A 57,671-nucleotide genomic window follows, 5' to 3' on the forward strand; every position below is an offset into this window, starting at 1 on the left:
GACATCGACTGTCCTGCGGCAGCATCGCCACCCGGTCAGGCGTCAGCGGTAAAACCTGGTCCGGCGTCAGGCACAGCGCGCGGAGAATATCGCTAATCAGCGGCTCAGTGAGCGGCGGTAACGCCTCGGCAACCATCACCAGCTTGACGTGCGGCGGAAGCGTAATCGCAATTTCACCCTGCAGTGCCCCAGGGCGACGTAATGCCCACTGGGTGATACCCAACTGTTGTAATTGCCAGTCTCGCCGGGATGTCATGTGAAACGCTCCTGTCTATCAAGGGCGCAAATATAGCAAATTCATCGAAACTGCGCCAATTACACACTATAATCCCCGCCTAAGTTTATTGAGGATTAATTCATGTCTGCTTTTACCCCGGCAAGTGAAGTCTTGCTGCGCCACAGTGATGATTTCGAACAGAGCCGTATTTTCTTTGCCGGCGATCTGCAGGATGACCTGCCCGCACGTCTGGAAACCGCGGCAAGCCGCGCGCATACCCAACAATTTCACCACTGGCAGGTGCTGAGCCGTCAGATGGAAGATAACGTTCGCTTTAGCCTGGTGGCTCAGGCAGAAGACGTGGCGGATTGCGATACCCTGATCTACTACTGGCCGAAGAACAAGCCGGAAGCTCAGTTCCAGCTGATGAACATTCTTTCTCTGCTGCCGGTTGGTACCGATATTTTTGTCGTCGGTGAAAACCGCAGCGGCGTACGTAGCGCCGAGCAGATGCTGGCTGAATATGCCCCGCTGAACAAAATCGACAGCGCGCGTCGCTGCGGCCTGTACCATGGCCGTCTGGAAAAACAGCCGACCTTCGATGCGGAGAGCTTCTGGGGCGAGTACCAGCAGGATAACCTGACCATCAAAACCCTACCTGGCGTATTCAGCCGCGACGGTCTTGATGTCGGTAGCCAGCTGCTGCTTTCTACCCTCACCCCGCATACCAAAGGCAAAGTGCTGGATGTCGGCTGCGGCGCTGGCGTACTGGCGGCAACCCTTGCCAGCCATTCACCGAAGGTGCGTCTGACGCTGTGCGACGTGGGCGCTTCAGCCGTTGAAGCCAGCCGCGCAACGCTTGCGGCTAACGGCTTTGAAGGTGAAGTCATCGCCAGTAACGTCTTCTCTGAGATTAACGGTCGCTTCGACATGATTATCTCCAACCCGCCGTTCCATGATGGGATGCAAACCAGCCTGGATGCCGCACAAACGCTGATCCGCGGCGCGGTTCGTCACCTGAACAGCGGCGGCGAGCTGCGTATTGTGGCGAACGCCTTCCTGCCGTATCCGGCGGTGCTGGACGAGATGTTTGGTTTCCACGAAGTGATTGCCCAGACTGGCCGTTTTAAAGTGTACCGTACCGTTTTGACCCGTCAGGCTAAAAAAGCCTAACTCATGTAGGCCGGATAAAGCGTTTACGCCGCCATCCGGCGAGACACCGAGCAGCGCCGGATGGCGCTATCGCTTATCCGGCCTACATAAACTCCCCATAACCGAAGAAACGCCTTTTTTTTCGGCAATCGCGCCGAGTTCGATAATTAACTATTGACGCCCAGCGTAAAATCTCTAGAATTCGCCCCCGTGGTAATGATTCTTTCATAAAGAGTCAATGGTATGCGAAGGTGGCGGAATTGGTAGACGCGCTAGCTTCAGGTGTTAGTGTCCTTTGGATGTGGGGGTTCGAGTCCCCCCCCTCGCACCATAAACCACGTTATATCGTTCGCAGAGTGCGAAGGTGGCGGAATTGGTAGACGCGCTAGCTTCAGGTGTTAGTGTCCTTAGGATGTGGGGGTTCGAGTCCCCCCCCTCGCACCAACGAAGCGATATAACAAAAGAAATGAGATAATCTGTGCGAAGGTGGCGGAATTGGTAGACGCGCTAGCTTCAGGTGTTAGTGTCCTTAGGATGTGGGGGTTCGAGTCCCCCCCCTCGCACCAGACTCCTCGTTCTCTCCCGGTAGTTCCCCCCCATTTTTGATAGTCATCCCATTAGCTTTATATTCATTGTTATCAGCACAAGACCGCCAACAAACGCAATGCATGACGGTAGCAGCACAAAGTGACGTAACCGACGATGCCATATCATCGCGCAGCTCAGCAGCAACCCGCACACGATAACGCCGCGCCAGACGTCAAGCGACAACCCCATCGTGCTCAATATGGCTATTGCACTTCCCGAAATCAGTACACCCCAGCCGCTGCCTAGCGTTCGTTGCAACATGAATCAGCCCATCTAAATGATAATGATTACCAATATCATATATTGTTTTTTGTCAATTGTCTGCTCATGCGCTAAGGTTTCATAATGATTAATGACATGTATATTGTATGGTGATAACTTGTACAAAAAATAGCATGTCTAAATAAAAAAAATTTGCGCTTTGCATTCATGAATTATTCTTGTTTTTGATGCATTTACTTATATTAAAGGCTGACTACAACATCCAACAATGACAGTACAATCCTGGCGCACCCTGCGTGCGCAAAAATATCAGCTAACGTTCCGGCTATTTTTGTTTCTGAATCTGGTCTCATCGACGCTGTCTGTCTTCAGCCCGATATATAACGTTAATATTTTTCCACTACCTGCAATGCTGATCGCGGTGGGCAGCAGCGTGCTGCTGGTATGGAACTGGCGATATACCAGCATAAAACTGAATCTACTAATAGTTTCAGTTATATTCGGCTGCTTATGGGGCTGGCATATTTTAAGTAAAACTTTGGTGCTCGCTTTACCTAATGACAATTTCCAGATGGTGGCGCTTTTCAGCGTACTATTTGTCGGCACCATTGCCTTTTCCAATAATATTGTCGCCTTTTCCCTCCATTCAATGCCGACCTTTATTGTGTGCCTGATAACCAGCCCTTCCGGGGAATGGTGGAGAATGATCTACTGTATGGCGCTACCGTTAGTTGGCATCGCTATTCAGCACGTGATCCAGCGGCGTAACGATAAGTTCGCGCAGGGGTTGATGTATAAACTACTGGAAGAGCGCGAAACGCTGAACGGTCTGAGCATGCTCGACCCGCTGACCGGGCTCTACAACCGCCGTGGGTTCCAGTTCCGCCTGGATTCATTAATGTCAGTGGGCAAGGCGCAGCACTCTGTCCTACTGCTGGATATTGACCACTTCAAGGCCTACAACGACCACTACGGCCATATGATGGGCGATCAGGCTCTGATGCGCGTTTCGGCAGCGATTAGAAACGCCGTGCGTTCCCGGGATATTGTGACGCGCTTTGGCGGTGAGGAGTTTATGGTCGTGCTACCGCACTGCAACATTGAGGCCGCGATGCAGACCGCCGAGCGTATTCGCCAACACGTATACGATCTCAAAATTCCGCATATGTTCAACTCTAGCGTGGCAACCCATGTGACCATCAGCATCGGCGTAGCCCCGCTGGAGGATAACAACATTGACCAGGCCATGCAGCGCGCAGATAAAGCGCTGTATGAAGCGAAAAACATGGGGCGCAATAACATCCTGACCTACGAGCAGGCTCCCGCCGTCTAGGTTCACAAAACACGAGCGCAGGAGACAAACTTCTTGCGCTCGCTTTTATCTATAGCTAGGATTGCTAATCATTATCATTTAGATTCGAATCCAGCAACGTTATGGCTTACCGTTCCGCACCGATCGCAGATGACCTTATCTGGCGCACGCCGATTCCCTCACAGGAACAGGCATTCGCAGAGTCAGTGCGCGCCAAAATAGCCGAGCTGCGTCCGCACCTGCTGGACATGTTTCGTCTGGGCGAAACGGCCCCGGATTGTGCCAGAACCCTCAGCGAATGGGCGAAACCGACGGAGCTCAGCTCCCTGCTGGCCGTCTATTCCGATCATATCTACCGCAATCAACCGACCCTGGCGCGAGAAAATAAACCTCTGCTTTCCCTTTGGGCACAATGGTATATCGGCCTGCTGGTGCCACCGTTGATGCTCGCGCTGCTGACTGAAGAATCCGCTATCTCGCTAAGCCCTGACCATTTCCACGTGGAATTCCACGAAACCGGCCGTGCGGCCTGCTTCTGGATCGACGTACACGCTGATGTTCGCGCCAGCCAGAAGCCAGCCATCGAACGCATGGACAATCTGGTGAGCCAGGCGCTTATGCCAGTTGTGCAGGCGTTGGAAGCGACGGGTGAGATTAACGGCAAACTCATCTGGAGTAATACCGGCTATCTGATTAACTGGTATCTCGGCGAAATGAAAACGCTGCTGGGTGAAGAGCAGGTGAACCTGCTGCGCCAGCGCTGTTTCTTTACCAGCACGCTGGCCGATGGCCAGGATAATCCGTTATGGCGTACTGTGGTATTACGTGATGGCCTGTTGGTACGTCGCACCTGCTGCCAGCGTTACCGCTTGCCCGACGTTAAACAGTGTGGCGACTGTACGCTGAAATAAACAACGGGGCTTTCGCCCCGTTATTTTTTGCTGCTTTTCTTTTACGCTGCCTGCTGGCTCTCTTCAGCCGCACGCTGCGCTTCTTCGTTTTCCTGCTCTAACAACTGTTTTTCATACACTTTGAAGAACGGATAGTAGATAACTGCGGAAACGCAGGCCAACAGTACCACCAGAATCGCCGCGCGGAAGTCCCAGCCTAAAGCCCATGCGCCGCCAATAGGTGCCGGTGCCGTCCACGGTACGACAGAAATCACGCGACCAATCAGATCCAGCTTCATCGCCGCCCACGCCAGAATCGCGTTGACCATCGGTGCCAGCAGGAACGGAATGAAGAACACCGGGTTCATCACGATTGGGGTACCGAAGATAACCGGTTCGTTAATGTTGAACAGGCTCGGCACCACGCTCAGACGCCCGATAGAGCGCAGGTGTGCTGAACGGCTACGCAGATAGCAGAACACCAGCCCCATCGTTGCACCGGAGCCCCCGACCACGATGAAGAAGGTCCAGAACGCTTCCATAAAGATGTGCGGCAGCGGCGCGCCCTGCGCCAGAGCAGTCTGGTTCAGGCCAAGGTTAGTCAGCCAGAACATCTGCAGCATACCGGAGACAATCGCCGCCCCGTGGATCCCTGCAAACCACAGCAGGTGACCAATCAGTACGGCCAGCAGAATCGCCGGTAAGGAGTCAGCAGCGGAAACCAGCGGTTTGAACACGGACATGATGGCCTGAGGGATCAGCATGTCGAACTGGCTTTGAATAAACAGACTCAGCGGATAGAGCGTTAACACCACCACCAGCACTGGAATCAGCAGGTCGAAGGAGTTTTTGATCATCGGCGGCACCTGATCCGGCAGACGGATCCCGATGTTGCGGATTTTCAGGAAACGCATCATCTCCACGCAGTAAACAGCAACGAGGATCGCGGTAAAGATCCCGGTTCCCCCCAGGCTATCAACCGGCAGATGGCCGCTGGTTTTTGGTGCGGCAACCAGCAGGAACGCCATGATGGAGAGCATCGAACACATGAACGGATCGAGCTGGTTGCTCTTTTCGTAGTGTTTACCGAGGTTATAGGAGATAGCCGCGCAGATATAGATCGACATAATGCCCATCGTCATATCAAACGGCGTCAGAATACGACCTTCAAACTGCTTAGCAAGATCTAACCACGCGCGGGCAAATCCCCAGGTGGTATCGGGAGAAAACGGCGGATAGGCGAATACCAGTAAAAACGATCCTACAATCATAAAAGGCATTGCAGAGATAAAACCATCACGAATCGCCATAACGTGACGCTGAGAGGAAATTCGTCCCGCAACCGGACTAACGTAGTTTTCTACAAAGCGGAATATCAGATTAAATGCAGCGTGATTAGCAGACATAACAGCCCTCCTGACAGGCTTTAGACGTCAACACAGCAACAACGATTTTGCCGACATGCAACTGGGCGTACATTGAAGCATCAGGTGTTACGGGTCTGCGACCTGCAATGATGTTCATACCGATACAGTTCATACACGGCTCTTATTATAGATACAAAGGAAGTTACCCCCGCAGTATCAATCGCCTGATGAATAACCGCAACCGGTTACAGTAACCGGTTGCACTGATTGTGAAGGAGATCCAAAAAACAAACAATTTTTGCACAACTTAGCCGCTTTATTTACAACCCAGGTAGCTTTATGACAGAGTGATTCGCCGAATTATCAGGAGAGAACCATGAGCCTACAGTCCGTAAAGGAATTCTTTGCCGAGCACGCGCCCGACATCAGCATCATCGAGCTTGAGCAAAGTACCGCGACCGTTGCGCTTGCCGCCGCCGCACACCGCGTTGAACCCGGACAAATTGCCAAAACGCTCTCGCTGAAGGTAAAAGACCGCGTCATTCTGGTGGTTGCGAAAGGAGATGCTCGTCTGGACAATAAAAAGTTGAAAGAGACTTTTGGCGCGAAGGCTCGCATGCTAAGCAGTGATGAAGTCGTGGTGCTCACCGGCCATCCAGTCGGCGGTGTCTGCCCGTTTGGGCTGGAGAATCCGCTGGCAGTGTACTGTGATGTCTCGCTGCAGCAATACGAGGAAGTTCTTCCTGCCGCAGGAGCCATACACAGCGCGGTACGCATTTCGCCAGAGCGAATGGCTAGCCTTACCGCTGCCACATGGGTGGATGTCTGCCTTTAACAGATGGGCGAAGTGCTGGCATCATCCATATCGTTTAACGACACCAGCAGGTCGGCGGCGCTCAGTAGTTCAATATCGGAATTGACCCCCAGCTTCGTCATCGCATTAAATTTATGTGCGCGAATGGTTTTGATATTCCGCCCCAGCTGCTGAGAAATATCCATCAGCGAATAGCCGTAGGTCATATAGCGCAGGATCAGATTCTCAGTCGGGCTGAGAAAACGATTTTCTCGCTGGGCAGCTGAATCCTCCATCGCCTCACGAACCTCTATCGCCTCTTCCAGCAGCGCAAATACGCTATGCCGCAGATCGCTCAAGGTTTCGGATTTACTGAGCACGCCGTGAATATAGGTTGGCGATAGGTGCCGAATCAGTGCGGCTTCATCTTTATCGTTAGCCAGAATGGTACGCATCACCTCAGGATGATGGCTGGCAATCTCCCCCATCGCTAACAGGCATTCAATACGAAGTTCACGTGTGCCAGAGAGACAATACATGACCCCATCAAACGGCCCCTGCCTGACCGCCAGCTTATATTCAGCAATGTTGCGAAAAAAATGGAAAGTAAAATGCCTGCCGCGAGCACTCATCAGTAGATGACGTAGCCCTACCGCCGTCACATTACAATGCTCTATGATAGCGATGCGCTGCTTCCTGCCGCATTTTTCCATTCGACTTGCTCCCCGTAGGCTGAATAGAGATTGAGTTCCTTCATTCCCTGATTGCTGTTGAGCCAGGCATACATTTCCGCATTACTGCGCAGAGACAGGCGGCGCATTGCACTATTTTTTTGCGCGCTAATGGTTTTATTACTCTTTTTCAGCAACGCGGCGATTTGGTTAATCCCCCATCCTTTTGCCAGCAGTCGCAGTACTTTCCGCTCGGACAGCGTCAGTATAATGAGTCGCTGATTATCATCATCAGCGTCCGCATCATGCTGCAGCGCAAGCAGCATTTCACTCACGTTATCCGTGCTAACATTTTCCTGTTGAATAGCTTTTACCACCCGCTCAACGGAGTCAGAGTCTGAAAGCAGCGTGCTTTCCGGACGCATTAAAAATTCAACGGCTAATGCGTAATACTGGCGGCTAATCATAAATACCCAGTGAATATCACGATATTGCGATAGCAGCGTATAGTATTGCTCACAGAGCGCACGCGGGTTACCAATATCGCCGGATAAATCAACGATAACCACATCAGTTCGGCGAAGTTGAAGCAGCGTTAGCTGCTCGAGAGACTGGCAAAAATTAAGCTCGTAATTCGGGAAGTGCATTCGCATAATGGAATTCAGCCCAGACTGCATAACCGGTATTTTGCTGATAATCACTGCGAACTTGCAGTACTCTGGCGTCATATAACCTCCGTATCCTTTCGAAGATTCGTTTCCTGAATATGTTTTTATTTAATCAAATAAGCGTATTCGCAGGAAATGAACCCATCCATTTCTATTTCCCTTTAATAGCGGCATAATGCTCTCCGGTTAATTATCAAATAAACCTGACCGCTGTATGACTTTACCTATGAGATGATTTCATCTGGTTAGCAGGACTAACTACGACAGTATGGCATATCAATGTAAAAGAGGTTGCTTAGAAAATATTAAAGCCTCAATAAGCAAAATTAAACATTTACAAAATAGCCTACTTAGATAGTTCCATTTTCATTTTGAATTCTTTGGGCGTCACCCCTTCCCGCTTGCGGAAGAAACGCGAAAAATAGGTCACGTCACTAAATCCCAGATAATCAGAAACCTGCGTGATGGTCATGCTGGTGTACTGCAGGCTGCGCTTTGCTTCAAGCAGCAGTCGCTGATGTAAAACGTTCAATGCACTGGTTCCGTGATATTCACGGCACAAGCAGTTCAAATGGGTGGTAGAAATCCGGAGCTTTTGCGCATAGTCGGCCAACGATAAATGCTCGCGGTAGTGGCTCTCAATCAACCGGCTAAACTGGCGCAGCACGCTGCGTTTCCGCTCGCTGTTATCCTTCACCGCACCTCCCGCCTTGCCCTGACGATTGAGCCACACCAGCAGCGCGCTTAGCAACGAATAGAGCATCATCTCCCGCGCGTCGTGATCCTGAATGTACTCTTCCAGCAGCGTAGCAAATAGGGTACGGATATGGTGGCCAGAGCGTTTGACCGGAACACAGACGGGCTGGCTCAATATATCCAGCGGTTGCCCAAACTGCGTCTCCAGACGACTTAACAACGGCAGCGCAAGCGAGAGCACGTAGCCTTGCGTCCCCGGCGAAAAATGAAAGCCATGAACGCAGAGCGCGGGAACGACCTGAATAGAAGATTCGTTCACCACCAGGCGTTGTCCCTCTATTTCTATTTCAGCCTGTCCTTTGTGCAAATAAAGCAGTTGCACCAGCTCGGCATGCTGGTGAACCCGAATATGCCATTCGTAGAGACTGCTCCGTTTATGGATCGATTCACAGTGCAGCAGGTCGGGTGTCGGCCAGCCCATATACTCGCCATAGAGCTTAAATACCGGCACCACCTCCGGTATATTCGCTTCGACACCCGCTCTTTTCATCGTCTACTCCACCGTTTCATAAGGCAGCCCCACGTAGTTTTCAGCAATCGTCGTCAGGCCCGCTTGCGAGCTGAGATAGTACTGGCGATCGGCCTCCTGCATCTTTCTGGCAAACGGACTCTGGTCCTGAAAATCATGCAGCAGATGGGTCATAAACCAGCTAAAGCGTTCGCCTTTCCAGACCCGGTTCAGCGCCAGCTGTGAATAACGGCTCAGCAGGTCGGCACGTCCATTCTGGTAATACTGCCGCAGAATACGCCACAAATAATTCACATCCGAAACGGCCAGGTTCAGCCCTTTGGCCCCGGTTGGCGGCACAATGTGTGCGGCATCGCCAACCAGGAACATCCGCCCGTACTGCATCGGCTCCACCACATAGCTACGCAGCGGCGCGATGCTCTTCTCAAGTGAGTGACCAGTCACTAACTTTTGGCTCAGTTCGTACGGCAAGCGGCGCTTCAGCTCACCCCAGAAGCGTTCGTCAGACCATTGTTCAACGCTGTCGGTCAACGGAACCTGCAGATAGTAGCGGCTTCTAGTTAGTGAGCGCTGACTACACAATACAAACCCACGCTCATGATGCGCGTAAATTAGTTCCGGGTTGACCGGCGGCGTGTCAGAGAGCAACCCCAGCCAGCCGAACGGCCAGATGCTTTCATACTCACGCAGAATATCGCGAGGAATGCTCTGACGAGAAACGCCGTGGAAGCCATCACAGCCGGCGACAAACTCACATTCCAGGCGGCAGCGTTCGCCATTTTTCATAAAGGTGACGGAAGGCTTATCACTTTTCAGGTCGTGCAATTCAACCTGCTCAACGCCATAAATGGTCTGCGCTCCGCTGGCCTGCCGCGCTTCCATCAAATCACGCATCACCTCGGTCTGGCCATAAACCATCACGCTCTTTCCGCCGGTCAATTCACTCAGTGGAACGGGAATACGCCGGTCGGCAAACAGGAACTCCACGCCGTGGTGAACCAACCCTTCCGCCTCCATACGGCGAGCGACACCCGCTTCACGCAGCAGTTCGACGGTACCGTTTTCGAGGATCCCGGCGCGAATACGCCCCAGTACATACTCCGGGGTCTGACGCTCCAGGATCACGGTTTTAATGCCCGCATTATGCAACAACTGGCCTAACAGCAGCCCGGAAGGTCCGGCGCCGATAATGGCAACTTGCGTGTTCATGGGTGACCTCGACCTCTGGTTAATTATTTGTTTGTTTTGTGTATCAATAAAGTTTCAGAATGCATTTTTGATAAGTCAGAGGGGAAAAAGAAGGTCAGAATCCGTTCAAAAATTGCACTTTCGAACAGTTTTGCAAAAGTGTGGGCAGCATCAACTCTTCAACAAAAGCGGCGGGCCGCCGAATTTTTGCACATTGTTTGATCCTGGCCGGATTGCTTCCCCGCGCTCTTCGGGTAAAAGTAGGTCATTACATCGGCGTTCTCGATACCAGGATCATTATGGAAGTAGATCAGTCAGAACAACGCATCGTCACACGGCTTTGTATTCAGTGCGGTCTTTTTTTACTCCAGCATGGGGCGGAGAGCGCCCTGGTTGAGGAGCTATCAACGCGTCTGGGACGCGCGCTGGGGATGGACAGCGTCGAAAGCGCGATCTCGTCAAACGCGATTGTGCTGACCACCATTAAAGACGGGCAGTGCCTGACCTCAACGCGTAAAAATAGCGATCGCGGTATTAACATGCACGTGGTCACAGAGGTGCAGCACATTGTCATCATGGCCGAGCATAAATTGCTGGACTATAAAGACGTCGGCAAGCGCTTCACGCAGATTAAACCGCTGCGTTACCCGCGCTGGCTGGTTGTGCTGATGGTGGGCCTCTCCTGTGCCTGTTTCTGCAAGCTCAACAACGGCGGTTGGGACGGTGCGCTCATCACCTTCTGCGCCAGCGCTATCGCCATGTACATCCGCCAGGTGCTGACCCACCGCTCAATGCACCCACAGATTAACTTCGGCCTGACCGCCTTTGTCGCCACCACCGTTTCCGGCCTGATGCTGCAACTACCCGCCTTTCATCAGACCTCAACGGTGGCGATGGCAGCCAGCGTGCTGTTGCTGGTGCCCGGCTTCCCGTTGATTAACGCAGTTGCCGACATGTTCAAAGGCCATATCAACACCGGTCTGGCGCGCTGGGCAATTGCCAGCCTGCTGACGCTGGCGACCTGCGTCGGCGTAGTGATGGCGATGACGTTATGGGGGCTGCGCGGATGGGTGTGATGCATTTTCTGTTTTTACTGGCGCAGGACGCCGTACTGTCGGCGATTCCCGCCGTCGGGTTCGCCATGGTCTTTAACGTCCCGCAACGCGCGCTGCCCTGGTGTGCGCTGCTGGGGGCGATCGGCCATACCTCACGATTCGCCATGATGACCGCCGGGTTTAATATCGAATGGGCCACCTTCCTGGCGGCGCTGCTGGTCGGCAGCATCGGCATCCAGTGGTCGCGCTGGTATCTGGCGCACCCTAAGATCTTCACCGTAGCCGCCGTCATTCCAATGTTCCCCGGTATTTCGGCGTACACGGCGATGATTTCTGCGGTCAAAATCAGCCACTTCGGCTACTCCGAAGAGCTGATGATCATGTTGCTGAGTAATTTCCTGAAGGCGTCGTCTATCGTCGGCGCACTCTCTATCGGGCTGTCGATTCCAGGCCTGTGGCTCTATCGCAAACGCCCAAGAGTGTGAAGCATCGGCGGTACGGGGAGTGCCGCCCATCCCATAGCTTGTGCTACTATGTGCACTATATACGGCGGTGCTTCCGCCCCCTTCCCGTTGTTTTTTCAGTATTGAGATAGTGTTATGTCTTCTCGTATTTTAACGCCTAACGTGATCGGTATTGACGCTTTCGTCGCCGAGCCTGCTGCGATTCTTGCGCAAACACAGGGCGGCGCGCTCGCCGTGTTTGCCAATAATCAGCCCGCGTTCTATGCCATTACGCAAGAACGTCTGGCGCAACTCCTGGCGCTGGAAGAAAAGCTGTCCCGACCGGGTAGCGACGTGACGCTGGATGCTCAATTTTTTGAGGAGCCAACCCCGGCACCTATCGCCATCCCCATGGGCAAATTTGCCATGTATGCGGGCTGGCAGCCTGACGCCGAGTTCCTGCGCCTTTCCGCGCTGTGGGGTATTGCATTAAGCGAGCCCGTTACGCCGGAAGAGCTGGCCTCTTTCGTCGCTTACTGGCAGGCGGAGGGGAAAGTGTTCCATCATGTACAGTGGCAGCAAAAGCTGGCGCGCAGCGTACAGATGGGCCGGGCCAACAATAACGGCCAGACGCGCCGCGATATCAACACCGTCAGCGAGCCTGACAGTCATATTCCACCTGGTTTCAGAGGTTGAGCATGAAAGACGTTGGTGAATTAATGAAGCGCCTGCAGAAAATGATGCCGGCGCATATCGAACCGGCATTTAAAACCGGCGAAGAGCTATTGGCCTGGCAGAAGGAACAGGGCGAGATCCGCGCCGCCGCGCTGGCGCGTGAGAATCGCGCTATGAAAATGCAGCGCACCTTTAACCGCTCCGGTATTCGTCCGCTGCATCAAAACTGTTCGTTTGAAAACTACCGCGTTGAAAACGAAGGTCAGATGAACGCACTGGCGAAAGCGAGGCAGTACGTAGAGGAGTTCGATGGCAACATCGCGAGTTTTATCTTCTCCGGCAAGCCGGGCACCGGGAAAAACCATCTCGCCGCCGCCATCTGCAACGAGTTGCTGCTGCGGGGCAAATCGGTGCTGATCATTACCGTGGCCGATATTATGTCCGCCATGAAAGAGACCTTCGGTAATCGGGAAACCAGTGAAGAGCAGCTGTTGAGCGATCTCAGCAACGTCGATCTGTTAGTGATCGATGAGATCGGCATGCAGACCGAATCACGCTATGAAAAAGTGATCATCAATCAGATTGTCGATCGCCGTTCTTCATCCAAACGCCCGACCGGCATGCTCACCAACAGCAATCTTGATGAAATGAATAAGATGCTGGGCGAGCGCGTGATGGACCGTATGCGCCTCGGTAATAGCCTATGGGTGATTTTCAACTGGGAAAGTTATCGCAGCCGCGTTACCGGCAAAGAGTATTAAGATAAATCCGGTGAATGATAGGCGTATACTCATCACGCCAACTTTTTAATAGCACACACGAGTACACCCATGAAATCAGTAAAATCGATGCTTTGCCGAGTTATTATTGCCAGCGCGTTTGTGTCTACCGCTGCGGGCGCCGTATCGTTAAATGATCTGAGCAGCGCGGCTACCCAGCTTACCGGCGGTAGCAGCTCGTCGCAGTCTGGCGGCACGTCTCTCTCTTCGCTCACCAGCCTGCTTAACGGCGGCAGCCAGTCTCTGAGCTCCAGCAGCATGAACAATGCGGCGGGGATCCTGGGCTACTGCGCGAAAGAGAAGCTGGCCTCCGTCACCAACGTCGACAACGTGAAAAACCAGGTGCTGGATAAACTGGGTCTCAACACGCAGGCAGAACAGAAACAGGATACCGGCTATATGGAAGGTATTCAGGGCCTGCTGAACGCGAAAGATGGCCAAAAACTCGATCTCGATAGCCTGGGCAACACTGAACTGGGCAAGAAAGTGAAAGCAAAAGCCTGTGATTTCGTATTAAAACAAGGCGTTAACTACATTTCCTGATGCTATTCCTGCGGCGAGCACCCTGCTCGCCGCACATATTCCGCTCAAAAAACATCCATTTCTAAACCAATTCCGAATAACAGCACACTTTCGCTACGATAGAATTGCAGACAGATGACGACACAATTACATTGTGAAGTTAACTTCTGTTCAGCCAGAGACCCTGGCGCTGTTGAGGACGTGTAGTGTCAGAGCTGTTATCCCTCGTGCTTTTTCTCGCTTCCATCGCTATCTATGCCTGGAAAGCGGGGCGTAACAAATGGTGGTTTGCTGCCACCCTAACGGTACTGGGCCTGTTTGTGGTCCTGAATATCACTCTGTACGCAAGCGACTACTTCACCGGCGATGGGATCAACGATGCCGTGCTCTACACGCTGACCAACAGCCTGACGGGTGCCGGCGTGGGCAAATATATTCTGCCGGGCATCGGCCTCGTCGTCGGGCTGGTAGCCGTCTTTGGCGCGCTGGGCTGGGTGCTGCGCCGCCGCCGTCACCATCCTCATCACTTCGGCTACAGCCTGGTTGCGTTAGCGCTGGCCGTGGGCTCCGTGGACGCCAGCCCGGCGTTTCGCCAGATTAGCGAGCTGGTAAAATCGCAGTCCCGCGATGGGGATCCCGACTTCGCGGCTTACTACAAAGAACCGTCGAAGACGATCCCGAACCCGAAAATGAACCTCGTTTATATCTATGGCGAAAGCCTGGAGCGCACCTATTTTGACGACCAGGCCTTCCCGAACCTGACGCCAGAACTGGGCTCGCTGAAAAACGAGGGGATCGATTTTAGCCACACCATGCAGCTGCCTGGTACCGACTACACCATCGCCGGTATGGTCGCTTCGCAGTGCGGCATTCCGCTCTTCGCGCCGTTTGAAGGTAACGCCTCCGCCTCACTGTCGAGCTTCTTCCCGCAGAACATCTGCCTTGGCGATATCCTGAAAAACTCGGGCTATGAAAACTATTTCGTACAGGGCGCCAACCTGCGCTTTGCCGGGAAAGACGTGTTCCTGAAATCGCATGGCTTCGACTATCTCTACGGTGCAGAAGAGCTGAAAACCACCGTCGCCGATCCGAGCTACAAAAACGATTGGGGCTACTACGACGACACCGTGCTGGATGAAGCGTGGAAGAAATTCGAGTCGCTGTCCCGCGAAGGCAAGCGCTTCTCGCTGTTTACCCTGACCGTAGATACCCACCACCCAGACGGCTTTATCTCACGCACCTGCAACCGCAAAAAGTATGAGATCGGCGGCAAAGCTAACCAATCGTTCAGCGCAGTGACCTGTAGCCAGGAAAACATCGCGGAATTTATCAATAAGATCAAAGCATCACCGTATTTTAAGAACACCATTATCGTCGTCTCTTCAGACCATCTGGCGATGAAAAACACCGCCTGGGACTACCTCAACAAGCAGGATCGCAGCAACCTGTTCTTTGTGATTCGCGGCGACCAGCCGGACGAGCAGGACGTGGTGGCGGTAAAACGTAACACCATGGATAACGGCGCAACGGTGCTGGATCTGCTCGGCGGGGATAACTTTATCGGCCTTGGCCGTAGCAGCCTGTCTGGCCAGTCGCTCTCGGAAGTGTTCCTCAATATGAAGGAGAAGGTGCTGGCCTGGAAACCGGACGTTATTCGTCTGTGGAACTTCCCGAAAGAGATCAAAAGTTTCTCTATCGATACCCAGAAAAACATGATCGCCTTCTCCGGCAGCCATTTCCGTCTGCCGCTGCTGCTGCGCGTCTCTGATAATCGCGTTGAACCGCTACCGGAAAGCGAATACTCCGCACCGCTGCGCTATCAGTTGGCAGATTTCGCCCCGCGCGATAACTTCGTCTGGGTGGATCGCTGCTACAAGATGGGCCAGCTGTGGTCGCAAAATCTATCGCTCTCCACCGACTGGTGCGTGTCCCAGGGACAGCTTGGCGGCGAGCAGAAAGTTCAGCACGTTGATAAAGCCCAGTGGAACGGCAAAACCGAGTTTAAAGACACGGTGATCGACATGGTGCGTTACAACGGCAACGTGGACTCACTCAAAACCGTCGACAACAATATTCGCTATAAAGCAGACAGCTTTATCTTCAACGTGGCGGGCGCGCCGGAAGAGGTGAAATCCTTCAGCGGTATATCCCGCCCGGAATCCTGGGGACGCTGGTCCAACGCCCAGCTAGGTCAGGAGGTGAAGATTGAGTATCAGCACCCGCTGCCGAAGCGCTTTGATTTGGTCATTACCGCCAAAGCTTTTGGCCCGAACGCCGATAAGCCCATTCCAGTTCGCGTCGGCAACAGCGAACAAACGCTGACGTTGGGCCACGAAGTCACCACCACGACGCTGCACTTCGATAATCCCTCCAGCGCCAATACGCTGGTCATTGTGCCGCCAGACCCGCAGTCAACCAATGAAGGGAATATCCTCGGCCATTCGCCTCGTCAACTCGGGGTTGGCATGGTCGAAATAAAAGTCATCGACGCCGAGGGCTAACCGCGGCACGCTTTCATAGGGGGTACACCACCCCTTATGAAAGCATATAAAGCTTTATAATCATTAAAAACCAGCCTTAATAACCATATAAATACTATTTGTATTTATAAATATACCGCAAAATTGAGTTTGACTAGCATTTACCAACACAAAAACTATTGGTAAACATTGCTGCGTAATCATGCTCACAGGGTATAAATTCGAATCCATTCGCTTCTTAGATGATGAAAATATCGTCGCCTGGGAAGTCCTCTCCACCGCACCAGCGCAAATTAACCTTGAGCTTTTTTTCAGCAATATGGCGCTGGAAGCCAGATTGTCCCTTTTCTTTGCCCAGCTATCACATGTGCTAAGTACGCCGCCCTGCGGCAAGTATTACCTCAATGCCAATGCAGAGGTCCTGCTCACCCCTGATTTTTTGCAGCGCCTGTGTAGTGAGTTCGGCACGATTGAAAACATCGCCATTGAACTCACTGACCTGGAGCAGCTTCCGCAGCTCTCGGCCGACGATAGCCAGCGGCTGCGTGCGCGTATTGCTACGCTGCGGGAAATGGGTATCGCGGTCTGGGCCGATGACGTCCATGACGACATTCTGCCTTGCCTCGTGGAACAGGATTACCGTTTCTCTGGCGCAAAAATTGATAAACATGCGTTCTGGACCGGTCGTGAATGCAAAGATGCCTTTCTCAAACTTGCCCACCTGTGCAAAAAAATAGCCGATGAGGTCCTCGTTGAAGGTATTGAAACCCTTGCTGACTTCCAATTAGCCCGTGATTCACACGCTAATTATGGTCAGGGCTTTTTGTGGAATAAATAGCCATGATCTATCCGCCATATCAGGTCGCTATTCTGAGCACAAACTATTTCCTATGGCTGGGGCTAAAGCACGCCCTTCCCTATATGGTGTGCCCAAATCCTGCTATTCAATGGTTGAATAAAGATAACGATGAGAGCGTATTTCAATTACGCGAGATCATTCTCCACGACGATAAAGAAGCAAAATGGTTGGTCATTACTGAGCATAACCGGGTACAGGAAGTACAACAATTCCTGCCGCCGGAACGCGCCTGCGTTTTCAGCGATAAACTCTCGCTCAGAGCACTGGGCCAGCAGCTTAATAAGCCCGAATTTCGCCGAACCTTACGCAAAGAATCACCGCTGACACAGTCAGAAATTCACGTTTGTTTATTGATAATATTGGGTTTTTCACCTAAGACCATTGCCGACATGCTGCACAAATCGCCGAAGACTATTTATACCCATCGCCGCAATGCTATGGCGAAATTTCACTGCAATACGCTGGCGGAATTACACCGAAAAATTCGCACTGTAAATAACAGTTCACTTTATCATTAATAACCAAAAGAAATCATAAGCATTTCCCACCAAATATTACCGCCATGCTTCCTGATTGAAATAGTCCAGAAACGCGAAGTGAACATTTTAATTACATTGTTAGGAATAGGCTGAGATTTAGCGAATAAAAGTATCCTTCAGGAGGTAGCCAAATTTACTATTTGCACAAATACCGTCCAGGAATACGTTTAATCCACGACTGCGTCAATTTATCTACCGGAGCTTATCTATGAAAAGGATGCCTATCGTCATTTTCAGCCTATTTTACTTGATGTCCCACTCTGCACTGGCAGACAGTTCTGCCACGGCAACCATGCACGTTTCGCTGGAAGTACTGAAGTCCTGCACGCTTCAGACCAACGATCTGAACTTCGCCAGCCACGGCTCTGACGAATCCCGCGAAATTAATACCTCTACTCAGCTTAGCGTGCTGTGTACCAACGGTACGCCGTTTAATCTCTCCGCGGCCAGCAGCGATAGCGAAAGCGACGGTACGTTTTGGCTCAAGCCAGAAGACAGCAGTCTTGGGGCACAGAACATTGCCTATAAACTGTATGCCGATGAAAGCAAGAAAACGCCGGTAAATGCCAGCGGCGGGATTGAAGGGACCGGTACCGGGCAGACCCAATCGGAAACCATCGTTGGTGTTATTGAAGCAGGTGCCCTGACCAATGCCAAAGCTGGTTTATACAGCGATGATGTCACCTTGAATCTGGTGTACTAAGCATGCGTCGTTTCTCTCTCTTTGCCCTTTGCTGGCTGGCTATTTTGTTCGCGTTTACCCACTACGCGCACTGCGCCACCCTGCAGGTGGCACCGGTGATGCTAAATCTCTCAGCCACTCAGCGTGCCGGCGCGCTGTACCTCACCAATACCGGTGACCAGCCCATTCATGCACAAATCCGCATCTACGACTGGACGCAATCCTCAGGGAAAGATGTCATGACGCTGACGAACGAGGTTGTCAGCAGCCCGGCGGTAACGTCGCTGGCACCCGGCCAGCGCCAGCTGGTACGTATTGTGGTGCTCAACCCTGCCCCCCATTCACAGGAGCAGAGCTTCCGGCTGCTGGTTGATGAACTGCCCCGTGCCCATCCCGGCGCCGACGGCCAGAACGGCGTCCATTTCCTGCTGCGCTACTCCATTCCGCTGTTTATCGCACCTGAGGATGTCGCGCAAAAAGATGAAGCCACGCAGCTCTCCTGTCAGCAGGGAAATGGGAATATCTGGTGCCAGAACTACGGCAATACGCATGTCCGCCTGAGCGACGTTCAGGCTATTGCTCGTAATGGGCAGGTGGTCGATTCGCTCTCAGGTCTGGCTGGCTATGTGCTTGCGGGGAAGCAATTTTCGCTGCCGTTTAAACGTACTCACCGCGATTTACTCTCCTCCTTACGCGCTTATCTGAATGAACACACCCAAGCCAGTCAGCTCAGCGTGCATTCTGCTGCTGTGGTTAATAGCCATGCCGCTTCGCGCTGAGCCGCCCGCTGAAACTACGCAGTATCTCTCCATCACCGTTAACCGTTCTCTTCACGACGGGCTGTGGCCCGTTCGCGTCGACAACGGCGAGCTATGGATAAACGTGGAAGATGCGGCGCGGTTGGGTATCGCTATGCCAGAATCATCCGCACCGTGGGTTAACCTTGCGGCGGTGCAGGGCATTCAGATCAGCTATGACGGCCTGCAGCAACAGCTTGCCCTCACGCTGCCTGAAGGGAAACTAGCCAACGTGCAGCATCTGGAAAATGCACCTCACCCTGCGTCGGATGCCCTGCCTCAGGCCGATGAAATGGGCAACCTCACGCTGGATTACTCACTCTACTCCAGCGAAACGCCAACGCTCACACAGACGAGCTTACAAAGCCAGCTGCAAACCTCCGGCTGGTTGCCGGGTCAGCTTAGCAACAGCATGAACAGCCGTTTTCAGCGCGGAGATAACGCCACGCCTGAGGCCAACACGCGTCTGATGACCACCTGGCAGCTGGATTTGCCCGCCTCGCTCACCAGTCTTTCGCTGGGTGATAACGTGACGACAGGCGTGAACTGGAGTCGCCAGGTGCGCTTTGGTGGCCTGCATCTGGCGCGGAATTTTCAGCTCGACCCGCAGCTCAATACTGCCCCCCGTACGGCCTATAGCGACAGCGTGGTATTACCGTCAACGGTCGATTTATATATCGACGGGCTTCAGCAGAGCCACCAGCAGGTCACACCGGGCAACTACGTGCTCAACACTCTTCCAACCTTCTCTGGCAGCGGTCAGGCACAAGTGGTGATCACCGACATCAACGGTCAACGCCGTGAAGTCACGCTCGATTTATACGGCGCTCCCAGTATGCTGGCACAGGGCGTCAGTAGCGGCTCGCTGGATATCGGCTGGCTGCGACAGCGCTATGCCGAGCGCTCTAACGATTACGCCGCTTCTCCGATGCTGGATGCCGGCTGGCGCTATGGCCTCAACAACAGCCTGACCCTCAGCACCCACACCGAGCAGCACCGGGATGCGCATAACCTCGGCATATCGGGCGACTGGTTGGTTTCACCGCTTTTGGGTATCGTCAGCAGCCATATCGCCGGTAGCCAAAGCCCGACGGGGGATGGCGTGAAGTGGGGATTTGGCTATCAGTGGAACGGGCAGGGTCTGGGCGTCGCCGCCAGTACCAGCCGCAGCAGCGATGCCTGGACGGATATCGCACGGCTCTCCGGCAGCCTGCCGGTCAGACGCACCGACAACGTGTGGATCAGCCAGGCGCTATCAGGCTGGGGAACGCTCGGCGCGGGATGGGTACGCCAGGACAGCGCCCGCTACCTTAATGCCAGTTGGTCAAAATCGTTCAGCAACCGCATCTCAACCACCTTCGCGTTTACCCATGCGCTCAGCACGGGGGATAAGACCGTTCAGTTGATGCTGTCCGTCCCGCTAGGCCGTAACGATACGGTATCGCTGCAGATGGGCAATCAATCCACGCGCGCAGACTATCGCCATCAGCCAGATTATCAGCTCGGCGGCTGGTCATGGCAGCTCAGCCAGAATAGCGGCAATACCCGACAACAGCACGCCGATCTGGGGTATCTGAGTCAGTACGGCGAGTGGCATGCGGGGATGGACCGCGATAACCAAAGCAACAGCCACTATCTCAGCGGAGAAGGATCTTTCATTCTGCTGGACTCACACCCCTACGCGCTGCGCTACAACCGTCAGGGCATTGCGCTGGTCACCACCGACGGCATTAGCGGCGTTCCGATTGCGGTGGAAAACCGCCCCGCGGGTACAACCGATACCAACGGCTTTCTGCTGCTAACGGATCTGCCCCGTTACCAGAACAGCAAAGTTTCACTCGACCCGCTGAATTTGCCGCCAGAGGTCGTCACACCGCTCACGGAAATGCACGCCACTCCAGGGCGGAGCGAAGCCGTCAAAGTTGATTTCCAGGTACACCGTTCACGCTTAGTCAGCGCACAGCTTATCGATCGGCAGAACAGACCGTTGCCTATCGGCAGCCTTGTGACCTTTGGCGATAGCCAGTCTATCGTTGGCCGCGAGGGCTTTATCTGGCTGGAAAACCCGCCGATGCCCGGCACGCTTGCGATACAGACCCCCTCAGGACGCTGCGAAGTGACTCTGCCAGCCTCCAGGGGCGAAACGACCATCAATCTGGGAGTCTTGCCGTGTCATTAAAAATCCCCCTCGTTCTGCTCCTGCTGCTGTGCGCGGGCCTCCTGTGCCGTCCGGCTCACGCCTCGAACTGCTGGATAACCCAGGGGGAAACCTCTGCCTTTGGTACGCTGGTCACCGGCAGCGGCAGTTCGACGCAGGCAAGCGTAAAATTCAGCTGCTACGCCGACTACGGCGAGACCCGCTACTTCAAGGTCTGCCTGAGCAGCCTGGATACCTCGCCGTTTAAAATGACCTCGAACGGTGATGAAGAAGGTAAGCAATACACCATGCTGTTTCGCCTCTATAGCGCCCTCGATACCAGCCAGGAACTGACCTCACAGGCATCAGGACGCGCGCTGCAAACCTCACTCACCGCGGGGGGAAACCAGGTTGTTGGCGGGACATTTCCCCTTCTGGCGTCCATACCGGCCGGGCAGAGTAACCTGCCTGTACGCAGCTACTTTAACTACACCATGGGGCTGAGGCTGACCTGGAACAGTGCGACGTCTACGGCGTCGCTGCCCAACTGTCAGGATGGCGAGAACGAAGGGGAAGCCATCGACAACTCCTCCAGCGCCAGCGCTACGCTGTCCGACAGTTGTTTTATTCAGAGCGTCACGCCGTTGGATTTTGGTACGGTCAACAGCACATCGCTGATGTCGCGGGTCGCCTCGACCGCCACCATTCGTTCTCGTTGCCCGGTTGGAACGCATTATTCATTGGGCATCAGCGCCGGTGAAAATGCCTCAGCCAGCCAGCGGCAGCTGTGTAACGATAAGCATCAGTGCCTGCAATATGCGCTGTGGCAGGATGCTGCCGCCACTACCCCCTGGGGAGAACAGATCGGCAGCAATACGCTGGAGGTCACGCACGAAGACGGAAACGTACAGAACTTCACCGTTTACGGCACCGTACCTCCGCAGACGCTCACCGGTACCGGCTTGTTTAGTGACGATGTGGTGATTACGCTTACTTATTAATCAGGTTTGGGCGAGTCGGATCAATGTTACCGATAACAATTCGAGTTAATATCTCCATCCACACGCAAAAACCACCTGGCTTCCCCAATCCGGATCGCTGAAAAAACATGAAATATCTGCTCGCGAACGTGCTTGTTTATGACAACGAGGACGGTTCACTGACACTACAAAACGATCCCGACTCGGACAGTCAGGTGCTCACCTGCACGGCGCAACATATCCTCAACCTGCTGATTGCCCATCACGGCATGGTGGTCGAGCGAGAAACGTTCTTCGAACAGGTGTGGGATGAGCGCGGCCTGCGCGGCTCCAGCAACTCACTGAATCAGTACATCAGTATTTTGCGGAAAATCTTCGCCACGCTGGTGCCTGATAGCCCGTTTATTGTCACCGTGCCAAAAGTCGGGTTTATGCTCAGCGCAGACACCTCCATCGTGCCGCTTTCTGCCCCGCCCGTCCCTACGGTGGTTAAACCCGAAAAAGTCTCCCCTCGCAGAAATTTTACCGCGCTCTACGCACTGATCACGGTTATCGTACTCACGCTTTGCGGCACGGCAATCGCCTGGAAAAATCAGCAACAGCAGGCTGAGATCTATTTACTGGATCATATCGACACCTGCCCGGTCTACACCCTCGCTCCGTTGGCAGATGTCTTCCGGGAGCGGGCCAGGACGCTGATAAAACAGATTAAAAACGATGGGGCGTTCTCCTGTCTGAACCATTCAGTGTTCTACGCGCACATTCAGGATCCCCTGCTGTACGGCGATGATGGCCGACTGGTACTCTCGCAATGCTCTCAGTTTCTTGGCAAAGCCAGCGCCTGCCAGACGCTCTATTACTACGAGTGGCAAAAGTGAAAAAGCATAAACGGCTGATTGTCGTCCTCCTTGTTAACCTGCTGATTATCCTTGGCACCTCGCTCTGGATACACAACACCACACGCCTCTCCATGACCTGCCAGGGCAGCCTGACCTATAAGGACAGCCATCAGGACAACCGCTTCTCATTTGAAGGAATGGTGGTGATGCACTTTGCGCCTGACGGTACCGGCTATTTCAATATGAACGGCGAGGTGCTGAACGATGGGCAACATACTAAAGTCTCTCGCCAGGAAAGTTTTGACTGGCACTACGTGCATGAAACGTTTTACGAGCTACACATTAAACAGGTCGAGAAGTTTGGCCACGACAACGTGCCCGCAGGGGTATTTGAAAAATACGCGCTGGGTATTACTCCGGGTCAGAAACGGCTGCTGAGTATTCGCAAAACACCGGATAACGCGATGATTATCAGTAATTTTTATTCGCCAATACTGGTTTGCGCCGGCTAATGACAAGCTATACTTGCCCCATGATAACTCTCGTTCGCCCGACCACCGCTGCGGATATCACCGTACTTCCTGACATTGAACGCACCGCCGGGCAACGCTTTCGGCAGATCCCTGAATTGAGCTGGCTGGCTCAAGGCCCCGTCATCTCTGCCCGTTGTCATCAGCATTATCGGCAGCAGGAAATGAGTTGGGTGGTAGAACACGGCGGTCAACCGCGTGGTTTTCTGTTAGCAGAGGCACAGGATTCGACGCTGTTTATTGTCGAGCTATCCGTGCATCAGGCAAGTCAGGGAATGGGATTGGGTCGGCGGCTTCTTAGCGATGTCGCGGGAGAGGCCAACGCGAGGGGTTTCACGTCGCTCACGCTCACCACCTTTCGGGATGTGCCCTGGAACGCGCCGTGGTATGCCCGAATGGGATTCGAAATGCTGCCGGAAGCATCGCTGAGCGCGGCGCTTCGGCAAAAGCTGGCACAGGAAGTGGCGCACGGCATGGCGTATGAATCACGCTGCGCCATGCGCCTGATGCTGAGCTAATGCGCCCTGACAGGGCGCATGTCATATCAGAAGGTTTCCCAGTTTTCCCCGGTGTCGGTTGCCGCCGCTTTACGCAGCGTACCCGGCGCTGGCGCAGTGGCCACGTTGACCGGTTCGCGCGCGGTACTTGCCTGGCCCTGCTGAATCCGGAACACGGCCACCGCCTGCGTCAGTCGGCTAGCCTGCTCTTCCAGCGCGGCGGCGGCTGCCGCAGACTCTTCCACCAGCGAGGCGTTCTGCTGGGTAACACGGTCCATTTCCGATACCGCGAGACCAACCTGGTCGATACCCCGACTCTGCTCATCCGATGCGGAAGCAATCTCGCCCATGATATCGGTTACGCGGGTCACCGCATTCACGATTTCATCCATCGTCTCGCCCGCGCTTTCTACCAGCGTGGAACCGAGGTCGACGCGATTTACCGAGTCTTCGATCAGGCTCTTAATCTCCCGTGCCGCCTGGGCGCTGCGCTGTGCCAGGTTGCGAACTTCACCTGCGACCACCGCAAAACCACGCCCCTGTTCACCGGCACGTGCAGCTTCCACCGCGGCGTTCAGCGCCAGAATGTTGGTCTGGAAGGCAATACCATCAATCACGCTGATAATGTCGGCGATTTTCTGCGAACTGGCAGTGATATCGCGCATGGTTTGCACCACGTTATCCACCACTTTACCGCCCTTCTGCGCGGTTTCCGATGCGCTCAGCGCCAGATGGCTCGCCTGACGGGCGTTTTCGGCGTTCTGCTTCACGGTCGCCGTCAGCTCTTCCATACTGGCCGCCGTCTCTTCCAGAGAAGCCGCCTGCTGCTCGGTACGTGAAGAGAGGTCGTTGTTGCCCATCGCAATTTCGCTTGCACCGCTGTAAATGGCGTGGGCCCCTTGACGAACTTCGCCCACGGTACGCGCCAGTTCACCCTGCATATGGCGCAGAGAGTGTGCCAGCTCGCCCATTTCGTTGTCGCTTTCCACCTCGATGCGTTTGACCAGGTCACCGCCTGCAATGTGGCGAATGCTGTCGATTAAACGATTCAGTGGTTCGATAAGCGTTTTGCGCACGCCCAGCCAGACGAAGATGATTACGGCCAGAACGGCGATCATCACGCTAAACAGGATCCACATGGCCTGCGTGTAGGAGGCATTGCTGTCGTTGACCGCCAGGTCGTACAGGCTGTCGTTCTGTTGCAGATAGTTGACGTACGCCTTCTCAAAGCCGTCCTGATAACCCTGGGTCGGCTGGTCGAAGAAGTCGTTGATTTTGCCTGCGCCCAGCAACTGGATAAGCTCGGACAGCGCGCCGTGGTAGATGTCGTAGTTACGCTGGATTTCCAGCGCTGCCGCTTCGCTCTGACGCGGATCGCGCGGCATCGCTTCGTACTCAGCCCAGCGTTTTTCCGCATCTGACAGTGATTTGGTGGCAATCTGCATCAGCTCGGCGACGGTGGCGCCGCTGCCAATATTGTTCTGATCCATCATGTAACGGATCCCCGCGCGGTTCAGGGTATTGCGGGTTTGCAGCAGAGCAACCCAGCTCCCGTTCAGCCCGGACTGCTGCTGACGCACGGTTTGCAGAATAGTGAAGTTCTCTTTGTCATGCTTCAAAGAGTTAAAGAACAGTCCCCCTGACGCCAGTTGTAACAGGCCAAACAACACCAAAACCAGCACAAGGCTGGTGACGATCTTTATACGTTTTAACATGTTTCTCTTTCCTCCGGACGAATAACGAGTTTTCGGCGGGAAAAGACAAAACTTTATAGAAAATGTGACTATTAATACGCGGTAACGGCGCGATTTTGCATCAGAGGTCGGTGTGCTCTGTTCCCTTTTTAAGGGGGATGAGGGTTTATCTCCGGGTTAGCCTGTTCCCCTCACCCTAACCCTCTCCCCAAAGGGGCGAGGGAACCGATAGGTGCAAATTGATAGGCTGGGAATTAAAACATGCCACCGGGCTGCCCCCTCTCCCTTTTTAAGGGAGAGGGTTGGGGTGAGGGTTTAACGCTGAGCTGGCCTATTCCCCTCACCCGAGCCCTCTCCCCATAGGGGCGAGGGAACTGATGAGTGCAGATTGACGGATCACGTAGCCCGGCCAAGCGCAGCGCCGCCGGGGATGCTCGTTACCCGCGCAGCGCACAAATCTCGTCGTACAGGCCACGAGAAACATCCAGCCCATGCAACTCACTTTGCTCGCGCGCCAGATAACGTCGCTCACCCGGCAGCCTCGCGCCCTGCGCCTGCATGCCGCTAAACAACGTCTCGGCGCGCACCAGATGCGCCTCTGCCTCTGCACCCAGGAAACGCTGAGGGTCGAGCGCCAGAATCAACTCGCCGCCGTACGGCAGGCCGCCCGCGCCGTTATCCCACGCTAACGATTCGGCGCTGGTCATATCGCCAATCAGCGGGCCGGCGAACAGTTCCACCATTGCCGCCAGCGCCGAGCCTTTATGGCCGCCGAAGGTCAGCATCGCCCCGTCCAGTACCGCTTGCGGGTCGGTGGTAGGTTGACCGTCGCTATCAATCCCCCAACCTTCTGGAATTGGCTTACCCGCCCGCTGATGTAGCTGAATCTCACCGCGTGCTGCGGCGCTGGTCGCCATATCAAAAATAAACGGCGGCTTCTCACCGCGCGGCCAGCCAAACGCAATCGGGTTGGTGCCAAACAGCGGCTGGGTGCCGCCCGCTGGGGCCACCCACGCGTGGCTTGGCGTACAGGCGTAGCCCACCAGCCCCACATCGGTCAGCGGTTCCACGTCGGCAAACAGCGCCGAGAAGTGCACGCAACGGTTGATCGCTAGCGCCGCAATGCCGCAGTGGCGAGCTTTTTCAATCAGCAGCGGCAGCGCTTTTTCATAGGCACAGAGTGAATACGCCCCGTTGGCATCCGCTTTCACGATAGCGGGCGCCTGATCGACAATCGTCGGTTCCGCATCCGGCGACACCTTGCCTTTGCGCAGGGTTTCTACGATCCCCAGCAGGCGCCACAGGCCGTGTGAAGCACAGCCGTCGCGTTCACCCGCGGTGACGTTGCGGGCGATAGCGTCGGCATGAGCTGACGAGAATCCATTGGAACTGAGGACGTCGAAGGCCAGTTGATAGGCTTCCTTAAGCGCGATGTTGATGGTTGTCATTGTTGTTCTCCATATTGTAGGGCTGGCGTATAGGGTAGACGGATGCGAGAAATTTAATCAGCTTAACATAGTGATATGCATCACATTTTCACCCTTCCCCCGCCGCTTAAGAAACCACTCATAGGCATTTTTGACCGCTTAGCCATCGCTTTCAACCGCTCACCGATTTACCCAACTTTACGCGCGCGTATCTCTGGCAAGCTTGTCATCAGCATAACGGTCAATACCTCCTCAAACCCAAACTCAAAACAACGGCAGCTTCGGCTGATTATTCATCCTATTAGAACCAGGTTTTACTATGGATACGAAAAAGCTATTCAAGCACATACCCTGGGTGATTCTCGGAATCATCGGTGCATTTTGCCTCTCGGTCGTCGCACTGCGCCGCGGTGAGCACGTCAGTGCCCTGTGGATCGTCGTCGCGTCGGTTTCTGTTTATCTGGTGGCGTATCGCTACTACAGCCTCTACATCGCCCAGAAGGTGATGAAGCTTGACCCAACGCGTGCGACGCCGGCGGTCATTAATAACGATGGCCTGAACTACGTGCCGACCAACCGCTACGTGCTGTTCGGCCACCACTTCGCCGCTATCGCCGGTGCAGGCCCGTTGGTAGGGCCGGTACTGGCCGCGCAGATGGGCTACCTGCCGGGTACGCTCTGGCTGCTGGCGGGCGTGGTGCTCGCGGGTGCGGTGCAGGACTTTATGGTGCTGTTTATCTCCACGCGTCGTAACGGTTCGTCGCTGGGTGAAATGGTCAAAGAAGAGATGGGCCGCGTGCCGGGCTCCATTGCCCTGTTCGGCTGCTTCCTGATTATGATCATCATCCTGGCGGTATTGGCGCTGATCGTGGTGAAAGCCCTGGCAGAAAGCCCGTGGGGCGTGTTCACCGTCTGCTCAACCGTGCCAATTGCGCTGTTTATGGGTATCTACATGCGCTTTATCCGCCCGGGCCGCGTAGGCGAAGTGTCGGTGATTGGTATCGTGCTGCTGGTTGCCTCTATCTACTTCGGCGGCGTGATTGCCCACGACCCGTACTGGGGCCCGGCGCTGACCTTTAAAGATACCACCATCACCTTCGCGCTGATTGGTTACGCCTTTATCTCTGCCCTGCTGCCGGTCTGGCTGATTCTGGCACCGCGCGACTACCTCGCCACCTTCCTGAAAATCGGCGTTATCGTGGGCCTGGCGCTCGGCATCGTGATCCTCAACCCGGATCTGAAAATGCCAGCCGTGACCCAGTACATCGACGGCACCGGCCCACTGTGGAAAGGCGCGCTGTTCCCGTTCCTGTTTATCACCATCGCCTGTGGCGCAGTTTCTGGCTTCCACGCGCTGATCTCCTCCGGCACCACGCCGAAGCTTCTGGCGAACGAAAACGATGCGCGTCTGATTGGTTACGGCGCCATGCTGATGGAGTCCTTCGTGGCGATTATGGCGCTGGTTGCAGCGTCTATCATCGAACCGGGCCTCTACTTCGCGATGAACACCCCTCCAGCGGGCCTTGGCATCACCATGCCAAACCTGCATGAGATGGGCGGCGAGAACGCGGCGCTGATTGCCGCACAGCTGAAAGATGTGACTGTCCACGCAGCGGCGACCGTCAGCTCCTGGGGCTTCGTCATCACCCCTGAGCAGATCCTGCAAACGGCGAAAGATATCGGCGAACCGTCGGTACTGAACCGCGCAGGCGGCGCGCCAACTCTGGCGGTTGGTATTGCTCACGTGTTCCACAAAGTGCTGCCGATGGCCGATATGGGCTTCTGGTACCACTTCGGTATTCTGTTCGAAGCGCTGTTCATCCTCACCGCGCTGGATGCCGGTACCCGTGCGGGCCGCTTTATGCTGCAGGATTTGCTCGGTAACTTCGTACCATTCCTGAAGAAAACCGACTCTCTGGTGGCTGGCGTGGTCGCCACTGCGGGCTGCGTGGGCCTGTGGGGTTACCTGCTGTATCAAGGCGTGGTCGACCCGCTGGGCGGCGTGAAGAGCCTGTGGCCGCTGTTCGGTATCTCTAACCAGATGCTGGCTGCCGTAGCGCTGGTACTGGGTACCGTTATCCTGATTAAGATGAAGCGCACCAAATACATCTGGGTGACCACCATCCCGGCTGTCTGGCTGCTTATCTGCACCACCTGGGCGCTGGGCCTGAAACTGTTCAGCACCAACCCGCAGATGGAAGGCTTCTTCTTCATGGCGAATCAGTACAAAGAGAAGATTGCTGCCGGTGGTGAACTGACTGCACAGCAGATTGCCAACATGAACCATATCGTTATCAACAACTACACCAACGCAGGCCTGAGTATTCTGTTCCTGGTGGTGGTGTACAGCATCATCTTCTACGGTTTCAAAACCTGGATGCAGGTGCGCAATAGCGATAAACGTACCGACAAAGAAACACCGTACGTGCCGGTACCGGAAGGCGGTGTGAAGACCTCTTCACACCACTAATCCACCGAACCCTCCCTCTCCCTCCGGGAGAGGGTCGGGGTGAGGGAAAACGTGTTCCCCAGCCCGATAGAGATAACCTCGTCGGGCTTTGTCTTATCAGGATGGTCTATGTTTGGTAACTTAGGGCAAGCTAAAAAATATCTCGGTCAGGCGGCAAAAATGCTGATTGGCATTCCGGATTACGACAACTACGTCGAACATATGCAGACCAACCATCCGGATAAACCGTACATGACCTACGAAGAGTTTTTCCGCGAGCGCCAGCAGGCACGCTACGGCGGCGATGGAAAAGGCGGCATGCGCTGCTGTTAAAGGAGACATCATGGCACCGATTGCAGTTACCCTACTTACCGGTTTCCTCGGCGCGGGCAAAACCACCCTGCTGCGCCACATCCTCAACGAACAGCACGGCTTTAAAATTGCCGTGATTGAAAACGAGTTCGGCGAAGTCTCCGTCGACGATCAGCTGATTGGCGACCGCGCCACCCAGATCAAAACCCTGACCAATGGCTGCATCTGCTGCACCCGTTCTAACGAGCTGGAAGACGCGCTGTTAGACCTGCTCGATAACCTCGACCAGGGCAATATCAGCTTTGACCGTCTGGTCATTGAGTGCACCGGCATGGCCGACCCCGGCCCGATCATTCAGACCTTTTTCTCCCATGAGGTGCTGTGCGAACGCTACCTGCTGGACGGCGTGATTGCGCTGGTTGACGCGGTACACGCCGACGAGCAGATGAACCAGTTCACCATCGCCCAGTCGCAGGTGGGCTACGCCGACCGTATTCTGCTGACCAAAACCGACGTCGCCGGCAAGGCCGAAAAGCTGCGTGAACGCCTGACCCGCATCAACGCCCGCGCGCCGATTTACACCGTCACCCACGGCGATATCGACCTCGGCCTGCTGTTCAACACTAACGGCTTTATGCTGGAAGAGAACGTCACCTCGAAGCCACGCTTCCACTTTATGGCCGACCAGCAAAACGACGTGTCGTCTATCGTCGTCGAACTGGACTACCCGGTGGATATCAGCGACGTCTCCCGCGTGATGGAGAATCTGCTGCTGGACTTCGCCGATAAGCTGCTGCGCTACAAAGGGATGCTGTGGATTGATGGCGAGCCGAACCGCCTGCTGTTCCAGGGTGTGCAGCGTCTGTACAGCGCCGATTGGGACAGGCCGTGGGGCGATGAAGCGCCGCACAGCACGCTGGTGTTTATTGGCATCCAGCTACCGGAAGAAGAAATCCGCGCGGCGTTTGCAGGATTGAAAAAATAACCCGTAGCCCGGCCGAGCGAAGCACCGCCGGGAATGGCTCGGTGCAAATCCCGGCGGAGCTTCGCTTCGCCGGGCTACGCAACAGCTTAAATCACGCTCTCACTTGGCCTGGAGGGGTAATTAAATGCGTAGAAATGTAAATTCCCATTTTTATTCATGACAATTGGAGTGTTTTTGGAAATTATTAGAAAGGCAATTAATTCATTGCCAACCAATATCCCCCGCTCTGTTCAAGGTCCGTTTAGTCAAACACTAAACGGGCGCTAAACATCAAAACGCTAATCATTGACGCTGGTAAAAACAAACACTCAAGCAACAAAAAAAGACCATGTCGATTACAATGCCAGCATTAAAAATCGACATGAGTCACATTTGCAGAAATAAAATCCACTTGTTAAGGTGCCCTCAGATTAATTTTATGACGAGGTCTACACCATGAAAAAGCTTAATATTCTGCTCCTTTCCGCTCTGACTGCTGTATCCGGTTCCGCACTGGCAATGGGTGGCAGCATTGAGCAAGGTAAGAACTTCACCAACCTTAATCTGGAAATGGGCAAATCCTCTTCCGGCCTCTATGCGGAAAGCAACTGGCTGAAAAATACCGATGACGGTACGCAGACCGGCGGCGTGGGTGCAGGCTATAACTTTGAAGTTGGCCCGGTCATGCTGAACGCTGGCGCTAAAGCCATCTACCTCGGGCCGAAAAAAGGCGATAACGGCGTTGCGTTCCCTATCGGTGGCGGCGTAAACGTGGCGCTGACCGACAGCATTAACGTGTTTGGTGAAGGCTATGTCGCACCAGAAGGGCTGAACAACAGCGTGAAAAACTACGTTGAAGCCAACGGCGGCGTGAGCTGGACCCCAATCAAACCGGTAACGCTGAAAGTGGGCTACCGCCACGTGAGCGTTGACGGTAAAGACGGTCGCCCTGGCCACACGCTGATTGACGGTGCGTACGTGGGCGGCGGCGTGACTTTCTAATAAAACGGAAAACCCGCGCTATACCGACAAAAAAAACCTGCCAGACGGCAGGTTTTTTTATGAGTGCCGTTATCGACGGACCACCACCAGCTTCTGGTTCACAAACTCTTTAATCCCCAGATCCGACAGCTCGCGGCCATAGCCGGAACGCTTAACGCCGCCAAAAGGTAGCTCAGCAGCGGTATCGGTAAGCCAGTTGATGTACACCATCCCGGTCTCAATGCGCGAGGCCATTTTCTTCGCCCGTTCAATATCCTGACTAAAGACCGCGCCGCCCAGCCCATAGTGGGAGTCATTGGCCAGGGCGACGGCTTCATCATCGTTCTTGACCACGTAAATCTGTGCGACAGGGCCGAAGAACTCTTCGAAATATGCCGGGTTATCGCGGGAAATATGGGTCAGGATGGTGGGCTCAAAGAAGCTACCCTCACGCTGAACCGGCTTGCCACCAAGGTGCAGCTTCGCGCCATTTTTTACCGCATCGTTGACCTGTTTGGTCAAGGTCTCCAGCGCGTCTTTTGACGACAATGGCCCAAGCGTGGTGCTTTCATCCAGCGGGTCGCCAATTTTTGCCTGCTTAAAGGCTTCGGTAAATTTACTCAGGAAAGCATCAGCAATTTTTTCGTGCAACACAAAGCGTTTTGCTGCGGTACAGACCTGCCCGGCGTTATTCAGCCGCGCATTGACGCCAATTTTCACCGCTTTATCAAGGTTGGCATCGTCCAGCACCACGAAGACGTCGTTACCACCCAGCTCAAGGGTCGATTTCTTGATGTGCTTCGCCGCCTGCGCCGCCACCACGCTCCCCGCTTTTTCGGAGCCGGTCAGCGCCGCGCCCTGTACCCGGTCATCGGCGATAATATTAGCCACCTGTTCCTGAGAGATATACAGGTTCGCCCACGCCCCTTCCGGCGCGCCCGCTTCACGCACCAGATGCGCAAAGACCTCTGCGCAGTGCGGCACAATGCTGGCGTGCTTCGCCAGCACCGGGTTACCCGCCGCCAGGTTCGGAGCCAGCACGCGCATCAGTTGGTAATAAGGGAAATTCCACGGCTCAACGGCCATCAACACGCCGATGGGGTGATGTTCGACCCACGCCTCGCCCAGCTCAGATTTATACTTCACCGGCGCAAGAAACTGCTTCGCGTTGTCGGCATAGTAGCGGGCGATTTGCGCGCACAGTTTCACTTCACCGCGGCTTTGGGCAATCAGTTTACCCATCTCCTGGCTGGCAATCTTTGCCAATTCCTCAACGCGGGCATCAATCAAATCAGCCAGTTTATACAGCACCGGCAAACGTTGGTCGATATCCCCTTTTGCCCAGTCGGAATGGTAAAGCGCATCGGCCGCTTTCAGCGCGGCTTCAACATCTGCGTCGGTATGGGAAGAGTACGCTTTGATAAGCTGGTTAGTGGCAGGATTAACTGTCTGGTAAGCCATCATGAATCTCCTTTTTTTTACCGCTTAGGGTATTAAGGGTAGTCAATCTGGCTGGTTACGGGCGTAAAGTTGGGTATAAACGGAGGTTTCCGAATAGACGTCCCCCGTCAGACACCTCGGGGGACGCCAGGTAAAAAAATTACCGCTTAACCTGCAATACTTCCTGCGATTCCTTATGCGTATCGACTTCCTGCGGCGTTAACCACAACGACTTACGCCCAAAGGTTTCGTACATTTTCAGCTGATCGTCATAGTGCTTATCCACCTTGCCGTCCGGGGCAATAAACCCACTTTGACCCGGTGCGACCACATCCCAGGCAAGCACCGGGCTTTTGCTGGCCGACGGTGAGAACACGATCATGTCGTTTTCCGTGCCGCGGTTCTGGTACTCCGCCTGATGACGCGCTTCCTCCGCTGCCGCCTGCGGCACGCCGAAGAAGTTATTGGCCCGGAAGGTCAGCGCCATCGCCGGGGTTTTCCAGCCGTTCAGGTCATTACCGTAGCGTGTTGACAGCGTCTGCCAGGCATCGTCCAGCGCCGCCAGCACCACCTCTTGCTGCGGTTTTCCGCCAAACAGATCAACCGCCTGCGGAATCGGTGACTTCTCGCCCTGCAGCGCTTCATAAAGGATCTTCGCCCCCACGCTGATGTTCAGCGAGCCGGTTGGCCCATCCTGCGTCGTCTCATAGCCGCTGGCGCTGTACCAGTCGCCGAACGGCTTCGGCACCGCCGCCACAACCGTCCGCTTGAGCATACTGGTCAGCCAGGCGTTCAGGATCGCGGAACCTGGCTGCTGATAGGTTTTACCACCTTCACTCAGCAGGTTGGTGCCATCCCAGCCCACCAGTTTATCCACCAGCTGACGACGTGGGTCGCTCACCGGCAGGCTCGCCGTCGCGTCCTTCAGTGCAGGCAGGAACAGCCGCAGGTTCAGATCCTGACGGCTGGTTTTGCGGATCACGTCCCAGGCCTGGTCAGCGGTAAAGCGCGGCTGTTTATCAAGAATACGGTCAATCTCGGTTACACGATCCGCGCCGCCCCACAGGAAGGCAAACAGATCGGACGCCGGGTAATCTTTTTGCGGCGAGTTGTTCCAGTTGGCGATATAACCCGACTGCGGGTTATATACCTTCGGGTTCAAATCGAAAGAGAGCAGCCCTTTCCAGTCCCACTTCCCGGTGCCAGGTACCGGCAGACGCGGGTCGTGGCCCGGCTGGCGGTCAGGATACGCGCCGGTGTGCACGTAGCCGATATTACCGTTGACGTCGGCGTAGTACCAGTTGATGGTCAGCGCCTGTTTTGCCGCCTGCTGCGTCCACTCCTGCCAGTTTTTGGCCTTCATCTGGTGAGTCCACGCCAGCAGCGATGCCACCTCTTTGCCGTCCCACGCGCGCGCTTTGGCATAGGCCGTTTCGGTAGCGGGGTCGGTTTGAATCACGTTGCCGTGCAGGGTTCGCCAGACGGTAAAGGTCTCCGGCTGACCGTCTTTGACCTTAATGGTCTCTTCGCGGCTCAGCATTTTCACCCACTGGCCGTTATGCTGGTAATAGCCCGGTTTATCCTTCGACAGTTTTTCGGCAAAGATGTCGACATCATCGCCGAAACCAGCGGTAGACCCCCAGGAAATAGAACCATTGTGGCCAAACACCAAACCTGGGTAGGCGAATGGCGTATTCCCGGTGACATCATAACCCGCACCGTGCAGGCCAATGCCGTAGGTGTAGGCCGGCGCGTACCAGCCGAACTGCGGACCGTTGACCATAATGGCCTTCGCATCCTGCGCTTTGTTTTTACCAATCACCCACATGTTGCTGGTCGTTGGGTAGCCCGCCAGCCCGTTGGCTCCGCTCTGCGCAAACTGCGCGGCGATAGTTTCCCGGTTTTGCCCCGCCGTCAGCGCCAGCAGAGCGCCATCAGCGCCTTTTGCTGGCCGGTCGAGCATCGGTGCCGGGCGGTCATAGCGCGGCAGGAGCGCCGCGGTTTGCGCATTTTTAAGGTCGAAGGTGAGCGGGTAGTGGCTTTCCTTAGGGGAAATGGTGGTGGGCGCAGACGGGTTAACCAGCCATTTTAACTGGTTAAAGACCGCCATCCCCTGCGGTTTGCCGTATTTGTCTTTTAGCGCCGTCAGCAACGCCAGGTTATCAATCTCGCTGGTGCTATCAGAGAAACGGTTCGCCATGGTGCCGACAAAAACCATCGCCACATCAAAAGGCTGCCAGTGCTGCGGGGCGAAACCAAAGGTGGAAAACTGTTTTGGCAGCAGCTTGCCGGGGTTGGCGTTCACCTTATCAATCCAGGCGTTCATACCGTCGGCATAGCCTTGCAGGATAGACTTATCCTCCGGTGAGAGCGCCGCGATTTGCGCCCGAATCGAGTCCGGCCAGTAGTTCTGGCGAATATCCTTATCAAAGCTCACAAACGACTTGCCGAGCACTTCAGAGACCGTGCCCTGAGTACTGCGCCGCGCCATCTCCATCTGGAACAGGCGATCCTGCGCCACCACGTAGCCATAGCCGTAAAACAGCCGATAGGTATCATCGGCGTAAATATGCGGCATGCCGTATTCATCGCGAACAATCTTGACCTCGGTCTGGGTGCCTGCCGCCAGCGCGGAAAGGCTCCAGGAACACATCAGGGAAGCAGCAACACAGTTCACGATCATACGATTTGTATTTTTCATTGTATCCTCTTGCAGGTGTATGATTAGCGAATTGATACTAGCTGTGGAGCAGTATTTATCTATACGTTGCGAATGATTTCAGCGTGAACTGTGAGTCTGATATCAGTTATTTGATACATTAAATTAGTTAATGTGATCCAAAGCGAATCGTTTAATTTTCACGCATTTCTGTCCGTTTTCCCCTGATGTGGTATAAAAATAAAAAACCGCCGGGACGAACGAATGACCACACCACGCGATATTTATCAAACCTTCACCCGACAGTCCGGACTTGAGCGACGCAGCACCTGGCAGAGCACGCAGGCCTATAAGCGTCACAGCCACCCGCAGCTCTCAATCGGGGCGATCGTGGAAGGCGGAACGCGCTGCGTCTGTGACGAGCATGAGTATCTTTTGTCACCCGGCGACCTTATCGTTATCCCCGCTAACGCGCCGCACAGCTGCAACCCGATACAGGGGAAGCCGCGCAGCTACCATATGCTCTATATCGATACCCCACAGCCATTAGCCCAGCAGGTTATCCGCAATGATGTGCTGTTCCGTCTGTATCTCAACGTTGTCGAGCAGATGTCCGCCGACGCGCTGACCGCCCTGTTATCTGCCCTCTCACTGAGCGCTAAAGGTGAAGAAACGCTGCGAGCCACCAGCCAGCAATTGCAGCAGGCGCTGTTGGCTGACCCCGTCTCTCCGCCCTCCCTTGATGAGTTCGCCGCGCGCTTCTCGCTGCGCAAAGAGACCTTAATCCGGACGTTCAAGCAGGATACGGGCCTGACGCCCGGTAGCTTTCTCAACAATTCCCGGGTGGAGTTAGCGAAAACACGCCTGCGGGCCGGGGACGAGATTGCCGACGTGGCCTACCAGACCGGCTTCGCCGACCAGAGCCATTTCCACAAAACCTTCGTCAGCTACACGGCCGCCACACCGCGTCAGTACGCGTCGGTTAGATCAATATCCGACAATAATTAGCGCCCCCACAGGCATACGCTGACCTCACGCTTTTCATTGAGGTCGCTATGGAACAGGTCACATCGTTATTTCCTCCGGCGTTTCCCGCACTGGCGCTGGCGCACTTTATGGCGCTGCTCAGCCCGGGGCCGGACTTCTTTTTACTGATTGGCTACGCCATCCGTTATCGGCTGCGCGGCAGCATGGGGCTGTGCTTTGGTATTGCGGCAGGGAACGGGCTGTATATTTTACTGGTGGTGATTGGCTCGGGGCTGCTGCACCAGACGCCGCTGCTTTTCACCCTCATCGAACTGTTAGGCTCCGCCTATCTGCTCTGGGTCGGCAGCCAGCTACTGAAAAGCCGCGCCGGGAAACGGGAGTGGCAACATACCGCATCATCGTCACGACCTTCGCTCGTCAAACAGCTGTTATTAGGATTAGGTTCTTCGCTTCTCAACCCGAAGAACGCGCTGTTTTATCTGGCGCTGATGACGGCGCTGCTGGGCCCGAACGTGACCGTGGCGCAGCAGGCGATTTGTGGCGTCTGGATGACCAGCGTTGTTCTGCTGTGGGATCTGCTGTTGATCGTGCTGATCGCGCTGCCGCAGGTTCAGCGCCGTTTGGGCAATCTTGTCTGGAAAATTGAACGGGCCGCTGGCGGCATACTGATCGGCTTCGGCGGCTGGATTCTGTGGCAATTTGTCGCCAGCTAAAACGATGGCGGGCGACGTGTCTTTACACGCCGCCCGAATTTTAACGCAGTTCTTCACGTCGCAGTCCAATATCTTTGAGCTGTTCGTCGCTCATTTTCTGCAATATGCGGCGCGTTTGCTGCTGTATCCACCATTTTTTAATAAAACGCCCTACCAACACAAAACCGATAAACGGCTGTTTCGCCCTGTTCTCGTGAAATTCCATCCTCTACCTCCTCACCTTGCCAGAGGCTTTATCTTCACGGATTTCAGGCCTAACAATACAGATTCAAAAAACACTTTTCTTTAACATACAGATTCGCTAAAACGATATCTGCGTGCGGTTTTTCTCGCCTGACTGTACTGGTTTTTTCATCTGTATGGCGAAAACTGAGGATACAGCGATGACCCGTTACCAACATCTGGCCAACCTGCTGGCCGAGCGGATTGAACAAGGGCTGTATCGTCATGGCGAGAAGCTGCCTTCCGTGCGCAGCCTGAGCCAGGAGCACGGCGTCAGCATCAGCACCGTCCAGCAGGCGTATCAGACGCTGGAGCAGCGCCAGCTGATTACCCCTCAGCCGCGTTCCGGCTACTTCGTTGCCCCGCAAAAAGCCCAGCCGCCGGTACCGCCGATGTCGCGCCCGGTACAGCGCCCGGTGGAGATCACCCAGTGGGATCAGGTATTGGATATGCTGGAAGCCCGCGGCGATAAATCGATTATCCCTTTCGGCGGCGGCTCGCCGGACGTCACCCAGCCCAGCCTGAAGCCGCTCTGGCGCGAGATGAGCCGGGTGGTACAGCACAACATCGTTGATGTGCTGAGCTACGACGAGCTGGCCGGTCGCCGCGAACTACGCGAGCAGATCGCCCGCCTGATGCTCGACGGCGGATCGGTGGTGACCGCCGACGATCTGATTATCACCAGCGGCTGCCACAGCGCGCTGTCGCTGGCGCTGCTGTCGGTGTGCCAGCCCGGCGATATTATTGCTGTTGAATCACCCACCTATTACGGCACCATGCAGTTGCTGCGCGGGTTAGGACTAAAAGCCATTGAGATCCCCACCGATCCCAACACCGGGATCAGCATCGAAGCGCTGGAGATGGCGCTGGATCAGTGGCCGATCAAAGGGGTGATCCTCGTCCCCAACTGCAACAATCCGCAGGGTTTTATCATGCCCGACGCCCGCAAGCGCGCGGTGCTGAGCCTTGCCCAGCGCTACGACATCGTGATTTTTGAAGATGATATTTACGGCGAACTGGCGACCGAGTACCCGCGCCCGCGCACCATCCATTCGTGGGACATCGACGGCCGGGTGATGCTGTGTAGCTCATTTACCAAAACCATCGCCCCCGGCCTGCGCATTGGCTGGATAGCGCCGGGCCGCTATTACGACAAGCTGTTACAGATGAAATACGCCGCCAGCGGCACCAACGTGCCCTCGACCCAGCTTGCCGCCTCTAACTTTATCCGCGAAGGCCACTACCACCGCCACGTGCGGCGGATGCGGCAAATCTACCAGCGCAACATGGAGATCTACACCTGCTGGCTACGCGAGTTCTTCCCCTGCGGGATCTGCGTCACCCGCCCAACCGGCGGCTTTATGCTATGGGTGGAGCTGCCCGAGCAGGTCGATATGGTCTGCGTCGCCCAGCAGCTGTGCCGAATGAAGATCCAGGTGGCGCCGGGATCGCTGTTTTCGGCATCCGGAAAGTATCGGAACTGCTTGAGGATCAACTGCGCGCTGCCACCGATTGAGAAACATCGGGAGGTGATGGTGCAGTTGGGGGAGGCGGTGAAGGTGGCGATGGAGTGGGCGGTAAAATAAACATATATGATGTCGCCACGCAAAATTATGCTAGTTATTATCAATAAACACTTAAAAATAAATAGTATTTAAGATACATTACGAAAGACACAGGTGAGTTCTTTAGGATTAGATCGCCAAATATGATCGAAACCACTTGATAGTAATATTTCGACCTTATGCCCAGGCATTTCTATCAATAGGTAACGATCATGGCAACCTAGATATTTTTGTTGAGTAGTTTCCTGAACACTCCAATCAGAACATACACTTTTTACAAAATCATTTGTAATCTCTTTACTATTTAGTAAAACATTTAATTTCTCGGGAGTATCTGCATATTCAATAATTAGATTGCCCCTTGGAAGAATAGAATAAAACAGGCTTTTATTATGATCCCAGTTTGTTGCAAAGTAATTATCACAAATTGTTACTCTCCGTGCATCACGGCATAGTATTTCTAGGTACTTTTTCAAATCATCTCGAGATGCATTAGCCTCAATGTTTATGGCAATATGATTATTGATTAATCCATCCTTATAGTGAACATAAGGCAACTTCTTTGATGGGTCATCAGTTAAAATAACTTTCAATGCAGATTTTGAAGCTAATGTAAGAAGATCATCATCCTTTTCCCCTTCATTTAATAGCTGAGGTAATATCCTTTCATAAGTTGCATCATTGAGGCCTAATTTTTTAGCTGCTTCCCATTGTTTTTTATTTGTGGAATACGGAAACGTAATTTTTTTTAATATTCTTTTATACTTCTTAGAACCTGTATGATTTAAATATTCCACTAGCAATGGCGTTTCAAGTACTATATTCCCTAGCATTTATCTCATCTCCATCAACTCAGCTAATGTAGCATCGAAAAACCCTTTCGGGAATGATGATTTATTATGGCTAAGATCGGTAAAATCACCATTATCATCGATAAGCAATGAAACAAAAGATTCATCTACGCTAGGTTTATAATGAACCACAACATCAGTAGAGGATATTGCATCATCATAAATTTGATAAGCGACGCGATTAATTAAATGCTCACAATGAGTCTCAACAATAACCTGAATCCCTTTACTCGCAATAAATGTCAGGAATATAGCCAAATGAGCTTGAGCCTTAGGATGTAATTGAATCTCAGGATTTTCCAATAAAATTAGATCTCCTTTTTTCGCCATAAGACAGATAATAAGCACCTTAGCAATATAGCTCATTCCGGCGCCTAAATTTAATGGCGATACACTCCCCTCCAATTCTCTAATGCTAAATGCGACTTTAACTTGATCTCCTACTTTTTCAGTGACCAGTTCTGAACTCGTTCCAGTAATTAATTTCAACCAGTATGAAACCTGATATGCCAATGTTTTCGACTCAGTAGTTTTAACCAGATAATCAGGAACTGGATTGTTTTTCATTTTATCGAAAGTTGAAAACAAATGCTCTCCAGCCCCGCCAACCCGACGTTCAGCTACAGGAAGAAATTCTTGCGCACCTAATCTATTAGCATTTAAATAAAGTAATTCAGGCTCACTTCCAATCACGCGAGGTTCATATTGATATCCTAATCGACTATCAATATCCGTGTATTCTGCATTCAATACTAGATTGTGTTTTGTATTGTTAGAATCCTGAACACTTATACGGATGGATTTCGCGTTAACTTTTTTATTTCTAATTGATGTAAAATCAGCCAAAAATCTAATAACATCTTCCATGCTATATTGGTTTACTGAAGCGCTATGCTTAATGATTAACATTAGCGCCTGTAAAACACTAGATTTACCAGACGAATTGGTACCTGTTAATATTGTCAATGGTAATAATGACAGTTCCGCAGAGTCCAGACTTTTAAAACCATTTATGCTAATTTGTGTAAGCATCTTTAATCCTCCTTATCATTTCCCGAGCAAAATCAAATCGAATTTTTACATATTCCGTAGTATCTATCGCTCCAGAAAAAACACCTAACGCATCAAAATTACTCTTATATTCTTCTATAAATCCTAGTAGAGATGTGTTGTGTGGTAAAAAATTTAAATCAATCTGACTGAAAACCATAACTAATACTTCAAATAAGCCCATATTAACTGGCCGCCTCTTCCCCCCCGATTTTGAAGAGAATCGAAAAGCCTCAGAACCTAAAGATTTGTAAACATTAGTCATTCCAGTTATACAAGCATATTCAACTTCATCAATTAAAGCATCACTTGCTTTTGTATTAATAAATTTCATAGCTGATGCGAGAAAAGCATCAATGTCAGAACGAAACTCGACTCCAGGCAACTGCCCTGTAATCAATAAATAAAAAGCAACGAATCGAAGAATAAGATATCGATCCCTCATTCGTTCAGACTTTACACCACCTCCGGTTGCTAATTTAAATGACTCATGTTCAGCTAAATTTTGAATTAAAAGAGTTGCAACTCCCTGATACAGGGCATGACGCATTTCTTGTTTATTCAAATTAATGCCACCACGATTCACCCGTTCAAAAATATTAAACTTCACATATTCCGGCGTCGGCGGTTGAATTACATAAGAGTGTAATTGACAATCCTCAAGTTTAGCCTGCAATAATGGAGGTATATCAGTAAAATGTTTTCCTCTCAAGTCAGGTAACATGGATAGATCTGTTAACGCAAATTCATTATTAATATAGCGTTTAAGCGCAGAAATTCGCTGTTTCCCATCAATTATTTGTCGGACACCATTTTCATCTTCGAAAAGATAAATTAACGGTATAGGAATCCCCATCAAAATAGATTCGATTAGTTCTGATTGGTGCTTTCGATCCCACACAATCTTACGTTGGAAATCAGGAGCAAGCACTAATTGCCCACGTGCTTCACGGCGTAATAACTCAAAAACACTGGATTGTTCTTTCGCAATTCGAACTTCCGTATCAGTCCCCATCTGATGCGGATGTGACGTTAACTCGAGTTCTTCTTGCCCTTCGAGTTCAATAATGTCGTTTTCTACATCCACATCACGCATGTTGAGATCACCTTTCATATTTCTGTTCGTATCACTATGTTGCAGGAGCAGTACTCTAATTCTAATAATTAAGAGCAATTACCGAGCTTAATTATACCCTAAGTTTGGCTTCAACCGCGACTATAGCAGCATCATTATGCGAGTCATTTTCCATAACTTGAAGATCATATACTGTCCGTGGTCATAGCCAGCCCTCTGATTTTATGTACAATCGGAATGGTCCTGATTAAATTGAGAGCGCCCAATGGCTGACCTGAACCTGAGTACCCTGACGGAAGCAGACATCATCACCAAACGCGTTATGCCCGCCATCCTTGATGCTGGCTGGAACGACACAACGCAAATCAGACAAGAGGTCAAACTCCGGGACGGTAAGGTCATCGTGCGCGGCAAAGTCGCGGCGCGAAGAACGGTGAAATCCGCTGATATCGTGCTGTATCACAAACCGGGGATTCCGCTGGCGGTCATTGAAGCCAAAGCCAACAAACACGAAATCGGCAAAGGAATGCAACAGGGGATCGAGTACGCGCGCCTGCTGGACGTTCCTTTCGTCTTCGCCACTAACGGCGACGGTTTTATTTTCCGCGATGCCACGGCAGCCGAAGGTGAGTTGCTCGAAAAACACATTACCCTCGACGAGTTTCCATCCCCAGCCGAACTCTGGCACAAGCTCTGCGTCTGGAAAGGCTACACCGCTGCCCAGCTACCGGTGATTACTCAGGACTACTACGACGACGGCAGCGGCAAAGCACCGCGTTATTACCAGCTACAGGCCATCAATAAAACGATTGAAGCCGTTTCCGCCGGGCAGAACCGCGTTCTGCTGGTGATGGCGACCGGCACGGGGAAAACCTACACCGCCTTCCAGATTATCTGGCGTTTATGGAAAGCGAAAAGTAAGAAGCGGATCCTGTTCCTCGCCGATCGCAACATTCTGGTCGATCAGACCAAAAATAACGACTTCCTGCCGTTTGGCACGGCAATGACCAAGGTCACCGGGCGCACCATCGACCCGGCATTTGAAATCCACCTCGCGCTGTACCAGGCCATCACCGGTCCGGAAGAAGATCAAAAAGCCTTTAAGCAGGTAGCCCCGGATTTCTTTGACCTGATTGTGATCGACGAATGCCATCGCGGCAGCGCCTCCGAAGACAGCGCGTGGCGCGAAATCCTCGACTATTTCAGCGCCGCCACGCAGATTGGCTTAACCGCCACGCCGAAGGAGACTCATGAAGTCTCCAGCACCGATTACTTCGGCGACCCGGTCTATATCTACTCGCTGAAAGAAGGCATCGAAGACGGCTTCCTTGCCCCTTATAAAGTGGTGCGCGTCGATATCGACGTCGATCTCCAGGGCTGGCGCCCGACTAAAGGCCAGACGGATAAAAACGGCGAGCTGATCGACGACCGTATCTACAACCAGAAAGATTTTGATCGCACGATGGTGATTGATGAGCGTACCGAACTGGTGGCCAAAACCATTACCGATTACCTCAAGCGCACCAACCCGATGGATAAAACCATCATCTTCTGTAACGACATCGATCACGCGGAGCGGATGCGCCGCGCGCTGGTCAATCTCAACCCGGAACAGGTCAAGAAGAACGACAAGTACGTGATGAAAATCACCGGCGATGACGACATTGGCAAAGCCCAGTTGGATAACTTTATTAACCCCAAAAAAGAGTATCCGGTTATCGCCACCACCTCCGAGCTGATGACCACCGGCGTCGACGCAAAGACCTGCAAACTGGTGGTGCTGGACCAAAACATTCAGTCGATGACCAAATTCAAGCAGATCATCGGCCGCGGCACCCGCATCGATGAACGCTACGGCAAGCTATGGTTCACCATCCTCGACTTCAAAAAGGCTACCGAACTGTTCGCCGACGAACGCTTCGACGGCATCCCGGAAAAGGTGATGGACACCACGCCGGAAGATATCGCCGACCCGGACTCTGATTTTGAAGCGCAGTTCGACGAGCACGAAGGAGAGGCCGAAGACGACATCACCGGGGCCGATGAAGATCCTGCGCCGTATACCGTCACCAGCTCAGACGATGTCGGCCCGCTGCCGGAAGACGACGAGAACAAAGTGCGTAAGTTCCACGTTAACGGCGTCGCCGTCGGCGTGATTGCCCAGCGCGTGCAGTATTACGATGCCGACGGCAAGCTGGTCACCGAATCCTTCAAAGATTACACCCGCAAAACGCTGCTCAAAGAGTACGCCTCGCTGGATGATTTCACCCGCAAGTGGCAGAACACCGAACGCAAAGAGGCCATCATCAAGGAACTGGAGCAGCAGGGGATCATCTGGGAAGTGCTGGCGGAAGAGGTCGGTAAAGAGCTCGACCCATTCGACATGCTGTGCCACGTGGTGTATGGTCAGCCGCCGTTAACCCGCAAAGAGCGGGCGGAGAACGTGCGTAAGCGCAACTACTTCACCAAATACTCCGACGCCGCGCAGGCGGTGCTGAATACGCTGCTGGATAAATACGCCGATGCGGGCGTGCAGGAAATAGAGAGTATTCAGGTGCTGAAGCTCAAGCCGTTCGACAGCATGGGTACGCTGCCGGAGATCATTAAAAGCGGATTCGGCGACCGTAACGGGTATAATCAGGCCATCAGCGAGCTGGAGAGCGAAATCTACCACTTACCGCCCCGCTCCGCGTAACCACTCCCCCTTTTGCGCCTTCTGCTGCCGCCGCGTAGCAGAAGGCCTTATTGTTAATGAAACATGGAACACATCATGTCAATCAGCTCAGTAATCAAATCCTTACAGGACATTATGCGCAAAGACGCCGGCGTGGACGGCGATGCGCAGCGCCTCGGCCAGCTCTCCTGGCTGCTGTTTCTGAAAATCTTCGACGCCCAGGAAGAGGCGCTGGAACTGGAGCAGGATAACTATCAGTACCCGATCCCGCAGCGCTACCTGTGGCGCACCTGGGCGGCAAACGCCGAGGGCATTACCGGCGATTCCCTGCTGGAGTTCGTCAACGACGACCTGTTCCCGGCGCTGAAAAACCTCACCGCACCTATCGATAAAAACCCGCGCGGCTTTGTGGTCAGACAGGCGTTCAGCGATGCCTATAACTACATGAAAAACGGCACCCTGTTGCGTCAGGTGATCAACAAGCTCAACGAAGTTGACTTCACCAGCGCCAGCGAACGCCACCTGTTCGGCGACATTTACGAACAGATCCTCAAAGATCTGCAATCGGCGGGCAACGCCGGTGAGTTTTATACTCCGCGCGCCGTCACCCGCTTTATGGTCGATCGCGTCGATCCGAAGCTCGGCGAGTCGATTATGGACCCCGCCTGCGGCACTGGCGGCTTCCTCGCCTGCGCATTCGATCACGTAAAAAACCACTACGTGAAGAGCGTGGCCGATCACCAGACGCTGCAACAGCAGATCCACGGCGTGGAGAAAAAGCAGCTCCCGCACCTGCTGGCGACCACCAATATGCTGCTGCACGGTATCGAAGTGCCGGTGCAAATCCGTCACGACAACACCCTCAACAAGCCGCTGTCGTCGTGGGATGAACAGCTGGATGTGATCGTCACCAACCCGCCGTTCGGCGGCACTGAAGAAGACGGCATCGAGAAGAACTTCCCGGCAGAGATGCAGACCCGCGAAACGGCGGATCTGTTCCTGCAACTGATTATTGAAGTGCTGGCGAAAAACGGCCGCGCGGCGGTGGTGCTGCCGGACGGCACGCTGTTTGGCGAAGGCGTGAAAACCAAAATCAAAAAGCTGCTCACCGAGGAGTGCAACCTGCACACCATCGTGCGTCTGCCGAACGGCGTGTTTAACCCGTACACCGGGATCAAAACCAACCTGCTGTTCTTTACCAAAGGCCAGCCGACCAAAGACATCTGGTTCTACGAGCATCCGTACCCGGCGGGCGTGAAGAACTACAGCAAAACTAAGCCGATGAAGTTTGACGAGTTCCAGGCCGAGATCGACTGGTGGGGCAACGAGGCCGACGGCTTCGCCAGCCGCGTCGAGAACGAGCAGGCGTGGAAGGTCAGCATCAACGAGGTGATTGCCCGCAACTTTAACCTCGATATCAAGAACCCCCACCAGGCGGAAACCGTCAGTCACGATCCGGATGAACTGCTGGCGCAGTACGCGAAGCAGCAGGAAGAAATCCAGTCCCTGCGCCACCAGCTGCGCGATATCCTCGGCGCGGCGCTCTCCGGCAAGGAGGCCAACTGATGGCGGTGGAAAAACTGATTGTCGACCATATCGATACCTGGAGCACTGCGCTACAGACCCGCTCCACCGCCGGACGCGGCAGCTCGGGCAAGATTAACCTGTACGGCATTAAGAAGCTGCGCGAGCTGATTCTGGAGCTGGCGGTGCGCGGCAAGCTGGTGCCGCAGGATCCGAACGATGAACCAGCGTCTGAGTTGCTAAAAAGTATTGCGGCGGAAAAGGCCGAGCTGGTGAAGCAGGGGAAAATTAAAAAGCAAAAACAGCTGCCGGAGATTAGCGAAGAGGAGAAACTGTTTGAGCTACCGGAGGGGTGGGAGTGGACACGATTAATTAATCTTGGTACATGGGCTTTAGGTTCTGGTTTTCCAAACGCGGTTCAAGGAGGCTCTGATAAAGAAATTTTGATGTGCAAGGTTAGCGACATGAATCTCGAGGGTAACGAGAAATTCATCGTTTCAACAATAAATACAATTTCAAAAGATCTAGCTGATGAATATAAAATTAAAATTTCAGAGCCCGGCACCATCATTTTCCCTAAAATTGGAGGAGCAATTGCGACTAATAAGCGAAGAATTTTAGTTCAGGAAACAGCAATTGATAACAACTGTCTTGGAATAAAACCCTGTAATGCAATTTCAGGTGAGTGGTTCTATCTAATCCTTAGTGCTCTCGATATGTCAAAGTACCAATCAGGTACCTCGATACCCGCGATAAACCAAAGTGTCATAGGTAGTATACCTATCGCACTTCCTTCTCTAAAAATGCAAGAGAAGATTTTATCTTATGTCATAACCCTAATGTCCCTCTGCGACCAACTGGAGCAGCATTCCCTGACCAGTCTGGATGCTCATCAACAGCTGGTTGAAACCCTGCTAACCACGCTAACCGACAGCCAGAACGCCGATGAACGGGCCGAAAGCTGGGCGCGTATCAGCGAGCATTTCGACACGCTGTTTACCACCGAAGCCAGCATTGACGCCTTAAAACAGACCATTCTGCAACTGGCGGTGATGGGCAAACTGGTGCCGCAGAATCCGAACGACGAACCGGCCTCTGAACTGCTCAAACGTATTGCGCAGGAAAAATCGCAATTGGTGAAAGATGGGAAAATTAAAAAGCAAAAACCGTTGCCACCGGTTAGTGATGAGGAAAAACCGTTTGAACTGCCGGATGGGTGGGAATGGTCTAGATTAGATCATGTTGCAACAAAGATTACCGATGGTGATCATAAAACTCCACCACGCATTGCTGAAGGTTATAAATTACTTTCAGCCAAAAATATTCGCGATGGTTTTTTAGACTATGAAAACTGTGATTATATTTCAGAGTCTAGCTATATAAAATCCCGTGAAAGATGCTTACCTGAGAAAGGTGACCTATTAATCGTTTCGGTTGGCGGAACAATAGGAAGATCATCATTAATTACTGGCGACTCTGAATTTGCACTCGTACGTAGTGTTGCAATAATAAAACCATTAATTATTGAACCAAATTTCTTGAAAATAGCTATGGACTCCCAGTTATTACAATCTATGATTCACTCGCACAAACGCGGTGGAGCACAACCTTGTTTATATCTTGGCGAAATAAGCAAATTTCGATTCCCTGTACCTCCATTAAAAGAGCAAAAAAGAATCGTTAATACAGTAAATATATTCATGGAAATCCTTGAAACCTTAACTTTAGCGTTCAAATCCGCCCAACAAACCCAGCTCCACCTGGCCGACGCCCTCACCGACGCCGCCATAAATTAACTCCCCCCCAGAAACCAATAAAGCGGCTAAATAGCCGCTTTATTCCCATCACCAGAAATAATCCATCCCCGCATCCACACCCTTATTTTCATTCATTTTCAGCTGGACTTTCCTTCTATTCCCTGATGATATATACAGGTATTTTTCGCAAGACGCCCGTGCTGCAACACGAGCGCCTCGCTAATCACAATCACTATTTACAGAGAATAGCCATCATGACTACCCCGCATTCTATTGCAGAATTCACCGATCCAGAAGTCTCCCCCAACAAATAACCGCGTCGCCACCGTCAGTTATGCGAGCCGCTACCCGGAATACACCCGTATTCCCGCCATTACTCTGAAAGGCCAGTGGCTGGAAGCCGCCGGTTTTACCACCGGCAGCAAAATGGATATTAAGGTGATGGAAGGCTGTATTGTGCTGACCGTGAAACCACCAGAGCCGCCGCTGATGCAGTCGCTGCATCAGGCCTGCACGCTGTCGGCGCGTAAACAGCGTCAGGTGCAGGACTTTATCGGCGTCATTGCCAATAAGTCGCGCAAGCGGGAAGCCTAAAACCCGTCGCCCGGCAGCCTATCCGCTGTCGGGCTTGCACTATTCCCCACAGCCAAAAGCCCGAATTCCTCTTTTATCTCCTCCCACTCCACGTATGATAGTGCGAATAACCTTCAGGAGGGATCCATGAGCGATATCCAGCTTTTCCGCCTCGGTGCCGGGAAAGTACAAGAACTGCCGGGCAAAGCTGCGGCCATTGAAAAAGATCTGCAAACACTGATCGAATCCCATATGGAAACCTTCCTCGGCGTCCGCTTTCTCGACACCGAATACAGCACGGGTAAAACCCACCGTGGGCGGATTGATTCCCTCGGCCTCGATGAAAATAACTGCCCGGTGATTATTGAATATAAGCGCCACAGCAATGAAAACGTCATTAACCAGGGGCTGTTTTATCTCGACTGGCTGCTCGACCATAAAGCGGAATTTCAGTGGCAGGTGATGGAGAAGATGGGTAAAACCACGGCCGAAGCCATCGACTGGTCAGGCACACGGTTAATCTGTATCGCCGCTGATTTTAATAAATACGATGAACACGCCGTGCAGCAGATTAATCGTAATATCAGCCTGATTCGCTACAAGCTGTTTGCCGACGACCTGCTGATGCTGGAACTGGTTAACGCCGTGGTCGAAAACAGCTCCCAACAGATCACCATCGATGCCCCGACCAGCAACGGTAAGCGCCATACCCGCACGCAGCGCGAACAGCTTTCCTCTTCCTCCCCCGCGCTGTTGTCGCTGCACGAGCAGTTAAAAAGCTTCGTGCTGTCGCTTGGGGATGAAGTTCAGTTTAAAGAGCTGAAGCTGTATGACGCCTTCCGCCGCATTCGCAATTTTGTCTGCGTCGCGGCTTATCCCGTCACCGACCCGCACCTGCGGCTATGGCTGAAAATCAATCCGCAGCATATCCAGCTAGAAGACGGCTTTAGCCGGGACGTCACCCATATCGGCCACTGGGGAACCGGCGACGTCGAGCTGATTGTGCGTAATGAACACGACCTGGATAAAGCCAAACTGCTAGTTGAAAAAGCCTATCAGGAAAACTGATTTATCCCGATTCCGCATGGCGTTGGCATCAATCCAACGCCACCTTCGCATTCACGACGCCGCGCTCACCGCCCCTTCCCCATTCGCCGCATCCTGCGGTCGTGAAACCGTGCGGCTTTTACTGCCATCCACCCCAACGGCAATTTCCCCTTCCACCGTCACCCGGCGCACCACACGCGGCTGGGTGCCGTAGTCGTTCACCGCGTAATGCTGGGTGCTGCGGTTATCCCAAATCACCACGTCGTCCTGCTGCCACTGCCAGCGCACGGTGTTGTCCAGGCGGGTGATGCGGTTTTGCAGCAGTTCGAACAGCTGCGCGGATTCCCGCGAGCTGAAGCCCACCAGCCGTTTGACGAAGTGCCCCAGCAGCAGCGCGCGTTCGCCGCTGACCGGGTGGACGTGCACCACCGGGTGCTCGGCTTCCCAAAGGGATGAGACGAACACTTTCTGGTGATGCGCCAGGCGGTGCGTTTCGACGACGACGCGTTCGGCGCCGTAGTCATAGTCGTTGCTGTGTACCGCATGCAGGGTGTCGACGAAGCGCTTGAGCGTCTCCGGCAGTTGCTCGTAGGCGCGGGCGGTGTTGGCCCACACGGTGTCGCCGCCGTATTCCGGGATGGTGACGCCGCGCAGAATGGAGATTTTCGGGAAGGCGTCAACGAAGGTGACATCGGTGTGCCACGAGTCGGCGCGGCCGCCGCCTTTGGAGGCGTCGAGTTCGAACAGTTTGGTGCCTTCGGGAGACGGTACCGTAGGGTGGGGAACAATCTTGCCTAAGCGCGCGCCGAAAGCCTGATGTTCGGCATCGGTCAGGTGACCTTGCTGGCGGAAGAACAGCACTTTGTATTTGACCAGCGCCGCATCGATCTGGGCGAAAGTGTCGGCATCAAGACTTGCAGAGAGGTGAATATCGCGGATCTCCGCGCCGATGTTGCCCGCTACGCGGCGTACGTTCAGTAAAGGAAAATCGGTATCAGCAGTGTTCACAGCAGTCATGATTGCGCCCCGTTAAAATCGTCAGAAACCCGAATATAGAAATATTCCGCCGGGTCACAAAGTCGACTTTGTGATATTGATAGGTCGCAGATGGGATTGCATTATTCGGCATCGAGCCGCCCCGGGGTCGGCGTGAACGCCTCGCCCGGGAATGAAACAGGAGTCTTTATGAGCACGGAAATCAACCTCACCCCCGCCGAGCGCGAGAAACTGCGCGATCAGCTAACGGATTACTGCGCCAAACAGTTCGACCTCGAGCTGGAGCAGTTCGACGCGGAGTTCTTTATCGATTTTATTATCGAGAAGCTGGGGCCGGCCTTTTATAACGCCGGGATTGATGAGGCGATTCGTACCCACTTTGCGTGGAGCGAGCGCATTCAGGAAGAGATGGATCTGAAGAAAATTCTATGAGTTCACAGTACGTTATTCGTTCTTTGCGCGACCATCCCGAGCAGATGGAGGTGGTTATCGCCTATTTCCAGCAGCAGTGGGCATCGGAAGCATCGATGATGGTTTACGACGACGCGCTGCGCCGCACGCCGGGGGCGAAAAACCCGCTGCCGCAGTGGTACTGGCAGCAGGATGGCGAGCGGATCATCGGCTGCGCGGGGTTGATTACCAACGATTTTATCAGCCGCGGCGAACTGTACCCGTGGCTGTGTGCGCTCTATATTGAGCCGGACTATCGTCGGCAAGGACTGGCGCGGCGGTTGATTGAGCATATCGCCCAGCACACAAAGCAGCTTGGCTTTACGCAGCTGCATCTGTGCACCGATATGGACGGGTTTTACGAGCAAGCTGGCTTTAGCTTCAACGGGTTGGGCTATCACCCGTGGGGTGAGTCTTCGCGGGTTTATACCCGCGAGTTGAGCATGTAGCCGGATAAATGCCGGGTGGCGGCTGCGCCTTACCCGGCCTACAAAACCCTGCCTGTAGGCCTGATAAGCGCAGCGCCATCAGGCGATCCACTTCTCCTGTTGCAGCTCCAGCAACAGCAACATCATCAGCGCCTGGGCGTACGGCACCGGCGCCATCGCAATATCGCAGTAATATTGCAAATCCGGCCCGACCATCGTCCCTTTCGACGCTTCCAGCAAGATCCCATCGTCGATTCTGTCGCGCAGCGCATGCCAGGCGCGCATCGCATGATCGGCCACCTTCTCGTCGAGGATCCCCATCCGCACGCCGCGTAACATACCGTAGGCGATCCCCGCCGTAGCGGAAGATTCCTGCGGCGATAAAGGATCGTCAAGCAGCGTGTGCCACATGCCGTTGTCGGCCTGCAGCTCGCAGAGCGTGTTGACCTGGCGCGCGACCACCACCGAGAGGTAGCGCTTCACGCTGGCATCCAGGCTGTCGCCGAGCAAGGCGATAAATTCCGGGATCGCTACGGTGATCCACGCGTTGCCGCGCCCCCAGAACGCTGCCGAGAAGTGATGTTTGCCAACGAACGTCCAGCCGTGATACCACAGGCCGCTCGCCGGTTCGCACAGGTAGCGGGTGTGTAGCAGGAACTGGTACGAGGCTTCATCAATCAGGTCTTTGCGCTTCAGCACCACGCCCGCGGTACCGAGGAACAGGCAGGTCATAAACAGCGTGTCGTCCCACAGATGCCCGGTGTTCGGCTGCTCTTTCACCACGTGCTGGAAGCCGCCTTCTTCGGTTTTCGGCAGGGTACGCAACAGCGCATCGGCCCAGTCGTTCACCACCTTCAGTAGATCGTCTCGCCCGGTATGTCCGGCTAGCAGCGCGAGAGTGATCATCGGCGCGGTAGTGTTGATCTGAATTTCCGGCAGCCCTTTTGCCAGCTGATCTTCATACCAGGTGAGGATCGACTGCTGGAGACTGGCATCATTCTGCTGACGCGCATACTGCCAGAATCCGTACAGGCCAACGCCCACTTCCCATTCCCACTCTTCGAAGTGGATAGCAAAGCCTTCGCCAGAGCCGGTACCGACTTCGCCCATATTTTTCAGACGGCAGAAGCCCTGAACTACCTGCTCCAGCAGGCCGTTTAATGCTACGTTGTTCATTGCGCGTCTCCTGACAGCGTGACCTGAATTTCATTACCCACCAGCGTCGGGAACGCGGCGGCTTTGCCGTTGTGCTGGCAGTTACCCTGCCCGTCAAGCTGCATCAGCATGTGCTGGTCATTCATCACCCGTGCGACGTCGTCTTGATGTTCAATGCGCAGCGCCTGAACCCGCTGGCAGAAGGCGCTAAAATCACCCTCGCCCACCTCCAGCCACCACGCCACGCGGCGGCCTTCGGCACGCACTTCATCACCGTTGACGGCAAGCGGCTGCGAGCACAGCACCGCGGCAAAGGCGTTGCCCGCCCGCACGGCAAAGCCCTGCGCCAGCGGAAGCACTTCATCAAAGGCTTCGGCATGAAGATGCAGATGCGTCCAGCCCAGCGCATCGCGCGCGTCCAGTTGCCACAGCAGCATCGCCTGATTCTCCACCTGCATTACGCGCGGCAGTACGCCGTTGCCCGCCCAGAAAGAGGGACGCGCTTCGCTGCCCGGTGCCACGTCGCCCGGATGGTTTACCCACAGTCGGGCATCGGGACGCACGGCAAACTGCACATCCACCAGATGCTGCTGATGCCCGCGCTCGCCGCTGTGGTGATCCACGCAGCTCGAGAGGCTTACCGCTGGCTGTTTCCACGCCACAATGTTGCCGCCGCCGCACTGGTAGTGGGCGCTGAGCGTACCGTGGGTTAAATGCGCGTTTCGTGCCGATTCCAGCGGCGGCACGTAGTCGCTCAGGCAGAAAAACGGCAGCGAGGCGCACTTGCGGTTGACGTGCCCACCGCCCCAGGCGACGTGGCCGAAGGCGGAAATCTCGGTCATCTGGCCTGCCAGCAGCTCTTTTTCATACACTCGGCCCATGGTGCCCGCAGCAATGCCAGACTGATAGTGCAACGCGCTGGTCTGCATCAGGCGGTCGATTAAGCGCTGAGCACGCTGGCGCAGCGCGATATCGTCGGCCAGCTGGTAGAGCGCGAACAGGCCGATGTAGTCCACCGGGTAGTAAGGCGCAGAGTTCCACTCGACAAAGCCCTGCTGCTCGATGGCATCGAACCAGGCGTTCAGGCGCTGGGCAGCCACCGCCTCTTGTTCGCGACCCGTGCGGCCAGAGGCAATAAAACGTTCCTCCGGGAACATCTGCCCGGCCAGGTACTGCGCGGTGTGGAAGCAGAGCGCGTGGTTTTCGCTCCAGTACCACATCACGTCGTTGCCCAGTTCGTCGTACCAATAGCGATAGCCAACAATCGCGGAGCGCACGCGCTTCCACAGCACCGCCGGGAAGTGTTCGCCGTGGAAGTCATGCCAGATCCACAGCAGCGGCACCATCGAGAAATCCGAACAGTCCTGACGGGCGCTGATACGTTGCAGGGTGCGAATCAGCAGGTTCTGCGCCAGCGAGCCGGTATCGCCCACGTGCAGCATGGCGAGCAAACGCCCGGTGCGCGGCACACCGTGCTCGGCAATGTAGCTCAGAGCCACGCGTTTGCGGGTCTCCAGCACACCTTCACCGCCGGGCAACGCCTCCTGGGGCAGCACGGTGACGCTAAGCGCGCGGCTCATGGTGACCTCCCCCAGCGAAGCGGTCAGCGTCAGGCGGTAATGGCCCATACCGATAGAAGCAGGAAGCGGAAGCGTTAACTCGCCGTTGCCGGTGTCGACCAGACCGAAATCCAGCGGGATCGTTGGAATGCAGTCGTTGCCGAGGCTGTGTACCGCGCCGCGCAGCGTCAGAGTCATATTCGCCGGGCAGGTTAGCGCCAGACGCTGGTCGCGTACGGTAGCAGTGGCGGGCAGCGAGCCCATAAACTGCGCCAGCGCTTCCACATACGCTGTATCCATAGTCGGCAGCCCTGCCTCAAGCGGATGCTCGCCAAGATAGATCATGCGGAAGGCAAAAATCGTGTCGCGCTCAAACAGCTCGTCGAGGTGGATAAGCAGCGCGTTCTCCCCTTGCTGGAGAGGAATATCAACGGCCTGCGTTTGCAGCGTATTGCGGGTAAACGGCGTGAAGCAGACGGCCTGCTCGTCGCCGCTCCAGATACGCACGCCGCCACAAGTGGCAATCTCGAAAGGATAGCGACCCGTTTGCGGCACATGCAGGGTGACGCGCAGCCAGCGCTGGCTGTGGGTGGCGACGGGCTGCACACCCGAAAAGGTCACGGTATCACTGTGTCCGGTCCAGGTAGCTTCGCTTGCCGGTAACGCCTTGTCTGGCGACACGGCGCGCTGCGCAACGTCGCGGCGGAAGATGCGCCGACAGAATGACGCCTCCGCCGGGCCTTTGCCGTTGGCGAACCGATAGTCCATCGGCTCATCGACCGTTTCGCCCGTGAAAAACTCCGCAAACCGCTCATTGTGCGGCAGTGACACCGTAAAGCGCGTCAGCGCTTCGCCCGCAACCAGCCTCATTATGCTTTCCTCAATAACCGCTAAGTAATTGCTCGTTATTCTCTGGAAACGGTACGCCACAGGCTATGCGGATAAGGGCGGGGTTTTGCGGAACTGCCCGGTCATTCACAATCCTGACCGGGCGCGGGGATAAAACGTGATGAATATCACATGAGGATGGCTATCTGCCCATGATGAACCGGGGAAATTCACGTTTCCCCGCCACAGCGGTCAATGGCATGGTGATCGCTATCACACTTTACCCTTTCAGCTGCGTCAGCTCATGGCTCAGGCTGTCGGCCAGCATGCGCACGCGGGTCGGGTCGAACATCACGTGCAGCCCCGGCGACGCGTCGGTGTGCTGGGCGCAGAAGCTGTCCATTTCTGCCGCGCAGCGGTACAGCTCCTGAAGATTGACCTGGCAAATCTCACGCATGCTCCAGCTGTTTTCCACCAGCCGTGCAAAATGGAGGGTGAAGAAGGCTTTCTGGGCGTGGCGGAACAGCAGGCAATAGAGGTCAAAGCCCTGCCACTCTTCCTGCCAGCGTTTTTGCAGTGAATACGGGAACGCCGCGCGGTCGGCAAAGGCTAGCGCCTGCTCGCGCAGCGTCACCGCCGCCTGCCAGGCGCCGTCTTTCTCTTCGGCAATCAGCGACAGGTTGCGCCCGGAGATCTCGACGTCGCTGGCGCTGAAGAAGATATCGCGCTCAGAACCCGGCAACCAGTGGTTGCGGTTGAGCTGGCCGTAGAGGCTCCACACCGCCTGGCCGTAGCTTGCCGGTACCTGGCTGTGGCGATGGAAGACGTGATCGCGCACGTAGATGGCCTGATACAGCACCTGCCCGGCCTGCGCCATCAGCGACTGAAACTCCTCGAACGTCGCCTCGTCAGGCCGCCAGCCGTAGCATTCATCCAGCCAGTGGGTCAGCAGTGCCGCGCGGGTCAGATGTTCATTTTCCCGCGAGAGGATCTGGCTACAGGCCACCAGGTTGCACTCGCTCAGCGTGCCGATCACCCAGTGGTTATCAACGCCTTCCCAGCTGGTTTTGCACACCGCGCCGTTAATGCTGGTGTTGCCCCGGCACCACAGCAGACGCCCCTGAAGTTCGTCGATACGCGGGAACGGAAACACGCCCCAGCCCACCTCTTCACCCACCAGATCCAGCTCCACCCAGACGTCACGATTTTCCACGTCGAGCAGCGCCGGGTTATTGGGAAACGTCGGCCAGAAGCGCTCCGGCGTGAGTTTGATCGACACCGATACGCATTCCGGCAGAGTGCGAATCGCCTCCATCACGTTGGCGATGTCGTGGTTGCCCGCCGGGAAAGCGCGCAGCACCAGATGTTTATTCTCGCGCATCATCGCCCGCGCCATGGCGCTAAAACACTGGGTATAACGTGACAGGCTGCGCGGGTCGATATGCGGCGAGGGGTCGTCCTGCCCGGTCAGCTCCCAGTTGGGGCGAGAGACCGGCAGCAGGCCGTCAGTATTGGAGAGCGCCACCAGCAGCCCGCTCATGGCGGGGATTTGCTGGCACAGCAACGTGAGCTTATCCGCCAGATACTGGCACCAGAACTCGACGTCAAAGCGGATGCTGCCGTCTTTATCAATCAGCTGCGGATGTGCCGCCAGCAGGTCAGCCGGGAAACTTAACTCTTTAGCCTGGAGATAAAAACGTAGCCCCTGCTTGTGGCAGTAACCGGCAAGGCGATTGAGGTAGACACAGCGAGCACGCTGCTGGCTGGAGAGACGGTCGTTGTACTGGTGCGGCGTGTAGCCCTTCGGCGAGACCAGCTTGTCGAACAAGTCGACCTGCCCGACAATCACGGTATTAAAATCATGGCGGGCCGCCCACTGCACCAGCTCGCAGGCTTTCTCCCAGTTCCAGAACTCCTGGTTATTCAGTTCCAGCGCACGCGTTTTCCACATCGTCTTCTCCCTCACGCCACCGCGGCGAGCGGCTATTGTTAGCACAAATGGGGGAGAAGAATCAGCGTCCTGAAGTGCGCTACTTCACAATAAAACGCGTTGGGGCGAAACAGTTGAGCAGGCGGTGCAGGATAAACACCATCGTCAGGGTCGCCAGCAGCGAGATGGTCACCGAAGTGGCGCGATACAGGTCGCTGAACACCAGGTCGCCGTCCGGCTGCAGGTTCTGACCA

52 protein-coding genes, 3 tRNA genes and 1 pseudogene (2 of these 56 only partly in view) are annotated in these 57,671 nt (G+C 54.2%); 36 read left to right on the top strand and 20 right to left on the bottom strand.

Going from position 1 to position 57,671, the window contains the following annotated elements:
* Positions 1-256 carry the 5' portion of a DNA polymerase III subunit psi gene (locus V6940_RS12500; protein ID WP_333496076.1) on the bottom strand. The gene continues 158 nt to the left of window position 1, outside the view, so the window shows 256 of its 414 coding nt (coding positions 1-256); the start codon lies at positions 254-256; its stop codon lies off the left edge, out of view.
* A 102-nt stretch (positions 257-358) separates the two neighbouring features.
* Between V6940_RS12500 and rsmC the strand changes: the two genes are divergently transcribed.
* From rsmC to V6940_RS12520, 4 genes are all read left to right on the top strand, one after another.
* Positions 359-1,390: a 16S rRNA (guanine(1207)-N(2))-methyltransferase RsmC gene (rsmC, locus tag V6940_RS12505; protein ID WP_333496077.1), complete on the top strand. Its 1,032-nt coding sequence runs from the start codon at positions 359-361 to the stop codon at positions 1,388-1,390.
* A 224-nt stretch (positions 1,391-1,614) separates the two neighbouring features.
* Positions 1,615-1,700 (top strand) — tRNA-Leu (locus V6940_RS12510).
* Between the two features lie 27 nt (positions 1,701-1,727).
* Positions 1,728-1,813, top strand: a tRNA-Leu gene (locus tag V6940_RS12515).
* A 36-nt stretch (positions 1,814-1,849) separates the two neighbouring features.
* Positions 1,850-1,935, top strand: a tRNA-Leu gene (locus V6940_RS12520).
* A gap of 43 nt (positions 1,936-1,978) precedes the next feature.
* Here V6940_RS12520 and V6940_RS12525 read toward each other — a convergent pair.
* Entirely contained in the window at positions 1,979-2,218 is a 240-nt protein-coding gene (locus V6940_RS12525; RefSeq protein ID WP_333496078.1) for a DUF1435 domain-containing protein, read from the bottom strand.
* Positions 2,219-2,447: 229 nt separating this feature from the next.
* Here V6940_RS12525 and V6940_RS12530 point away from each other — a divergent pair, with 229 nt between their 5' ends.
* Positions 2,448-3,512 (top strand): GGDEF domain-containing protein, encoded by a 1,065-nt coding sequence (locus tag V6940_RS12530; RefSeq protein ID WP_333496079.1) that lies wholly within the window; start codon positions 2,448-2,450, stop codon positions 3,510-3,512.
* Positions 3,513-3,613: 101 nt separating this feature from the next.
* Complete coding sequence (gene fhuF, locus V6940_RS12535; RefSeq protein ID WP_333496080.1) at positions 3,614-4,402, top strand: siderophore-iron reductase FhuF; 789 nt, start codon at positions 3,614-3,616, stop codon at positions 4,400-4,402.
* A gap of 41 nt (positions 4,403-4,443) precedes the next feature.
* Here fhuF and V6940_RS12540 read toward each other — a convergent pair whose 3' ends face one another.
* Complete coding sequence (locus tag V6940_RS12540) at positions 4,444-5,787, bottom strand: PTS sugar transporter subunit IIC (RefSeq protein ID WP_333496081.1); 1,344 nt, start codon at positions 5,785-5,787, stop codon at positions 4,444-4,446.
* Between the two features lie 337 nt (positions 5,788-6,124).
* Here V6940_RS12540 and V6940_RS12545 point away from each other — a divergent pair, with 337 nt between their 5' ends.
* On the top strand, positions 6,125-6,583 hold the full coding sequence (locus tag V6940_RS12545) for a YbaK/EbsC family protein (protein WP_333496082.1): 459 nt from the start codon (positions 6,125-6,127) through the stop codon (positions 6,581-6,583).
* Here the strand turns inward: V6940_RS12545 and bglJ are convergent.
* From bglJ to pobA, 4 genes are all read right to left on the bottom strand, one after another.
* Complete coding sequence (gene bglJ, locus V6940_RS12550; RefSeq protein ID WP_333496083.1) at positions 6,580-7,254, bottom strand: DNA-binding transcriptional activator BglJ; 675 nt, start codon at positions 7,252-7,254, stop codon at positions 6,580-6,582. The genes V6940_RS12545 and bglJ overlap by 4 nt on opposite strands.
* On the bottom strand, positions 7,215-7,940 hold the full coding sequence (locus tag V6940_RS12555; RefSeq protein ID WP_333496084.1) for a helix-turn-helix transcriptional regulator: 726 nt from the start codon (positions 7,938-7,940) through the stop codon (positions 7,215-7,217). The genes bglJ and V6940_RS12555 overlap by 40 nt, the downstream gene beginning before the upstream one ends.
* A gap of 286 nt (positions 7,941-8,226) precedes the next feature.
* Positions 8,227-9,126 carry a helix-turn-helix domain-containing protein gene (locus tag V6940_RS12560; RefSeq protein ID WP_442910816.1) on the bottom strand — a complete coding sequence of 300 codons (900 nt, stop codon included), beginning with the start codon at positions 9,124-9,126 and terminating at the stop codon, positions 8,227-8,229.
* Positions 9,127-9,129: 3 nt separating this feature from the next.
* Entirely contained in the window at positions 9,130-10,314 is a 1,185-nt protein-coding gene (gene pobA / locus V6940_RS12565; protein WP_333496085.1) for a 4-hydroxybenzoate 3-monooxygenase, read from the bottom strand.
* Positions 10,315-10,592: 278 nt separating this feature from the next.
* On the opposite strand from pobA, the gene V6940_RS12570 reads away from it, so the two are divergent.
* From V6940_RS12570 to V6940_RS12640, 15 genes are all read left to right on the top strand, one after another.
* Complete coding sequence (locus tag V6940_RS12570; protein WP_185668233.1) at positions 10,593-11,369, top strand: threonine/serine ThrE exporter family protein; 777 nt, start codon at positions 10,593-10,595, stop codon at positions 11,367-11,369.
* The gene (locus tag V6940_RS12575) at positions 11,360-11,833 is read left to right on the top strand and encodes a threonine/serine exporter (RefSeq protein ID WP_185668232.1); all 474 of its coding nucleotides are present in this window, start codon (positions 11,360-11,362) and stop codon (positions 11,831-11,833) included. Before V6940_RS12570 ends, V6940_RS12575 begins: the two co-directional genes overlap by 10 nt.
* A gap of 114 nt (positions 11,834-11,947) precedes the next feature.
* A complete protein-coding gene (gene dnaT, locus V6940_RS12580; RefSeq protein ID WP_333496086.1) occupies positions 11,948-12,487 on the top strand; it encodes a primosomal protein DnaT in 540 nt (179 codons plus the stop codon).
* Between the two features lie 2 nt (positions 12,488-12,489).
* Positions 12,490-13,227 (top strand): DNA replication protein DnaC, encoded by a 738-nt coding sequence (gene dnaC, locus V6940_RS12585; RefSeq protein ID WP_220440311.1) that lies wholly within the window; start codon positions 12,490-12,492, stop codon positions 13,225-13,227.
* 69 nt (positions 13,228-13,296) lie between these two features.
* Positions 13,297-13,788, top strand: a complete 492-nt coding sequence (locus V6940_RS12590; RefSeq protein WP_185668229.1) for a DUF2501 domain-containing protein — start codon at positions 13,297-13,299, stop codon at positions 13,786-13,788.
* Positions 13,789-13,973: 185 nt separating this feature from the next.
* Positions 13,974-16,268 (top strand): phosphatidylglycerol--membrane-oligosaccharide glycerophosphotransferase, encoded by a 2,295-nt coding sequence (gene opgB / locus V6940_RS12595; RefSeq protein ID WP_333496087.1) that lies wholly within the window; start codon positions 13,974-13,976, stop codon positions 16,266-16,268.
* A gap of 181 nt (positions 16,269-16,449) precedes the next feature.
* Positions 16,450-17,085 (top strand): EAL domain-containing protein, encoded by a 636-nt coding sequence (locus tag V6940_RS12600; RefSeq protein WP_333496088.1) that lies wholly within the window; start codon positions 16,450-16,452, stop codon positions 17,083-17,085.
* Positions 17,086-17,087: 2 nt separating this feature from the next.
* Positions 17,088-17,624 carry a helix-turn-helix transcriptional regulator gene (locus tag V6940_RS12605; RefSeq protein WP_185668226.1) on the top strand — a complete coding sequence of 179 codons (537 nt, stop codon included), beginning with the start codon at positions 17,088-17,090 and terminating at the stop codon, positions 17,622-17,624.
* 229 nt (positions 17,625-17,853) lie between these two features.
* Entirely contained in the window at positions 17,854-18,348 is a 495-nt protein-coding gene (locus tag V6940_RS12610) for a Csu type fimbrial protein (protein WP_333496089.1), read from the top strand.
* 2 nt (positions 18,349-18,350) lie between these two features.
* Positions 18,351-19,106 carry a fimbrial biogenesis chaperone gene (locus V6940_RS12615; protein WP_333496090.1) on the top strand — a complete coding sequence of 252 codons (756 nt, stop codon included), beginning with the start codon at positions 18,351-18,353 and terminating at the stop codon, positions 19,104-19,106.
* Positions 19,090-21,303 carry a fimbria/pilus outer membrane usher protein gene (locus V6940_RS12620; protein WP_333496091.1) on the top strand — a complete coding sequence of 738 codons (2,214 nt, stop codon included), beginning with the start codon at positions 19,090-19,092 and terminating at the stop codon, positions 21,301-21,303. The genes V6940_RS12615 and V6940_RS12620 overlap by 17 nt, the downstream gene beginning before the upstream one ends.
* Complete coding sequence (locus V6940_RS12625; protein WP_333496092.1) at positions 21,294-22,262, top strand: Csu type fimbrial protein; 969 nt, start codon at positions 21,294-21,296, stop codon at positions 22,260-22,262. The genes V6940_RS12620 and V6940_RS12625 overlap by 10 nt, the downstream gene beginning before the upstream one ends.
* A 107-nt stretch (positions 22,263-22,369) precedes the next feature.
* Positions 22,370-23,119 (top strand): winged helix-turn-helix domain-containing protein, encoded by a 750-nt coding sequence (locus V6940_RS12630; protein ID WP_333496093.1) that lies wholly within the window; start codon positions 22,370-22,372, stop codon positions 23,117-23,119.
* A complete protein-coding gene (locus tag V6940_RS12635; RefSeq protein WP_333496094.1) occupies positions 23,116-23,592 on the top strand; it encodes a hypothetical protein in 477 nt (158 codons plus the stop codon). The genes V6940_RS12630 and V6940_RS12635 overlap by 4 nt, the downstream gene beginning before the upstream one ends.
* 20 nt (positions 23,593-23,612) lie before the next feature.
* Positions 23,613-24,128 carry a GNAT family N-acetyltransferase gene (locus V6940_RS12640; protein WP_333496095.1) on the top strand — a complete coding sequence of 172 codons (516 nt, stop codon included), beginning with the start codon at positions 23,613-23,615 and terminating at the stop codon, positions 24,126-24,128.
* A 26-nt stretch (positions 24,129-24,154) separates the two neighbouring features.
* Here the strand turns inward: V6940_RS12640 and tsr are convergent, their stop codons facing one another.
* Positions 24,155-25,822: a methyl-accepting chemotaxis protein gene (gene tsr, locus V6940_RS12645; RefSeq protein ID WP_333496096.1), complete on the bottom strand. Its 1,668-nt coding sequence runs from the start codon at positions 25,820-25,822 to the stop codon at positions 24,155-24,157.
* Positions 25,823-26,238: 416 nt separating this feature from the next.
* Complete coding sequence (locus V6940_RS12650) at positions 26,239-27,249, bottom strand: Ldh family oxidoreductase (RefSeq protein ID WP_333496097.1); 1,011 nt, start codon at positions 27,247-27,249, stop codon at positions 26,239-26,241.
* A 298-nt stretch (positions 27,250-27,547) separates the two neighbouring features.
* On the opposite strand from V6940_RS12650, the gene btsT reads away from it, so the two are divergent.
* From btsT to V6940_RS12670, 4 genes are all read left to right on the top strand, one after another.
* Positions 27,548-29,698, top strand: a complete 2,151-nt coding sequence (btsT, locus tag V6940_RS12655) for a pyruvate/proton symporter BtsT (protein ID WP_333013053.1) — start codon at positions 27,548-27,550, stop codon at positions 29,696-29,698.
* A gap of 108 nt (positions 29,699-29,806) precedes the next feature.
* Complete coding sequence (locus tag V6940_RS12660) at positions 29,807-30,010, top strand: YbdD/YjiX family protein (protein WP_035893372.1); 204 nt, start codon at positions 29,807-29,809, stop codon at positions 30,008-30,010.
* Between the two features lie 10 nt (positions 30,011-30,020).
* On the top strand, positions 30,021-30,974 hold the full coding sequence (gene yjiA / locus V6940_RS12665; RefSeq protein WP_333496098.1) for a GTPase: 954 nt from the start codon (positions 30,021-30,023) through the stop codon (positions 30,972-30,974).
* Positions 30,975-31,409: 435 nt separating this feature from the next.
* Positions 31,410-31,955 carry a YfaZ family outer membrane protein gene (locus V6940_RS12670; RefSeq protein ID WP_333496099.1) on the top strand — a complete coding sequence of 182 codons (546 nt, stop codon included), beginning with the start codon at positions 31,410-31,412 and terminating at the stop codon, positions 31,953-31,955.
* Between the two features lie 69 nt (positions 31,956-32,024).
* Here V6940_RS12670 and V6940_RS12675 read toward each other — a convergent pair whose 3' ends face one another.
* Complete coding sequence (locus V6940_RS12675; RefSeq protein WP_333496100.1) at positions 32,025-33,395, bottom strand: NAD-dependent succinate-semialdehyde dehydrogenase; 1,371 nt, start codon at positions 33,393-33,395, stop codon at positions 32,025-32,027.
* A gap of 139 nt (positions 33,396-33,534) precedes the next feature.
* Positions 33,535-36,075, bottom strand: a complete 2,541-nt coding sequence (locus V6940_RS12680; RefSeq protein ID WP_333496101.1) for a penicillin G acylase — start codon at positions 36,073-36,075, stop codon at positions 33,535-33,537.
* Positions 36,076-36,297: 222 nt separating this feature from the next.
* On the opposite strand from V6940_RS12680, the gene V6940_RS12685 reads away from it, so the two are divergent.
* On the top strand, positions 36,298-37,041 hold the full coding sequence (locus V6940_RS12685; RefSeq protein WP_333496102.1) for an AraC family transcriptional regulator: 744 nt from the start codon (positions 36,298-36,300) through the stop codon (positions 37,039-37,041).
* A 47-nt stretch (positions 37,042-37,088) separates the two neighbouring features.
* Positions 37,089-37,733, top strand: a complete 645-nt coding sequence (locus V6940_RS12690; protein WP_333496103.1) for a LysE family translocator — start codon at positions 37,089-37,091, stop codon at positions 37,731-37,733.
* Between the two features lie 40 nt (positions 37,734-37,773).
* Here V6940_RS12690 and V6940_RS12695 read toward each other — a convergent pair whose 3' ends face one another.
* On the bottom strand, positions 37,774-37,938 hold the full coding sequence (locus V6940_RS12695) for a DUF1127 domain-containing protein (RefSeq protein WP_333496104.1): 165 nt from the start codon (positions 37,936-37,938) through the stop codon (positions 37,774-37,776).
* A 178-nt stretch (positions 37,939-38,116) separates the two neighbouring features.
* Between V6940_RS12695 and V6940_RS12700 the strand changes: the two genes are divergently transcribed.
* Positions 38,117-39,541: an aminotransferase-like domain-containing protein gene (locus tag V6940_RS12700; protein ID WP_333496105.1), complete on the top strand. Its 1,425-nt coding sequence runs from the start codon at positions 38,117-38,119 to the stop codon at positions 39,539-39,541.
* A 68-nt stretch (positions 39,542-39,609) separates the two neighbouring features.
* Here the strand turns inward: V6940_RS12700 and V6940_RS12705 are convergent, their stop codons facing one another.
* The 3 genes from V6940_RS12705 to V6940_RS12715 are packed head-to-tail and all read right to left on the bottom strand — an operon-like array spanning position 39,610 to position 42,517.
* Positions 39,610-40,353, bottom strand: a complete 744-nt coding sequence (locus V6940_RS12705; RefSeq protein WP_333496106.1) for a hypothetical protein — start codon at positions 40,351-40,353, stop codon at positions 39,610-39,612.
* Positions 40,354-41,403 (bottom strand): AAA family ATPase, encoded by a 1,050-nt coding sequence (locus tag V6940_RS12710; protein ID WP_333496107.1) that lies wholly within the window; start codon positions 41,401-41,403, stop codon positions 40,354-40,356.
* Positions 41,387-42,517 (bottom strand): DUF262 domain-containing protein, encoded by a 1,131-nt coding sequence (locus tag V6940_RS12715; protein WP_333496108.1) that lies wholly within the window; start codon positions 42,515-42,517, stop codon positions 41,387-41,389. Before V6940_RS12715 ends, V6940_RS12710 begins: the two co-directional genes overlap by 17 nt.
* Before the next feature lie 244 nt (positions 42,518-42,761).
* Here V6940_RS12715 and hsdR point away from each other — a divergent pair, with 244 nt between their 5' ends.
* The 5 genes and pseudogenes from hsdR (at position 42,762) to V6940_RS12740 (ending at position 50,092) form a co-directional block, all read left to right on the top strand.
* The gene (gene hsdR / locus V6940_RS12720) at positions 42,762-45,191 is read left to right on the top strand and encodes an EcoAI/FtnUII family type I restriction enzme subunit R (protein WP_333496109.1); all 2,430 of its coding nucleotides are present in this window, start codon (positions 42,762-42,764) and stop codon (positions 45,189-45,191) included.
* A gap of 75 nt (positions 45,192-45,266) precedes the next feature.
* Positions 45,267-46,736 (top strand): N-6 DNA methylase, encoded by a 1,470-nt coding sequence (locus V6940_RS12725; RefSeq protein WP_333496110.1) that lies wholly within the window; start codon positions 45,267-45,269, stop codon positions 46,734-46,736.
* A complete protein-coding gene (locus tag V6940_RS12730; RefSeq protein ID WP_333496111.1) occupies positions 46,736-48,490 on the top strand; it encodes a restriction endonuclease subunit S in 1,755 nt (584 codons plus the stop codon). Before V6940_RS12725 ends, V6940_RS12730 begins: the two co-directional genes overlap by 1 nt.
* 215 nt (positions 48,491-48,705) lie before the next feature.
* Positions 48,706-49,045: pseudogene (symE, locus tag V6940_RS12735) on the top strand (endoribonuclease SymE).
* Between the two features lie 126 nt (positions 49,046-49,171).
* Entirely contained in the window at positions 49,172-50,092 is a 921-nt protein-coding gene (locus tag V6940_RS12740) for a DUF5655 domain-containing protein (protein WP_333496112.1), read from the top strand.
* Between the two features lie 51 nt (positions 50,093-50,143).
* Here V6940_RS12740 and V6940_RS12745 read toward each other — a convergent pair whose 3' ends face one another.
* Positions 50,144-51,088 (bottom strand): TauD/TfdA dioxygenase family protein, encoded by a 945-nt coding sequence (locus V6940_RS12745; protein WP_333496113.1) that lies wholly within the window; start codon positions 51,086-51,088, stop codon positions 50,144-50,146.
* 168 nt (positions 51,089-51,256) lie between these two features.
* On the opposite strand from V6940_RS12745, the gene V6940_RS12750 reads away from it, so the two are divergent.
* Entirely contained in the window at positions 51,257-51,499 is a 243-nt protein-coding gene (locus V6940_RS12750) for a DUF2164 domain-containing protein (RefSeq protein WP_185668202.1), read from the top strand.
* On the top strand, positions 51,496-51,966 hold the full coding sequence (locus tag V6940_RS12755) for a GNAT family N-acetyltransferase (protein WP_333496114.1): 471 nt from the start codon (positions 51,496-51,498) through the stop codon (positions 51,964-51,966). Before V6940_RS12750 ends, V6940_RS12755 begins: the two co-directional genes overlap by 4 nt.
* Positions 51,967-52,044: 78 nt before the next feature.
* On the opposite strand, the gene bglB is transcribed toward V6940_RS12755, so the two are convergent.
* The 4 genes from bglB to V6940_RS12775 all read right to left on the bottom strand — a co-directional run.
* Positions 52,045-53,121 (bottom strand): beta-galactosidase BglB, encoded by a 1,077-nt coding sequence (gene bglB, locus V6940_RS12760; RefSeq protein WP_333496115.1) that lies wholly within the window; start codon positions 53,119-53,121, stop codon positions 52,045-52,047.
* Positions 53,118-55,529, bottom strand: a complete 2,412-nt coding sequence (locus V6940_RS12765) for a hypothetical protein (RefSeq protein ID WP_333496116.1) — start codon at positions 55,527-55,529, stop codon at positions 53,118-53,120. The genes bglB and V6940_RS12765 overlap by 4 nt, the downstream gene beginning before the upstream one ends.
* 238 nt (positions 55,530-55,767) lie before the next feature.
* On the bottom strand, positions 55,768-57,438 hold the full coding sequence (locus tag V6940_RS12770; RefSeq protein WP_333496117.1) for a hypothetical protein: 1,671 nt from the start codon (positions 57,436-57,438) through the stop codon (positions 55,768-55,770).
* A gap of 79 nt (positions 57,439-57,517) precedes the next feature.
* Positions 57,518-57,671: the 3' portion of a DUF2955 domain-containing protein gene (locus V6940_RS12775; protein WP_185668194.1), read on the bottom strand. It continues 908 nt past the right edge of the window; 154 of the gene's 1,062 nt are visible here — the last part of the coding sequence; the start codon falls outside the window, past its right edge — the gene reads right to left on this strand; its stop codon occupies positions 57,518-57,520.

Origin of the sequence: Kluyvera sp. CHPC 1.251 (assembly GCF_036759945.1) — a bacterium.
Taxonomy (GTDB): domain Bacteria; phylum Pseudomonadota; class Gammaproteobacteria; order Enterobacterales; family Enterobacteriaceae; genus Kluyvera; species Kluyvera sichuanensis.

Excerpts from the sequence above, each read along its gene's own strand:
- rsmC (WP_333496077.1), top strand. The coding sequence starts at position 359 with ATGTCTGCTTTTACCCCGGCAAGTGAAGTCTTGCTGCGCCACAGTGAT.
- V6940_RS12525 (WP_333496078.1), bottom strand. The coding sequence starts at position 2,218 with ATGTTGCAACGAACGCTAGGCAGCGGCTGGGGTGTACTGATTTCGGGA.
- V6940_RS12530 (WP_333496079.1), top strand. The coding sequence starts at position 2,448 with ATGACAGTACAATCCTGGCGCACCCTGCGTGCGCAAAAATATCAGCTA.
- fhuF (WP_333496080.1), top strand. The coding sequence starts at position 3,614 with ATGGCTTACCGTTCCGCACCGATCGCAGATGACCTTATCTGGCGCACG.
- V6940_RS12540 (WP_333496081.1), bottom strand. The coding sequence starts at position 5,787 with ATGTCTGCTAATCACGCTGCATTTAATCTGATATTCCGCTTTGTAGAA.
- V6940_RS12545 (WP_333496082.1), top strand. The coding sequence starts at position 6,125 with ATGAGCCTACAGTCCGTAAAGGAATTCTTTGCCGAGCACGCGCCCGAC.
- bglJ (WP_333496083.1), bottom strand. The coding sequence starts at position 7,254 with ATGGAAAAATGCGGCAGGAAGCAGCGCATCGCTATCATAGAGCATTGT.
- V6940_RS12555 (WP_333496084.1), bottom strand. The coding sequence starts at position 7,940 with ATGACGCCAGAGTACTGCAAGTTCGCAGTGATTATCAGCAAAATACCG.
- V6940_RS12560 (WP_442910816.1), bottom strand. The coding sequence starts at position 9,126 with ATGAAAAGAGCGGGTGTCGAAGCGAATATACCGGAGGTGGTGCCGGTA.
- pobA (WP_333496085.1), bottom strand. The coding sequence starts at position 10,314 with ATGAACACGCAAGTTGCCATTATCGGCGCCGGACCTTCCGGGCTGCTG.
- V6940_RS12570 (WP_185668233.1), top strand. The coding sequence starts at position 10,593 with ATGGAAGTAGATCAGTCAGAACAACGCATCGTCACACGGCTTTGTATT.
- V6940_RS12575 (WP_185668232.1), top strand. The coding sequence starts at position 11,360 with ATGGGTGTGATGCATTTTCTGTTTTTACTGGCGCAGGACGCCGTACTG.
- dnaT (WP_333496086.1), top strand. The coding sequence starts at position 11,948 with ATGTCTTCTCGTATTTTAACGCCTAACGTGATCGGTATTGACGCTTTC.
- dnaC (WP_220440311.1), top strand. The coding sequence starts at position 12,490 with ATGAAAGACGTTGGTGAATTAATGAAGCGCCTGCAGAAAATGATGCCG.
- V6940_RS12590 (WP_185668229.1), top strand. The coding sequence starts at position 13,297 with ATGAAATCAGTAAAATCGATGCTTTGCCGAGTTATTATTGCCAGCGCG.
- V6940_RS12600 (WP_333496088.1), top strand. The coding sequence starts at position 16,450 with ATGCTCACAGGGTATAAATTCGAATCCATTCGCTTCTTAGATGATGAA.
- V6940_RS12605 (WP_185668226.1), top strand. The coding sequence starts at position 17,088 with ATGATCTATCCGCCATATCAGGTCGCTATTCTGAGCACAAACTATTTC.
- V6940_RS12610 (WP_333496089.1), top strand. The coding sequence starts at position 17,854 with ATGAAAAGGATGCCTATCGTCATTTTCAGCCTATTTTACTTGATGTCC.
- V6940_RS12615 (WP_333496090.1), top strand. The coding sequence starts at position 18,351 with ATGCGTCGTTTCTCTCTCTTTGCCCTTTGCTGGCTGGCTATTTTGTTC.
- V6940_RS12620 (WP_333496091.1), top strand. The coding sequence starts at position 19,090 with ATGCCGCTTCGCGCTGAGCCGCCCGCTGAAACTACGCAGTATCTCTCC.
- V6940_RS12630 (WP_333496093.1), top strand. The coding sequence starts at position 22,370 with ATGAAATATCTGCTCGCGAACGTGCTTGTTTATGACAACGAGGACGGT.
- V6940_RS12640 (WP_333496095.1), top strand. The coding sequence starts at position 23,613 with ATGATAACTCTCGTTCGCCCGACCACCGCTGCGGATATCACCGTACTT.
- tsr (WP_333496096.1), bottom strand. The coding sequence starts at position 25,822 with ATGTTAAAACGTATAAAGATCGTCACCAGCCTTGTGCTGGTTTTGGTG.
- V6940_RS12650 (WP_333496097.1), bottom strand. The coding sequence starts at position 27,249 with ATGACAACCATCAACATCGCGCTTAAGGAAGCCTATCAACTGGCCTTC.
- btsT (WP_333013053.1), top strand. The coding sequence starts at position 27,548 with ATGGATACGAAAAAGCTATTCAAGCACATACCCTGGGTGATTCTCGGA.
- V6940_RS12660 (WP_035893372.1), top strand. The coding sequence starts at position 29,807 with ATGTTTGGTAACTTAGGGCAAGCTAAAAAATATCTCGGTCAGGCGGCA.
- yjiA (WP_333496098.1), top strand. The coding sequence starts at position 30,021 with ATGGCACCGATTGCAGTTACCCTACTTACCGGTTTCCTCGGCGCGGGC.
- V6940_RS12670 (WP_333496099.1), top strand. The coding sequence starts at position 31,410 with ATGAAAAAGCTTAATATTCTGCTCCTTTCCGCTCTGACTGCTGTATCC.
- V6940_RS12675 (WP_333496100.1), bottom strand. The coding sequence starts at position 33,395 with ATGGCTTACCAGACAGTTAATCCTGCCACTAACCAGCTTATCAAAGCG.
- V6940_RS12680 (WP_333496101.1), bottom strand. The coding sequence starts at position 36,075 with ATGAAAAATACAAATCGTATGATCGTGAACTGTGTTGCTGCTTCCCTG.
- V6940_RS12685 (WP_333496102.1), top strand. The coding sequence starts at position 36,298 with ATGACCACACCACGCGATATTTATCAAACCTTCACCCGACAGTCCGGA.
- V6940_RS12690 (WP_333496103.1), top strand. The coding sequence starts at position 37,089 with ATGGAACAGGTCACATCGTTATTTCCTCCGGCGTTTCCCGCACTGGCG.
- V6940_RS12695 (WP_333496104.1), bottom strand. The coding sequence starts at position 37,938 with ATGGAATTTCACGAGAACAGGGCGAAACAGCCGTTTATCGGTTTTGTG.
- V6940_RS12700 (WP_333496105.1), top strand. The coding sequence starts at position 38,117 with ATGACCCGTTACCAACATCTGGCCAACCTGCTGGCCGAGCGGATTGAA.
- V6940_RS12705 (WP_333496106.1), bottom strand. The coding sequence starts at position 40,353 with ATGCTAGGGAATATAGTACTTGAAACGCCATTGCTAGTGGAATATTTA.
- V6940_RS12710 (WP_333496107.1), bottom strand. The coding sequence starts at position 41,403 with ATGCTTACACAAATTAGCATAAATGGTTTTAAAAGTCTGGACTCTGCG.
- V6940_RS12715 (WP_333496108.1), bottom strand. The coding sequence starts at position 42,517 with ATGCGTGATGTGGATGTAGAAAACGACATTATTGAACTCGAAGGGCAA.
- hsdR (WP_333496109.1), top strand. The coding sequence starts at position 42,762 with ATGGCTGACCTGAACCTGAGTACCCTGACGGAAGCAGACATCATCACC.
- V6940_RS12725 (WP_333496110.1), top strand. The coding sequence starts at position 45,267 with ATGTCAATCAGCTCAGTAATCAAATCCTTACAGGACATTATGCGCAAA.
- V6940_RS12730 (WP_333496111.1), top strand. The coding sequence starts at position 46,736 with ATGGCGGTGGAAAAACTGATTGTCGACCATATCGATACCTGGAGCACT.
- V6940_RS12740 (WP_333496112.1), top strand. The coding sequence starts at position 49,172 with ATGAGCGATATCCAGCTTTTCCGCCTCGGTGCCGGGAAAGTACAAGAA.
- V6940_RS12745 (WP_333496113.1), bottom strand. The coding sequence starts at position 51,088 with ATGACTGCTGTGAACACTGCTGATACCGATTTTCCTTTACTGAACGTA.
- V6940_RS12750 (WP_185668202.1), top strand. The coding sequence starts at position 51,257 with ATGAGCACGGAAATCAACCTCACCCCCGCCGAGCGCGAGAAACTGCGC.
- V6940_RS12755 (WP_333496114.1), top strand. The coding sequence starts at position 51,496 with ATGAGTTCACAGTACGTTATTCGTTCTTTGCGCGACCATCCCGAGCAG.
- bglB (WP_333496115.1), bottom strand. The coding sequence starts at position 53,121 with ATGAACAACGTAGCATTAAACGGCCTGCTGGAGCAGGTAGTTCAGGGC.
- V6940_RS12765 (WP_333496116.1), bottom strand. The coding sequence starts at position 55,529 with ATGAGGCTGGTTGCGGGCGAAGCGCTGACGCGCTTTACGGTGTCACTG.
- V6940_RS12770 (WP_333496117.1), bottom strand. The coding sequence starts at position 57,438 with ATGTGGAAAACGCGTGCGCTGGAACTGAATAACCAGGAGTTCTGGAAC.